We start from the raw sequence: 56,801 nt of genomic DNA, 5'->3' as shown, positions 1-56,801 counted from the left end.
CGCGCGATCATCCGGCGCGGAATCGAACGTGGGGAACTGCCGCCGGGAACATCGGTGGCACTGGTGGCCGATTTGGTCGCCGGAGCGGTATCGAACCACGTCACCGCGACTCCGCCGCACCTACGAGATCGGGCCAAGGCCGAATCCGCCACCTACATCGTGGCTTTGGTGGACACGATCGTGGCAGGGGTGCGCGCCACTGTCGCGTGAATGCGGGCGCGCTAGCCCCGCCAGATGCCGGTGGCGGCGAAATCGTCCAGGATCGCTGTGGGCTCGATGAGATCTATCCCCTGCTCCGCGACCCAGGCATCATCGAAATACGTTCCCGCGTACCGATCACCGCCATCACACAGCAGCGTGACCACACTGCCGGTGCGCCCTTCCGAGAGCATCTCCGCGATCAGCGCGAACGCACCCCACAGGTTGGTGCCGGTCGAGCCGCCGACCCGTCGGCCGAGGACCCGGCTGGCGTGACGGGCCGTGGCGATCGAGGCCGCGTCCGGCACCTCGATCATCCGATCGACCACCTGCGCAATGAACGACGGCTCGACCCGCGGGCGGCCGATGCCTTCGATCCGCGAGGACATTCCGGTCTGATATCCGGGATCGCCGGTTTCGTAGCCGCCGTAGAACGCGGAGTTCTCCGGGTCGACGATCGCCAGTTTCGTGGCATGTCTGCGATACCGGATATAGCGCCCGATGGTGGCACCGGTACCGCCGGTGCCCGCGCCGGTGACGATCCACTCCGGGACCGCATGATTCTCCAGCCGAAGCTGCTGGAAGATCGATTCGGCGATGTTGTTGTTACCGCGCCAGTCCGTGGCCCGTTCGGCATGGGTGAACTGGTCCATGTAGTGGCCGCCGCATTCCTCGGCCAGCCGCGCCGCCTCGGTGTACATCTCCGGCGGGCGCTGGACGAAATGGCAGCGGCCACCCTGCGCCTCGATCAGTGCGATCTTCTGTGGCGAGGTACTGGCGGGCATCACCGCCACGAAATCCAGGCCGAGCAGCTTCGCGAAATACGCCTCACTCACCGCCGTCGACCCGGACGAGGCCTCGACCACCGTGGTGTTCTCGGTGATCCAGCCATTGCACAGGGCATACAGGAACAGTGAGCGGGCCAGCCGATGCTTGAGGCTGCCGGTGATATGGGTGGATTCATCCTTCAGATAGAGCTGGATATCCCATTCGACGGGCAGTGGATACCGCAGCAGATGGGTGTCGGCGCTGCGCTGGGTATCGGCGTCGATCAGCCGGACCGCATTGTCGACCCAGGCACGCGGCGCGCTCCGGTCGACGTACTTCACGCCTTCGACCCGCCTTCATCGCCCGGTTCGTCACCGCGTAGCCGGGCCCGCAGCTGCGCCTTGTCCTGACGACGGCGCTCGTCGACCACGGCGATGTCTTCGTTGACTTTGGTGCGCAGCCCCTTGAACAGGACCAGCGACAGCGGCATCGCGATGATGAGCGCGAACAGCGCGGCGACCACCAGCGGAATCTGCACATCGATCAGTTTCGCCGCCAGCATGATCACCGCGGTGATGACGGCGACCAGACCGAGCCGGGCCACCGTGTAGAGGCCCAGGTTGCGGGCCAGGCGCCCACCCGCCGAACCACTGGTTTGCCGGGCGGATGCCCCTTCCGGTCGCGATGCGTCACTCACGATGTCCAGAGTAAGCGGCGGCCTCGCCTGCGCTCGACCCGGCGCACCAACGGACCGCGTCACTCAGCGCTCCAGCGGCTCGCGACCACCCCGGCACCGGTGTGCACAATATCCGTTTTGTCTATTACCTCCCCTTTACCAACAGTAGGTCATTCGAGTACCTGGGGGTCGCGGTGCGAGTATGGCGGCATCTTGATGAGGGATAGTTAGTGTCGAGAACGGAGAGTTTGCTATGACCGCGATCACCGTCGGCGGCCAGGACACCCTGCTGACGCCCGGCCAGGTTGCCGCCCTGTTCCACGTCGATCCGAAGACCGTCACCCGATGGGCGCATGCCGGTCGGCTCGGATCGCTGCGCACCCCGGGTGGGCACCGCCGGTTCCGTGAGTCCGAGGTCATGCAGCTGCTGAGGTCGCTCACCACGGAGGCCACCGCCCGCTGATCGGCCACCGACCGCCTGCCACGCGCCCGACCCACCGAGGGTCGGCGTGGCCGGTATCGGATGTCTCGATGCGCTCCCGCCCGCACCGGGTCTACCCTCGGTAGCAGGAGGTGAGCGACGTGACGTACCTGTTGGCACTGATCGCGGTCGTGGCGATCGCGGTGCTGTGCTGGAAGGCGTTCGGCCCCGATCGAGGCGCGGGCAGTTCCGCACCCATTCGGCGCGCGCCCAAGCGCGTGGTCGGCCCGGATGACGACCCCGAATTCCTCTGGCGCATCTCCCGCCAGCAACACCGGGACGGCGATCCCGGCCCCACCGAGCACTGAGCGCGTCTGCCGGTTCAGTCTCCCGCGTGGTCCTGCCGCGGTACCGCACGGCCGTCCGCGTCCGCGGTCCGGGCGGGTCCGTCACCACACTCCCGGAGATCGCCCGCGTCGTCGAACAGCGGTAAACCCTCACTGACACGCAGCCGATCGGCGATCATCGCCAGATACCGCTGTGACTCCTCCGACAGCCCGGTCGCCGCCCGCACCAAGCGCGCCAGCGCGCCCTCGCCCTGGATATCCGATACCCCGACCCGGCCCCCCAAGAAGTTTCCAGCATCCACGCGTAACCCTCCTCGAGCTTCCGCGCGCACCAGCACAGCGCGCTATCCGTAGGACACCGTCACCCGGACCATCGGCACGCCCCTTGGTCAGTGATACATGTCACTCACGGTCGCTGATACCTCCGCCAGATATCGCCGTCTCCTCCTGATCGCCGTCTCCGACCAGCGGCGCACAGACCGATATCGCCCGTCCGTACTCGTCTCAGCGGGAACTCTTCTCTGGTTCGGCGCATCGACCCGCATACCGCTACTCGACCTGCTCGGACGCGAACCAGGCGGCACCGCACCGGAAGTGCGGTGCCGCCATCGGCCTAGCGCGCCCCGATCGGCTTACCGAAGAACGAGGCGAGGGTTTCGCCGACCACCGAACCCATGAAGTCCAGCTGACCGGGAGTGCCGAGCATCGAGGGCGCATCCGTTGTCGCGCAGCCAGGGGCAGCGGGCACACCATTGAGACGGTCGCGCATCCAGAGCAGCGCGGACGGACCGCCGGTCACTTCGGCGACGATGTGCTCACTGGCGTGATCGCGGGTGTATTGCACCTGCGCGGCCGGGTCCTGACAGTAGGTGCCGACCAGCTGATCGGTGGAGTGCAGCGGAAGGATTTCATCCCAGGCGGAATGCCAGATGAACATGGGCATGCCGGGGACGGTGCGACCCATGCGGGTGTCGTCGAGCATGGTCGCCACCGCCGGATCGCGCATCGGGTCGCCATCGGTGCGCATCATGCCCTTCATGTTCAGGAAGGGGAACAGGCTGGACTGATACTGCACGCACAGTGGGGCTTTGAGCGTCATCAGGGTCTTGCCGAGCGGGTCGAGATTGCGGTCGAGGAACGCGGCGAACTCCGGGTACTCGCGGGACAGGCCCATCACTGCGGCGAATACCAGGCCCGAGGTGGCCTGGTTGTTCGACATCTCCAGCGCCGCACCGAGATCGGCGCCGACACCGCCCATCGCGGTGGCGGCGATATTCAGTTCGGGTGCGTACGACTCGTGCAGTTCGGCGGCGTGACCGGTGGCGATGGAACCACCGGAGTAGCCGTACATCCCGACCGGCGCGTCCGGCCCCACCTCCAGCGGCGCGAAGGAGGTCGCCGCGCGGATACCGTCGAGGGTGATGCGCCCGGCCAGCGGTCCGGCCGCGTACGCCGAGTTCGGGCCCTGATGATCCGGGATCACCACCGCCCAGCCCTGCTGCAATGCGGCCTGCGCGAAGACGAACTCCGCGGGCGCGACGATCTGCCCGACGAACGGCGCCACCGAAAGATGTTGCAGCGCATAGGAGGGGGTGCAGTAGCCCGCCGTGGAGTCCTCGGCGATCTGCACCGAGAGCAGTTTGCGCGGGTTCGGCGCGACGCCGCGCGGCTTGATCAGGGTGGCGACGGCGGGGATCGCCTCGTCGCGGCTGTTGTTGGACCGGTAGGAGACCTGCCACGCGTCCACATTGAGTGGGATCAGACCGAAGTTGGCGACGTTCACCTGCCGGATCGCGATGATCTCACCGGGCGCCTTGGCCCCGACCACCTCGGCGGGCGGGTGATAGAAGCCGGGATCCAGTTCCGGCGGCAGCGGCAGCACCCGCGCGGGTTCGATCACCGCGGGCTCCGGCTCGGCCCAGGCCGGTGTGCCGACCACGGCGATCACGGCGACGGCACTGAGGGACAACGTACAGATCCGGCGGACCCACCCCGGTTTGGTCTTCATCGACCCACATCCTTTTGAGCATTTTGAGACGCCTACGTCTCAACTTCGCGGCCCACTATGGCACGGATGTGTCCCAGATCGCAATCAGCCCGCGGCGGTGCCCGGCAGCACAAGGGCGAGCAGCAGGGTCGAGAGCACCTCGAGCAGGTCGTCGACCGGTGGCCGCGGATGCTGCTGACTCCATCGGTGCACCGCGCCGTTCACCGCACCGATGAACGCCGCCATGGCCAGACCCCAGCCGCCGGGCGGTGTCCGCACACCCGGCACGACGGCCGCCGTCGCCGCGATCGCCTCGCCCCAGTCGTCACGCATCTGCGCGCGATGATGCTCGACGGCGTCGCTGACCCCGACGATCTCCACGAACGCCACCTGCACTCGGCGCGGATCGTCGGTGATGGCATGGACATAGGCGCGCATCGCCGACCCGATCAGCACCCGAGCATCGAGACTCCCCGCGCTCGCCAACCCTTCCCGGAACGCCGCCCGCGCCTGCTGCTGCACATGGTCGTACACATCGACCAGCAGCTCTTCCCGCCCGGAGTACTGCTCATAGAACTGCCGCCGCGACAATCCCGCCGCCGCACACACATCCGAGATCGAACTCGCCGCGTAGGTCTTGTCCGCGAACACCATGAGCCCCGCCTCGAGAAACAGCGCCCGCCGCTCGGCCCGCCGCTCCGCCACCGATCGCCCGGCATAGTTGTGCCTGGTCCGCGCCGTACTCATCGCCAGCGCCCGACCTCAGTTCAGACCGGCGTAGGAGTGCAGGCCGGACACGACCATATTGATGATGAAGAGGTTGAACAGCATCGCGACGAAGCCCGCGATATTGATCCAGGCGGCCTTGGTGTCGCGCCAGCCGGAGGTGGCGCGGGCGTGTAGGTAGGCGGCGTAGAGGACCCAGGCGATGAACGAGCAGGTCTCCTTCGGGTCCCAGCCCCAGAACCGGCCCCAGGCGGCTTCGGCCCAGATCGCGCCGAGGATGACACCGGCGCCGAACAGTGGGAAGCCGATGATGGTGGTCTTGTAGGCGATCCGGTCCAGGGTGCGCGCATCGGGAAGGCGGCGGGCGATGGCGCCGAAGACGTTGTCCGACTCCGCGCCCTGCGGCTGCCGGATCCGGTACAGGAACAGCAGACTCGCCACCCCGGACACCATGAACACACCGCTGCCGACGCTGACGATCGTCACGTGGATCGGCAGCCAGAACGATTTGAGCGCGGGCACGACGGGCGCGGCGTCGGCGTAGAGCACGGTGCCCGCGAGGAACATCAGGATCAGCAGCGGGACCAGTAGGAACACCCACATGGCCCGATACTTCTGACCACGCAGGAACACCAGCCCGACCACCGTGGTCGCCGCGGTCGCCATGGTGACGAACTCGTACATATTGCCCAGCGGGAACCGATGGGTCGCGAAACCGCGCAGGACGATCGAGAGCACATGCAGCCCGACCGCCACATACAACACCGAGAAGGCCATATTGCCGAGCCGCTCCGACAGCGGCAGCCGCGGCGCCTCGACGACCTTGCCGGGAACCGCGGGATCGATCGTGACGGTGCCACCGCCACCGGCGTGCACCAGTTCCCGTTCGGTCACCTTGCGGGTTCGCACCGACGCGTACTGCACGATCAGCAGCACGAGCACCAGCGCGTACACGAAGATCGCGGACATGTACGCGAAGTCGCTGTAGCGCGCGATGGTCTCGTCGATCTGCATCATCAATCTCCCGTGGTCTTCACATTCGGTGACGGCGTCGGCGCCTCGGGCGCGGCATCGTCGAGCAGACGTGCGCGCAACCGATCGAACTCCCCGCCCCACCCGGCCTGATCGGACCTGGCGAGTCCACCCATCTCTACTACGACGCGTCGTTGGTCAACGGTACCCGCTTCGTCGGTGGCCGGGTAGACGCGCAACCAGATCCGCCGCCGCGACACCAGCAGCGATACCAGCAGTCCGGCCATCATGGTCACCGCGCTCACCAGCACCCACTGCTGCGCCGGATCATGCGAGACCTGGAGATTGACGAACTCCTCCGCACCATCGAAGGTCACCACGGTCCCGTTGGACAGCGTGGTGGACTCGCCCGGCCGCAGGTTCACCCTGGCTTCCTTGGTGAGCCGATCCTGGCGGATCAGTTCCTGATCGAGGGCGAACAGCGATTGCGGACGTCCGGTGTCGAGGCCGGTGTCACCGCGATAGACGTCGACGGCGACCGCGGGGTCGGTCATCTCCGGATAGGAGGAGCTGAGCAGGGTGCCGTGCAGATTCGCGGTCGGCGCGAAAAGGCCCTCGATCGCGATCTGGTTGTTGCGGCGCTCCTCCTCGGTCGGATAGAGCCCGCCGGGTGGGTCGATGCGCAGCACACCGCTGGACAGGAAGGTGGTGGCGTCGTCGGGTCGCCACTGGACGGTTTCGGTGCGGGTCGCGCCGTTGGGGAATTTCACCGTGAACGTCGGCGCGTAACCGTGGCCTTGTAGGTAGATACGGTCGCCCGCGACGCGCAGCGGATGGTTCACCCGGATCTCGGTATCGCGCCAGGTGCCCGCCGCCAGATCATCGCCCGCCTGATAGGCGATATTGGAGCGGAACATCTCGGCCTGACCGTTGTCCAGATAGTCGGCGTGGAAATCCTTGACCCGCACGCAGATCGGCGTCATCCCGGTGCCGTCGTTGGCCGAGCCGGTGCGGAACGAGTCGAATGCCGCGGGCGAGGTGCTACAGAAACCGGGACCGTCGTTCGCGATGACGATGACGCTGCCCTCGTAACCGAACACCTTGCCCACCGCGATCGACACCAGCAGCCCGACCAGCGCCAGATGAAAGACCAGATTGCCGAATTCGCGCGAATAGCCCTTCTCCGCCGACAGCGTCACCTCACCGTCGCGATCACCCGGCCGGACCTCGGTCCGCCAGCGGCGCAGCTGCCCGCGCGCATTGGCGATCACCTCGTCCGGTGTTCCCGCGACCTCGCCGGAATAGTGGTGCGGCAATCGCTTCAGATTGCGCGGCACCCGCACCGGCGGGGTACGCAACGCGCGGTAATGGTCGACGGTGCGCGGCAGGATGCAACCGACCAGCGAGATGAACAGCAGCACGTAGATCGCGGTGAACCACGAACTGGAGAACACGTCGAACAGCTGGAAGCGGTCCATCCACGGCCCGAGCGTCGGCCGGTCGGCGATGTACTGGGCGACCTTCTGCTCATTGAGTTCACGCTGGGGCAGCAGGGCGCCGGGGATCGCGGCCAGCGCCAGCAGGAACAGCAGCACCAGCGCGGTGCGCATACTGGTGAGCCCACGCCAGGCATTGCGCACGAAAGCCAGGGCCCGACCTGGTAGCGATTGGCGCGGCGGACGCGCCGGAGCGTCGGGACGGTCGATCACGGTCATATCGGCAGGGTCACCTCGGAGACGAACGCATCACGCACCCATGCCACGAACTGATCCCAGGCGCCGGTGACCAGCGCGATCCCGACGGCGACCAGCAGCAGACCGCCGATCACCTGGATGGTCCTGGAGTTGCGCCGCAGCCAGCCGACGCCACGCAGCGCACTGGCCGAGCCGAACGCGAGGATCACGAACGGCAGCCCGAGCCCGAGGCAGTAGGCCACGATCAGCGCCACCCCGCGGACCGCGGTGGTGCCCTCGGTGCCCGCGGCCACGGCCATCACACCCGACAGCGTCGGACCGAGGCACGGGGTCCAGCCGAGCGCGAACACGCCACCGAGCAGCGGCGCACCCGCGATGCTGGTCAGCCTGCGCGGTTCCATCCTCGTATCGCGCTGCAACGCCGGGACCAGGCCGATGAACACCAGACCCATCAGAATGGTGACCACACCGCCGAGCCGCATCAGCAGCTCACGGTTGACGTTCAACGTCTGGATCACACCGAATACGGTCGCCGTCGCGAGCACGAACACCACGGTGAATCCCGCGACGAACAATCCGGCCGCCCCCGCGACCCGCATCCGGGCCACCCGGACGGGACTGCGTTCGACGACGCCGACGGCCGTGCCGGACGCGGATGTGCCCCGCGCTTCGGCCACTGTCGCGGGCGGCGCCTCGGCACCGACCAGTCCGGCCAGATACGACAGGTAGCCCGGTACCAGTGGCACCACGCAGGGCGAGGCGAACGAGACGAGTCCGGCGAGCAGGCAGGCGCCCAGTGCCAGCAGCAGCGGCCCGGTGGCCGCCGTCTGCTGGAACGATTCACCCACCCCGGCCAGCACCGTCACGTCTGCTCCGGCTCGGCCGATGTTTCGGCCTCGCGATCCTCATCGGGGCGTGGTGTCACCGGAACGGCGGGCGCGGTGCGGTATTCGAGCACCCAGTGCCCGAGGGAGGAGCGAACCATCACCTCCGCGCGAACACCGCGGGGCGGACGGGTCGACGGGTAGCGGCGGCGGACCGCCGTCCGGCTGCGGACCGGTTTCATCGTCTCTCCTGTGTGGCTTCCCGGAGGGTGTTCATCGGCCCTCCGGCGCTTGGTTGACGGTCCCCCCGGCAGGTTCCTCGCGAGCGACGCTCTCGACGACAGGCTGTAGATCTTCGGCCAGCAGCGCGCGCAGGAAGACCGCGGCGACACGATGCTGACGATCGAGGACCAGCGTCGTCGGGATGACGCTGGTCGGGAAATTTCCGCCGAGCGCGAGCAGGGTGCGCATGGACGGGTCGTAGATCGACGGATAGCCGACCTTGTTGTCGACGACGAAATCCTGCGCCTTATCGCGCTGGGCGTCGCGGACATTGATGCCGAGGAACGCGACCCCTGAGTCCCTGGTCTGCTCGTAGACCTGCTCGAGCGCCGGCGCCTCGCCCCGGCAGGGACCGCACCACTGGCCCCACAGATTGATCACCACGACCTGCCCGGCGAAATCGGACAGCGCGATATCGGAGCCCTCGTTCATCAGATCGGGGCCGGACAGCTCCCCGAGGGTGCCGCGTGAGCTGGGCGGATCGTAGAAGATCTCGGTCTTACCGCCCGGTGAGACGAATTCGAAGGTGCCGCCGGAAGCCACCGCGTCGTCCCCGGTCGCGCACCCGGTGAGCGCAGCGGCGAACAGGGAAACGCAGGCCAGCAGGACCGGCAGCAGCCGGGCCCGCGATGGCGACACCTTCCTTCTCATGCCCCGTGCACCGTTGGGTCCGAACCACCGGCGGGTTCGGAGTAGACGATGTCGACGAGGGTGTCGCCCTGATAGACCAGCGAGGTCAGCGAGGCCAGCGAGCACTGGCGCTGGCGCGGATCGTGCCACAGCCGCTGCCCCTGCAAGAACCGGCGCAGGGTCCACACCGGCAACTGATGCGACACCAGCACCGCTTCGCGGCCGGTGGCCTCGGCGCGGGCCTTGTTCACCGCGGCCAGCATGCGATGGGCGATCTGGAGGTACGGCTCACCCCAGGACGGGGTGAACGGATCGCGCAGCTTCCACCAGTGCCGCGGCTTGCGCAGGGCGCCGTCACCGACCGATACCCGCAGACCCTCGAAGGTGTTACCGGCCTCGATCAGGTTCTCGTCGGTGCGCACGATCAGCCCGTGCTGTGCGGCGATCGGTTCGGCGGTCTCCTGGGCGCGCTGGAGCGGCGAGGCGATGACGGCGGCGATATCGTGATCCGACAGCGCCCGCGCGACCGCACCGGCCTGCGACCGGCCCGATACCGAGAGCCCGAATCCGGGCAGCCTGCCGTACAGGATGCCCTTCGGGTTGTGCACCTCGCCGTGGCGCAGCACGTGCACGATCGTCTCGATGGCGGTCCCGCCGTCGTGGATGCGTGGCTGGGTGGCGGCGACGGGCGCGGAGGTCTCCGCCTCGTCGGTGGTGTTCTCGTCAGGGGTGTTCTCGTCGGCGGCGTTCTCGGCAGCGGCCACCGCGGCAGCGGCCTCGAAAGCGGCCGTCTCGGCGGCGGCCTCGGCGACCACGGCTTCGGCCACCGCGGTCTCGGCGGCGGTGGTCTGCGCGATGGCCTCGGCGACCACGGCCGGATCGGATTCCGCGGCGGCAACGGCGGCGGCGGTCTCGGCGGCCGCCTTCGCGACGACGGCGTCGGCAGCGGCGGTCTCGGCTACCGCTTTGGCCGCGGCGGCCTTGGCGGTGGCCGCTTCGACGGCCGATACCGCGTCAGCGGTGCTGTCGGTGGGTTCGCGCTCGGGATCGGGCTGGCTCACGCGCGGGTTCCTTCGGGTGTGGCGGCCGCGGCCGCGTGTGCGGCGGCGGGCAGGGCGGCGGCGATACGGGCGAAAGCGTCCTCGTCGAGCGCCGCGGACACGAACCACGCTTCGAACGCGCTCGGCGGCGCGTAGACCCCGCCCTCGAGCAGGGCGTGGAAGAAGGCGGGATAACGCCAGGTCTGGCTCGCCTTCGCGGTGGCATAGTCGATGACCGGGGAGTCGGCGAAGAACACGCTCACCATATTGCCTGCGAACTGAACCTGGTGCTCGACCCCTGCCTCACCCAGCGCCTCGGCGAACAGGATGCCCAGCCGTTCGGAGTTGCGATCCAGCGTCGCGTACACCTCGTCATCGGCCGCACGCAGTGTGACGAGACCGGCCGCCACGGCGACGGGATTACCGGACAGGGTGCCCGCCTGATAGACCGGGCCCAGCGGAGCGAGGTGGTTCATGATCTCCGCGCGGCCGCCGAAGGCCGCGGCGGGCAGCCCGCCGCTCATCACCTTGCCGAAGGTGTACAGATCGCCCGCGACGCCATCGAGCCCGAACCAACCCGACCGGCTGACCCGGAATCCGGTCATCACCTCGTCCATGATCAGCAGCGCGCCGTGCTCGATGGTCAGCTTGCGCAGGCCCGCGTTGAATCCGGGCAGCGGGGCGACGGCACCCATATTGCCCGCGGCCGCCTCGGTGATCACACAGGCGATCTCGCCGGGGTTCGCGGCGAACGCGGCCGCGACGGCGTCGAGATCGTTATAGGGCAGCACGATGGTGTCGGCGGCCTGCGCACCGGTCACACCGGGCGAGGTGGGCAGGCCGAGGGTCGCCACCCCCGAGCCGGCGTCGGCCAGCAGCGCGTCGACGTGGCCGTGATAGCAACCGGCGAACTTGATGATCTTGGTGCGGCCGGTGTAGCCGCGGGCCAACCGGACCGCGCTCATCGTCGCCTCGGTGCCGGAGTTCACCAGCCGGACCCGATCGACGGGCGCGACCCGCGCCACGATGTGCTCGGCGAGTTCGATCTCGGCCTCGGTCGGCGCACCGAACGACAGCCCGCCGGTGGCTGCTTTCTGCACCGCCTCGACGACGGCGGGATGGGCGTGCCCGAGGATCATCGGGCCCCAGGAACACACCAGGTCGACGTAGTCGTTGCCGTCGGCGTCGGTCAGCGTGTAGCCGTTGGCCGAGGCGATGAAACGCGGCGTGCCCCCCACCGAATTGAAGGCCCGCACCGGCGAGTTGACACCGCCGGGAATGACCGCAGCGGCTCGTTCGAAGAGCTGAGCGGAAACCGGCACCGTTGCCCTTGTCACGCGCGGAGAAGAACTCACGCGATCCAGTCTGGCAGCAGCACCCGATCCAGTCGACGACAGGGTGTAGTGGAGTGACCCACACCGCAGCGCGACACGCCACGGCGGGTCCGGGCCGAATGATTCATTCGACGACGTCGGCTGCGTAGGGTGGCAGGGCATATCGCACCACTTCCATCACCTCGGCCGGGAGGCCCGCCGTGCGGATTCGCTCCATCAGCGCAGTTCTGTTCCTGGCATTCGCCACCGCGGCCGTCTTCGGCGCCGGGTCGGCGGCGGCCGCCGATCCGATCATCGATCCCGCGCAGTCGCGCGTCGGCGTGCACCTGAATCACGCGGAGACCACCGCGTTGGCCGGTGGCCCGATCCCGGCGCTGGTCACCATGGTGGTACCGGCCAATCGGATCGGTGCGGGCCTGGACAACGACACCAGGATCTACCGGGACGAGAACGGCGCCGTCCACGCGACGCTGCGTCAGATCGTGTCGGAGGCGGCGAGCATGCCGGATGGGACGGTCACGATCCTGGTCAATGCTCCCGGCACCCGCAACGGGCGGGTATTCGACGTCTATCAGCAGTGGAACTGATCGCAGCCCGACGTCCGGGTCGCGATCAGTTCGTCAGCACTCCGGTCAGGTGTACATGCACGGCACGGATGCCGAAATGGTGTGCAGCCAGCACATGAGGTTGTTGTAGACGCCCGCCGAACCGGTCTCCGGTGCGAACACCGCGGCCGGTGGCGCGGGCTCGAGCGGCAAGCCGGGCGCGGCGCCCACGGGCGCGGCGGCGAACCCGATCGCCGCGACAGCCACCGCGGCGGCACAGGTTCTCGTTACCAGCCGATTCATCATCTCATCCTTCGCTGCGTCGTCCCCCGGCCCAGACCGTAGCCGAATCCGTTTCTGCCGCAAAAACATTCCGGTCGGAATCACCCGCCCGCAGACCGCGCACGAGCCGGGTGACCAGATCGATCACCGCCAACCCGGCGACCGCGATCAGTGCTGCCGCCAACACCAGCCACGGACCGGAATAGCGGGTCGCGGTGTAGCCGGGCACCTCCCCCATCGGCGCGAAGTCCGTCGTCTGCACACCGTGACGCCAGCTCAGCACGGCCACGACTACGCACAGCACCGCGAGCACAGCGTCGACGGCCATCAGCACGGTTCGTCGGTTCATCGGTCGGCTCCGTTCTCACCGGGACCGCTCGGCCGTGGTGTCGGATCGGCGGGCCCGTCATGGTTTCGCACAGCGTCTCCTTCGTACCCGTCGCTCGGCTGTGCCGGATCTGCGGCCTCCCGGTGCACTCCGTGGCCACCCGCGCCGCCTCCTCCGCGCCCGTCGGCCGGTGGCGGTGGCGGCTCGGGTGTCCGATCCTCCAGTGCCGCCGTCAATGCGGCGCGTAGGCCACGATGATCGCGGGCCCACGTCTGCACCACAGCGCCGTCGGTGCGCCGCAAGCCGATGCCGGTGCGGCGGCGCGGGATACCCGACAGCTCCCCCAGCGCACGCGCGGACTCCCACGGCTCCTCATCCCAGTTCTGCTCATCGGGTTCGCCGAGAACCGCCTCGATGGCGTCCAGCGGCAGCGTTTCGGTGCCGTTGCGCAGGGTGTCGGTGGTGAGTTCGACGCCGACATGTCTGCGCGCGGCGACCACCTGCAATGCGACGAAGGCGGCGATCAGCGCGCCGCAGAAGAGAAGGGCGAACCAGTGCGGAGAACTACCGGTCGCGATTTCCAGGATCAGGATGAACAGGCACAGCGCGGGCCCGTAGGCGACCGCACGCCACCGTCCGCCGGGTTCGGCGAACAGGACGGTCGCGGATGCACTCGTGACGGCACCGCTCATGACAGCAGCGGCCGGGGTCGGATCAGCCCAGCAGGCCGGGGATCAGCAGGACGGCGACGGTGACCAGGCCGAACAGGATCAGCAGGCTCAAGACGACGAGATCTCGCCGAATGCTCTGCGGCTGCTGGATCACCACTCGCATTACTGCCTCCGATCCTCCGGAACAGTCTGCGCGGCGTCCGTTTCTCAACGTCCGGGCGACAGCTTCCGGTTCCCACTCCTGCTGTGACAACCCTCACGATACATGCCGCCGTAATCGGTACAAACTCGGCGCCGGCGCCGCGAACATTCACCGGCGGTTCATCTGGAAGTACCTGGTCGAGTCCGGACGGTAACTCAAATACATCGCACCCGCGGCGAGTACACCCTGCACGATGGCCGCGCCCCCGGCCACGAGCGAGGCGATACCGCTCACCGCGTCGAGGGCGAACAGCGAGCCGACGGCCATGATCACCAACCAGACACCCGCGAAGGTCAGGACCATGCGCGCCCAGCTCTTACCCCGCGCGAGCTGATGCACGACCAGGAGGCCGATCCCGGCGATCACCAGGCCGAACACCACGACGAGCGCGAAGGCGATCGTCACCATCAGATCGGCGGTGGCCGCGCTGAACTGCGGATCGGTCGCGCGGGCCTGTTCGAGCATGTCCTCGGTGAAGGTGGACCGCTGCTCGATCGCGGTGATCACCGAGGCGATCAACTGTACGAGTCCGACCGCGATGGCACCCCACCACAACTGGCGTGCCGTGCCAACGTCCTCCGGCATGACGGGCGCCGGATCGACATCCGGCGGTTTCGGCATATTCACGACAACCAGTGCGCCGCCTCGGCCGCCCAGTAGGTGAGCACGATGTCCGCGCCCGCCCGGCGGATACCGGTCAGCGATTCGAGGATGGCGGCCCTGCGGTCGATCCAGCCGCGTTCGGCGGCGGCGGTGATCATCGCGTACTCGCCCGAGATCTGGTAGGCGGCGACCGGAACGGTGGAGCGGTCGGCGACGTCGCGCAGGATGTCGAGATAGGACATGGCCGGTTTCACCATCACCATATCGGCGCCTTCGGCCAGGTCCAGCTCCACTTCGCGAATCGACTCGCGGCGGTTGGCCGGGTCCTGCTGGTAGGTGCGCCGGTCACCGTGCAGCGACGATCCGACGGCCTCGCGGAACGGGCCGTAGAAGGCCGAGGAGTACTTCGCGGCGTAGGCGAGGATGCCGGTGTCGAGGTGACCGGCGGCGTCGAGCCCGTGCCGGATCGCGCCGACCTGACCGTCCATCATGCCGCTGGCACCGAGCAGATCAGCGCCGGATTCGGCCTGGGCGAGCGCCATATCGACGTAGCGGGTGAGGGTGGCGTCGTTGTCGACGGAACCGTCGGCGGCGAGCACACCGCAGTGTCCGTGGTCGGTGAACTCGTCCAGGCAGGTGTCGGCCATGATCACCGTCGAGGAGCCGACCTCGTCGGCGAGTGCGCGCAGACCACGGTTGAGGATGCCGTCCGGATCGCTGGCCCGGGTTCCCGCGGCGTCCTTGTCTTCCGGACGCGGCACACCGAACAGCATCAGACCACCGACACCCGCGGCGACCGCTTCCACCGCGGCCTTGCGCAGCGAATCCATCGAATGCTGCCGCACACCAGGCATCGAGCTGATCTCGCGCGGCTCGTCGATGCCGTCGGCCACGAACATGGGCAGCACAAGATGCCGCGGCTGTACCGACGTCTCCGCCACCAGCCGCCGCATCGCAGGGGTACGCCGCAACCGACGCGGACGTTCCATTCCCGTCATAACCCGCACCATACGCCTGCGCGTCGCGTCGCGTTCGGCCGCGTCCTACCCCGAGTGGGCGGGCAAATCCGCCGGTCACGGCAGCGAAAGCCGTTGCGCACGGCCGAATTTGTCGGTGCCCGAGAGTAGAATCGAAGACATGTTCGAAGGGGCCGCGTGCCCCGGATCACCACGGGAGGGATTCACGGTGGCCACGAAGTCCGCTCATATCGACCACGTCCACGTCAGGTCGGCGCGCACGCCGTTACCCGCGGGTCGGCCGCGCTCCTGGTACATCCGGCACAACCGCCGCCGCAAGGCGATGCGCCTTGCCATCGCGCTGCTGGATTCGGGTGTGTACGCACCCGGCTACGCCACCGATCACAAGATCCGCGCCGCCGCCGAGGTCGCCGGTGTGCGGCAGCCCTCGGAGGCCACCTGCGAGTTGGTCCGCACCTTGTTACGGGCGCACCGGTGATGTGCCGGGGCCTGCGCCTCGGCTGTGGCGCAGGCCCCACGACCGATCATCACCTGCTGTCGGCTCGCCGCTCGGCACAGTTCGGCGGGTGGGGTTCCGGCATGGCAACGACCAGATCAGGTGATCGGCAGCGGTAGTCGGCACGCGCGCCGCTGATCTGTACGGCGCCGCACCACCCAAACCTGCCCAGCGCTGGTGAATCGGCGTCGAAATATGCGTCCCGGCCGGAGTTTTCGGCGTACAACACCTGTCGGCCCGGCTACGCGCTGACTACCATCGGTCTCCGTCCACGAGCCATCGCTCGCCCACACACGAATTCGGATCAACGATGACATCCGCAGACGCCGTACACGCCATGCTGCTCGGATTCGCCGGTCGGATCCCCGACCGGCACCTCACCGACCTTCGCTACAGCCTCGGCCTCGGCGATCGGCGGGAAGTCGCCTTCGCCGTCGAAGCGATCGCGCGCCGTCGCAAGGTGGCGCTACGCCCCGCCGAGATCACGCTGCTGGCGGACATCCTCGGTATGCGTTTCAAACGCTGGGACACCAGATCCGAGCCAGCGCCCGCACCGACGGATCGGGTGCCCTTCGAATTCACCCCGCTGCTACCGGAAGCCGTCGAACGCGCCGGAGCGCAGATGCCGCGCGCCCTCGACCTCACCGGCGTCACCGGGACCGGCGGTGCGGAGTATCCCACCGACGCGACAGATACCGCCGTGGTCGAGGCCGCCCGCGAACATCCGGGGGTGATCGGCGTCTGGCGGTCGTGGCGACATCCGGTACAGCCGGATCAGCAGGGGTGGCAGACCGATCGGCGGATCTACCTGATCGAAGTGCGCGCTGGTGCTCGGCCGTGGGTGATCGCCGCCGATGCCGCCGCTGTGATGCACGGGTGCGGTGAAGCCGACAGCCAGGTCGAGGTGTACACCACCGGCGACGCGCTGCCGCGCTATCAGCTCTGCGCCCGCGCGCGATCCTGTCTGCTGTGGGCCGCCGACGACACCGCACCGCGCGTACCCACACCGTTCACCGAACACCCGGTGCGCTTCGCCGCGAACCATCCGCGCCTCGACGAGGGCGGCGCCGCGGTGCGTTATCTGCGCACCGCACCGGTGGTCTGCCGGGCATCCGGCGGAGTGCCCGACACGGTGGAGCCGGAATCCACCACGGCGGTACCGATGACGATTCGCACCGACGGCCGGTGGGTGTGGCCGGAGGCGGTCGCGCACTATCTCGACGAATACGGTCTTGCGCCGGATCCCGACCTCACCGAATATCTGCGCACCGCAGGGCCGCCACCGACGTTCGTCGACGGCGTCGCCCAGTTCCGGGCCGAGCTGGTCGGGCGGGAGCTGCCGGGGCCGCGGAGCATGATCGGCGTCGAACACGCACCGCCGCAACGTCATCGGTACGCACCGGTGCCCGCCATGGCGCTGCGGGTTGCGTGGGCGCGGCTGCCGAACCGGCTCGATCTCACCGAGCGCACCGGATTCGATGATCTGGACGATCTCCTCCTCGACCGCGCGGATCAGACGATGCTGGCCGCCGTACGCGATCTCGGTGCGGCCGTCGGCCTGTGGCGCGCCTGGCGGTATCCGGCGCATGAGCCCGCCGGGCGCGGCCACCGGCACTATCTGGTGGAAGTGAGTTCGATGAACGCCTTCCACCGTGCTGGCGGCGCCCGCTGGATCGAACGGACGACGTTGTCGGCCAACCGGTTCGATGGGCAGCAGGCTGTCGTCGAGGTGCATGCCACCGGCGCACCGCGTTCGACCGTCCAAGCCCGTATCCACGACAACGGCGCGCTGCTGTGGGCGCGCACCCGCCCCGAATCGAGAACGGTCACCCGGGTCCGCGCCTTCGTGACACCGACCGACCTCCAAGACGGCGTTCTGCGTTTCCGCGCGGAGGTCGCGGCACAGGAGCGGCGCACACCCGCTGCCGCCTACTGGTCCGAACTGCGCCGTAACCGCCACGCCGTCGGCGATATCGAACCGCATCGGGAACCCGAATCCGACACACCGGACCGCTCCGACACAGCGCCGCGCCGGCCCACCGGCGAGATCGTACGCGGTATCGGAAAACTGGTCCTGCGTTCACTTTTCGCGCTTCCCCTCGCCATCCTCGGCTGGGTGCTGCTCGCCGACCACCCGACCGCCGCACGCTGGTACCTCTACGCGGTCTGCGGCTGGTTCGCCGGATCGCTCGTACTCGGTCTGGTACTGCTGGAACTGGGCTCGCATCTGCAACGCCGTCCGCATGAGGCCGCCGCCCGGCTCCGCAGACGGGCCGCCGCCGAACGCACCCAGCGCCTGGAGAAATGGCAGCGCGCGGCAACGGGTTCGGTCATCGAACTGCCCGCCTCCCTGGCCGACCTGTACGCCGAACTGCGTCACACCAACCGCGCCCTCGCCATCCACACCCGCCCACATCACCTCAGCCGAACCGCGATCGACCATGGCGATGCCGGTGCGGCGGGCGGTTACTCAGCCGTCGAATACGTCGGGGTGTCCGGGGACCATCGCCCCCGCGATGGCGGTGCCGACGCCGCTCGAAGCGCGGACGCCCGCAGCGGAACGGGCGGGTACAGCCGGGGCACACACAGCAGCGGCAGTCCACGCGATGGCAGTTCACACAGCGGTTTCTCGGCAGGCGCGGGCCTGCGCACCGGCGGCGGTCGCGGCGGCGTAGTACGGAGCGACAGGTGGTACAGCGGCTCACGGGGCGGGGAGTCGGGGCGCGATAGCAGCGGAAGCGGCTGGAGCGGCGGGGATTCCGGGGATGGCGGGGCGGGTGGATCATCGGGCGGGGGCGGGTGGAGCGGCGGTGACTCCGGTGGCGGGGGTGGTGGAGGTGGAGGCTGCGGCGGTGGATAGCCACCCCATCCCAGCGGGCGGCCACACCACAACTGTCGCCGCCCTGAGAGCGCCGGCGCGCGGTGCGGATCGGCTGTTTCGACGCCAGCGGCAGCACCCGCACCCACGGCGGAATCCGATGCCGACCGTCGATGAGACGTCGCGGCGCCGTTCGACACCGGCGACCCCGCCGACGGCACCCGCAACGGAGCGGGTTGCGGTGGTGGCACTCACGCCGAACACACCAGCAGCGCGATCGGTGATCGCGCTGCTGGGTCGAACCGTGCTATCGCCTGCGGCCGCAGGGCTAGCGGCTGCGGCGGCTCTTCTTGCGCGGCGGGGGCAGCAGGCCCTCGGCGCGCAGGCGGGCGGCGTGCTCGGCCAGCGCCTCCACCAGTGGGCCCACCTGGGCGGTCTCGGGCTGCACATCCACGCGCAGGCCGAACTCGATCGCGGTCTCGGCGGTCTTGGGGCCGATGCACGCGACGATCGTGCGCGCATGCGGCTTACCCGCGATACCGACCAGGTTGCGGACCGTGGAGGACGAGGTGAACAGGACCGCGTCGAAACCGCCGGTCTTGATCATCTCGCGGGTCTCCGCAGGCGGCGGCGAAGCGCGCACCGTGCGGTAGGCGGTGACGTCATCGATTTCCCAGCCGCGGTCGCGCAGACCCTCGGCCAGGGTTTCGGTGGCGATATCGGCGCGCGGCAGCAGCACCCGGTTCACCGGATCGAAGACGTCGTCGTAGGGCGGGAAATCGGCGAGCAGGCCCTCGGAGGACTGTTCACCGCTCGGCAGCAGTTCCGGGTTGATGCCGAAGGAGCGCACCTTGTCGGCGGTGGCCTCGCCGACGCAGGCGATCTTCACACCGGAGAACGCGCGCGCGTCCAGACCGAACTCGGAGAACTTCTCCCACACCGCGCGCACCGCATTGGTGGAGGTGAACACCACCCACTGGTAGCGGCCGTCGACCAAGCCCTTGACCGCGCGCTCCATCTGCGCGGGGCTGCGCGGCGGCTCGACCGCGATGGTCGGTACTTCCATCGGGATGGCGCCGTGGGTGACCAGGCGTTCGCTCATCTCGGCGGCCTGGTCCTTGGTACGCGGCACCAGCACGGTCCAGCCGTACAGCGCCCGCGACTCCCACCACGACATCTTCGACCGCTGCGCAACCACCTTGCCGATGGTCACCACCAGCGGGCCGACCAGCTCGGAAGCGGCGCTGTTGAGGGTGGCAAGGGTGGCTTCGATGGTGCGCTGCTGGCGGGTGGTGCCGCGCACGGTCACCGCGACCGGCGTCTGCGGCGCCATACCGTGTTCGACCAGCGCGCTCGCGGTCTCGGCGAGATGACCGGAGGTGGCGTGCAGCACCAGCGGCCCCGGTGCGGCGGCCAGCGCCGCCCAGTCGACCTCGCCGCGCACATCGGCCTCGGTGTGTCCGCCGCCGAGCGCGATACCGGCGTAGCTCGGCACCGCCGATCCACCGGGCAGACCGGGCAGCACCTCGAAGACCATATGCGAGCGGGTCACGGTGGTGACCTCGGCGATCACGGCGTCAGTGGTGAGCGGATCACCGGCGACCACGCGCACCACATCGTGTCCCGCGCGCGCCTCGGCGATCAGCGTTTTGGCGACCTCGGCCGGTTCACCGAGCGCGGGCCGCACATCGACGCCGGACTCGCCGTCGGGGCCCGGTTCGACGGCGGTGCCGATCAGGGCGAGCACGCCCTTGTCGACATCGGGATCGGTGAAGGCGAGCGTTGCCCGGCCGAGCACTTCGCGCGCGCGCACGGTGAGCAGCGCCGGATCTCCTGGACCCGACCCGACGAAAAGGATCCGACCGGGATGCTTCTTAGCGGCTCGACTCATCGGTTGTTCTCCATTGGACTGGGATCGGTGACGTCTGAGGGGGCGGCCACCGCCGGGGCGGGTTCGACGGCGAGCAATTCGCGCGCGCCGAGCTCCAGCAGCTCGCGGGCCAGCGCCCGCCCCAATTCGGCGGCATCAGCGGGCGCACCCACCACCGACGCGCGCAGCACGTCGGAGCCGTCGATAGCAGCCGCGCAACCGCGCAGCGAGAGTTCCTCGACGATGCGTCCGTCGTCGTCGAGGGATTCGACCACCTCGGCGATGGCGCCGACCGGTGCGGTACATCCGGCCTCGAGTTCGGCCAGCAACGCCCGTTCGGCGATGACGGCGACCCGAGTGGAGAAATCGTCGAGGGCGGTGAGCAGCTCGATCAGCTCGGCATCGTCGCTGCGGCATTCCACCGCGAGGGCGCCCTGCGCGGGCGCGGGCAGCATCTGCACCGGTTCCAGCGCTTCGGTGACGGCGTCGAGGCGGCCGATACGCGACAGTCCGGCGCGGGCGACGACGATCGCGTCGAGTTCGCCCTCGCTGACCTTGCGCAGCCGGGAGTCGAGGTTGCCGCGCAGCGGGACGATCTCCAACCCGAGCCCGAGCGCCCGCAGCTGGGCGCCGCGGCGCGGGGCCGAGGTGCCGACGACGGAACCGGAGGGCAGCTCACCGAGCACCAGGCCGTCGCGGGCGACGAGGGCGTCGCGCGGGTCTTCACGCTGCGGGATGGCGGCGATGGTGAACCGCTCGTCCGGCGCGGTCGGCAGGTCCTTGTAGGAGTGCACCGCGATATCGACGGTGCCGGCGGCGAGTTCGTCGCGCAGCGCGGAGGTGAACACGCCGACGCCGATCTTCTCCACCGGATCGGAGGACAGATCGCCGGGCGTCTTCACCACGATCAGTTCCGCGGGCCGCCCGGCGGTGATCAGCGCATCACGCACGGTGCCCGCCTGGGTCAGCGCGAGCAGGCTGCCTCTGGTACCGATCCGCAACGGGGCGCGCACCTCCGAAGCCGACCTGGTGGTGGCCGTCATCGAAGCATTCATGCTGTCTCCTCTTGGGCGCCGTCGCCGGCCGTTGACCCGCTCACGCCGTCTGCTCCTCTTCGTCGCCGAGATGACCGGCGGTGAAATCGTCGGCCAAGGTGATCTCGCTGTCCTCGGCGGCGAAGGTCGCGCCATTGCGCTCACCACCGGCCGGGAGCGCATGGATCTCCATCGGCGCGGCAACCGCCTGCGCCGCACCGGGTTTGAGTTCGAACAGTTCGCGCAGCGCCTCGGCATAGCTGTCGCCGCCCGGCGTCGAGGCCAGCTGCTTGACCCGCACCGTCGGCGCGTGCAGCAGTTTGTCCACCACACGGCGCACGGTGCGCGCGACCTCGTCGCGGTCGGGATCTGCCAGGCCGGGCAGCCGCGAATCCAGCCGCATCAGTTCGGCTTCCACCACTTCGGCCGCGCGCTGACGCAGCGCCGCGACGGTCGGGGTGACCTCGGCCATGCGCTGTCCGGCAAGGTATTTGGCGAGTTCGTCGGCCACGATCGTGCGGGCCGCGACGGTGTCGTCGGCAGCCGCGCCGGCGGCGGGATCGCGTTGCAGGGTCTCGATATCGATGACGGTGACACCGGGTAGCCCGGCCACCGCGTGCTCCACATCGCGGGGCAGGCCCAGATCGCAGAACACCAGCGGACGCTCACCCGCACGGTTGCGGTCGGCCAGTGCGGTATGGGTGTCGGCCAGCGTCACGACGGCGCCGACCGCGCCGGTACAGGTGATCACCACATCGGCCACCGACATCGCCTCGGTCAGCCGGGACAGCTCCATCGCTTCCGCGGTGACACCGTGCGTCTCGGCGGTGGCGGCCAGGCGCGCGGCCCGCTCCATGGTGCGATTGACGACGATGATGCGGTCGATGCCGGCCCGCGACAGGTGCGCGACGGCGAGTCCGCCCATCGCACCGGCGCCGACCACGACCGCGGTCCGTCCGGCGAGCGGTCCGAGCACCGTGTTCGCGCGATCGAGCGCCACCGACACCACCGAGGCACCGGCCCGGTCGATCCCGGTTTCCGAATGCACCCGCTTACCGACCCGCAGCGCGTGCTGGGCGAGTTCGTGCAGGGTGCGCCCGACGGCCTGCTGGGCGTCGGCGGTGGCGTAGGCGCTGCGGATCTGGCTGAGCACCTGCTGCTCGCCGATCACCATGGAATCCAGGCCGCTGGAGACCGCGAACAGATGTTCGGCGGCGGCCTCGCTGTAGCGCACGTAGGCGTGCTTGGTCAGATCCGGCAGCGGCAGACCGGAGTGCTTGGTGAGCAGGTCGCCGACCTCGGCGAGACCACCGTGGAAGGCGTCGACCACCGCGTAGACCTCGACCCGGTTGCAGGTGGAGACGATCATCGCCTCGGAGACATGGCTCGACGTCAGCAGCCGGTCGATCAGCTTGGGCCGATCGGAGTCGGTGATCGCGACCTTCTCCAGCACCGAGACCGGGGCACTGCGATGGGAGATGCCGACGAGAAGAACACTCATGGTGTGACCACCGATCCCTTGCTGGTTGGCTCCGTTGCCGAATGCGAGGTTGCCGGATGCTGTGGGGTTGCCGGATGGGCGCGGCCCGGATGCGCGGGCTGCGGATGCGTATTCGACGCCCGGCGTGCCGACCGACCCGGCCCGAGCGGATGGGCGACAGGGATCGAGTCGCCGACCGCGGCCTGTTCGGTCTCGGCATTGCGGACCCGCTCGAACGACAGCATCTGCATCTCGACGGCGAGATCCACCCGGCGCACCTCCACCGTGGCCGGAACCACCAGCTCACAGGGGGCGAAGCTCAGTATCGATTGCAGCCCGGCGGCGACGAGCGCATCGCAGACCTGCTGGGCCGCGTCGTCGGGGACGGCGATCACGGCGATGGTCGGTTCGAGGGTGGTGACCGCCGTGGCCAACTCGGCGGCGTCGTGTACGCGATGTCCGGCCACCGACTGCCCGATCACCGCTGGATCGTTGTCGAACATGCCGACCACGGTGAAACCGCGGCGCCGGAATCCGCCGTAACCGACCAGCGCCCGCCCCAGATTCCCCGCACCGACCAGCACCACGCGGTGGCCCTCCGACAGGCCGAGCACGTCTTCGATCCTGGTCCGCAGCTTGGCGACGTCGTAGCCGACGCCACGCACACCATTGGGGCCGAGGAACGACAGGTCCTTGCGCAGCTTCGCGGAATTGACACCCGCCGCGACAGCGAGTTCCTCACTCGATACGATGAGCACACCGTCGTCGGCCAACATGGCGAGGACTCGGAGGTAGGTGGCCAGCCGCGCCACCGTCGCCTGCGGAATGTCCTTATGGGTACGATTGGCGGCCTCGTGGTTACGCGAGCTGCCGCCCTCGGGCCCGTCGCTCGATCGCAGAGCCTTGGAGACGCCACCCGGCGCCTCATGTTGCTCTGTCACGTCCTCGGCTCCTCGCCCGTCCTGAACATCAGGTCCGGTTCGTCTGTGACCTCCGTCCCGGGCTGCTCCGGTGACGGGATCGAATGTCGGGTTGATTCACCGCGCGCCAGGCACACTCGAGAACGCTGCTCGAGAAAGCTCTCGAGAATCCTCGGCCCGCGGGTCGCGTGCCACCACCGTAACCGCTTGTGAAGCCCTGCACAAAGTCGGTGAAATTGGCCTCATTTTCCCCCGCGACCAGCGCAGCGCCGCCCGACGCGCCGATCAACGGCTCAGGTCGGCCCGCAATCGCGCTTCGTCGACGTCGAAATAGCTGTGCTCACGACCGTTGAGCAGCACCACAGGAAGCCGGTCGCCGTATTCCGCGCGCAGGCCAGGGTCGGTGGCAGCGGCGGCGTCGACGTCGACGACGGCCACCTCGATACCGAAATCGGCGCAGATGAGGCGCAGCTGTTCGAGTGCGATACCGCACATTCCGCAACCCGCCCTGGTCAGCAGGGTCACCTCCGGACGCGCACCGGATCCGGCACTTTCTGTGGGATTGGTCATGGACGTTATTAAATCCCCTCGCCACGCGAGTGCCGCTGCGCACGGTCCTGGGGTCTGGCGGGCGGAATCCGGTTACTGTTGGACGTGGCTTGCGCCTGGCAGGTCACGGCCGGGCGGCAGTGGAATCTGTCACCGCACGGGCCCGGTCAGGCGCGATCCAACACGGCGGTCGAGCCGACGGGACCAGAGGCCCCTCCGACTCGACAGCGGTCGAGCGACGGGCCCGGAGGAGGCAGCTTGCGTAACCACGCAGGGCACCGGGAGACCGCAAATTCGGCAGAGCGCGACGGGCGGAGGTACTGGTGCCGGAACGATCGAGGGTGGCGAGGACCGGATTCATCGCTGGACGGTTCGGCGAGTTCCCGGCGCGATGGAACCTGGGCCCACTCGGCCAGGGCCTGACCGATCAGCTCGCCCGCATCTCGCGCAGCCCGTTCGGCCCGAGCGAGGAGGAGCTGCGGGCCAATCTGGCTGGTGAGGCCAGTGCCGATGCGGCGCTGGCGCTCCACGACGCGGAGCTGGCGTCGGCCGCCGATGAGGAGACCGAGGGGCCGGAGGTTCCCCGCGATCTGACGGCGGCGGCGTTCTTCGATGTCGACAACACCATGGTGCAGGGCGCCTCGATCGTGCATTTCGCTCGCGGTCTGGCTGCCCGCAAATACTTCAAGACCTCCGATCTGGTCGATATCGCCTGGAAGCAGGTGAAGTTCCGGGTCACGGGCAAGGAGAACAGCACCGATATGGCCTCGGGTAAGGAGAAGGCGCTGGAATTCATCGCCGGCCGCCCGACCGCCGAACTGGCCGCGCTCGGTGAGGAGATCTACGACGAGATCATCGCCGACAAGATCTGGCCGGGCACCCGCGCACTCGCCCAGATGCATCTGGACGCGGGCCAGCAGGTGTGGCTGGTCACCGCGACGCCGGTGGAGCTGGCGCAGGTGATCGCCAAACGTCTCGGGCTCACCGGCGCGCTCGGCACGGTGGCCGAAAGCGTGGACGGCAAGTTCACCGGACGCCTGGTCGGCGACATTCTGCACGGGCTCGGCAAGGCGCATGCCGTGCGCACGCTCGCCATCCGTGAGGGCCTGAACCTCAAGCGCTGCACCGCCTATTCCGACAGCCATAACGATGTGCCGATGCTGTCGCTGGTCGGTACGGCCGTCGCGATCAATCCCGATTCGGATCTGCGTGAGGTCGCCAAGAACCGCGGCTGGGAGATCCGCGATTTCCGCACCGGCCGTAAGGCCGCCAAGATCGGCGTGCCGACCGCATTGGCCGTCGGCGCGGCCGGTGGAGCCGTGGCGGCGGCGATCACCCGACGCCGTAGTGTCTGATTGCCGCTGGCGTGGCGTGTTCGCAGCCCTCTGGTGGCTTGTGCTTCCGGGCCATTGTTCACCTTCGGCATGCGCAACCGCCCCGGAAATCCACCAGCCGGGCCGCGAACGGGCTCCTCGAGGCCGCCCTGTCCAGCGGGCAGGTGTGCGCTCTACCCCGTAAACGGGTTGCGGCGCTTGGTGAGCAGTTTGTAGAGGGTCTGCTGGATGGTTTCGCGGACCTGGTCGGTGACCTCGAACATCGTCATCGGATCGTCGGCGGCCTCGGGCTCGTAGCCGGTGGTGGCGATCGGCTTGCCGAATTCGATGTACCACTTCGACGGCAGTGGCACCGCGCCGAGCGGGCCGAGGTGCGGGAAGGTCGGCGTCACCGGGAAATAGGGCAAGCCGAGTAGTCGGGCCAGCGGCTTGATATCGGCGAGCTTGGGGTAGATCTCCTCGGATCCGACGATCGAGCACGGGATGATCGGCACCCCGGTGCGCACCGCCGCCGCGACGAATCCGCCGCGACCGAAGCGCTGCAATTTGTACCGGTCGGCATACTGCTTGCCGACGCCCTTGAAGCCTTCGGGGAACACACCGGTCAGCTCACCGGAGCGCAATAGTCGCTCGGCGTCCGGGCGGCAGGCGAGGGTGTGTCCGGCCTTGCGGGCAAGCACGCCGAGCACCGGCGTCTCGAACACCAGATCGGCGGCCAGCAGGCGTAGTGCGCGCTGTTTGGGGTGATGGTCGTGGATGGCGAGCTGGAGCATGAGCCCGTCCAGCGGAACGGTGCCCGCGTGGTTGGACACGATCAGCGCGCCACCGACCTCCGGAATGTTCTCCATCCCGCTCACCTGCACCCGGAACCAGAAATCCGAGAGCGGGCGCAGTGCGGGCAGTATCACCGATTCGAGCAGATGCTCGTCGAAGCCGAATTCGTCGACCTGATAGTCGCCGGTCAGCCTACGGCGGGCGAATTCGGCGGTCTTGCTGATCTGCGTGCCGAGCGCTCCGCGCACCAGCTGCGCCAGCGATTGCGGTGCGGCGGGCGCGGCGGCGGCCAGCCGTTCGGTCAATGAGGTGACGGCGGGGACCGCGGTGCTCCAGTCCCGTGGCGGCGCGGACCGCGGGCGCGGTTCCACGGCGAGATCGTGCAGCTGAATCACTTTCGCTACATCGTTCATGTATGTGCTCCCGTACCGGCCTTTACCAGGCCGAGCAGTTTGTTTTCCGCGGCATCGATCCAGGTGGGATCGATAATGGGCCGCAGCGCTGCGCCCCCGATGAAGTCGTCGAACGCCTGCACCGTCGTCCAGCGCGGCTCGAATCCGAGCTCGGTGCGCATACGCGTGGTGTCCAGGCCACAACCGAAATGGAAGTAGTCGAGCTGTTCAGCGCTGAAATCGCGCATCACCGGACCCATGAGGGTGCGGCCGATGGTGCGGAAGAGCCCCCACGGGACCGGCATAGCGACCCGGCCCGCACGGCGAACCGCTTGCGACAGCGCCAGAGCCCCGTCGCCCGCGATATTGAACGTGCCGCCCGGTGCACCGAGTGCCGCATGCACCAGGGCGGCGACCGCGTCTTCTTCGTGCAACAACTGCATACGTGCGTCACGACCGAGCACGGTCGGCGTGAGTGGTGAACGCAGGAACTGTGCGCCGCGCCCGGCCAGCCGTGGCCCGACGATCGGCGCGAAACGCAGGATCGGCGCGGCGATATCGGGACGGCGCCGGGCCAGTCCGCGCACGAAACCTTCGATCTCGATCATGTCGCGGGCGAACGCGCCGCTCGGCGGCGTGCGCGCGCCCATCTCCTCGGTGAATTTGGCCGGATCCTTCGCGCTGCCGCCGTACACGGCAGACGAGGAACGCAGCACGACCCGCCGCACCGCAGGAGCCTTCTGGCACACCGCGAACAACTGCATGGCGCCGAGAACGTTGAGATCCTTCATGGCGGCGCGGCTACCGCCCGCGGTGGGATGGGAGAGCACCGCGGTGTGCACGACGGTGTCGACCTCGTTGCCCGCGACCACCTTGCGGATCAACGGATTACGAATATCGGCGCGGATGAATTCGGCCCGGCCCATACGCCTGCGCAGTTCCGGGCTCGGGGTGAGTGAATCCACCGCGATGACGCGCGAGATCCGCTCGTCCTTGGCCAGACGAGAGACCACGTTGCCGCCGAAGAACCTGGCCGCGCCGGTCACCATCACCACGTCGGGCAATCGTGCGCCCCTACTAGCCTCAACGTCCATACGCACCGGGCCGTCCCACCTTCGAGCCCCCTCGGTTTTATTCCCGTTCCAGACTAACTGCTGCCCTACCCGCTGCCGGGAGATTTAACCGGCTTCTAACGATGACTTCAGTCACCGGAAACACGCCAGGTTTCAAATCTCGGTATTTCAAAATGAAGGACCCGCCACCTGACAGGTGACGGGCCCTTCTGCTGTCATCAGTGCTTACTTGCCGAGTTTGCGCCGCTGCACGCGGGTACGACGAAGCAGCTTGCGGTGCTTCTTCTTCGACATGCGCTTACGGCGCTTCTTGATCACAGAACCCATAGGGTGTTCCTCGCGTTCTCTCTACTCGGCGCGCACGCACTCACGTACGCCAACTGTCCGGTCGCTCGGCAAGCCTCACTCCCAATGTTCGCGCCACCTGGGCCACGAACATGCGGTAGCCGCGGTGCGTGAACACGAACCGAGGGTCCATCGTACCGGCCCGGACACAGGCGCCGGTAATCGACTCATCCCGCGTCGAAGTAGGACGTCTCGAGATATTCGTGCACCGCTTTGGCATGCACCCGGAACGACCGGCCGACGCGTACCGCGGGTAGTTCACCCGAGTGCACCAGCCGATACACCGTCATTTTCGACACCCGCATCAGATTTGCTACCTCGGCGACAGTGAGGAACTGGGTTCCTCCACCGAGCACGGGTTGTCCCTGTGGCGAACCGCCACCACTTGGAGACATCTTGTTCGAAGACATCATCGCACCACTGACCTCCGGCACGTCCGCGCCGCCGGCTTCCCCACCGGCGGAACAGACACGCACGTGCTCCTTGAAGCTTAGCGGGACCAGTGGGATTGCTGCGACGGGAGTGAGAAATCGGTTCGTATGCTGGGAATGTGCTGGCTACTCCGCGGCCATGCCCTGTTCCATCGACCGATGCTTGGCCGCGTGCAGGGCTTCGAGGAACGCCGAACGCACACCGCCGCGCTCCAGTTCGCGCAGCGCCGCAGCCGTGGTTCCGGCCGGTGAGGTGACCGCCGCGCGCAGATCGGCGGCATGCTGACCGGATTCCTCGAGCAGGGCCGCCGAGCCGACCATGGTCTGCACCACCAACTGGGTGGCGACGTCGCGAGTCAGGCCGAGGCCGACGCCCGCGTCCACCATCGCCTCGACGACAAGGAAGAAGTACGCGGGCCCGGAACCAGATACCGCGGTCACGGCGTCCATCTGCGTCTCCGGGACCACCGCGACCTTGCCGACGGCGCCGAGCACATCGGAGACCAGATCGAGCTGGTCGGCCTTGGCGTAGCGGCCGGGCGCGACGACGCTCATACCCTGTCCGACGAGCATCGGGGTATTCGGCATCACCCGTACCACCGGGAATCCGGCGGGTAGCTTGTTCTCCAGCCGTGCGGTCGGCACGCCAGCGGCCAGCGAGACCAGCACCTGATCGCGATCGCCGCCGAGTTCGGCCTTACCGAGGTCGACCAGCACCGAATCGATATCGCCCGGTTTGACCGCGACGACGAGCAGATCCGCGCCGACGGCCGCATCGGTCACCGAATCGGTCACCCGGATCCCGAACCGGTCGGCGAGCACCTCGGCCCGATCCGCGTGGGTCTCCACGACCACCAGATCCTTGACGGCCCGCCCGGACTCGAGCAACCCCGCGATCAACGCTTCGCCGATCCGCCCGCCACCGATCACAGCAATTCTGGTCATGAGCCATAAGGCTAGACGGCCGACGAGACGTACTGCCAACAGTCCGGCCGCGGACGGCATGGACCGGTCGCGACGAGCGCCTGCGCCGCTACCGGCGTGGAGTCGGCATCAGGGCGAGCTGGCGGCTCTGCGCCACCACCGCGCCCGTGGCATCGATGACGAGCTGATCCTCGTCGAACATCCGGCCGCCGACCTCGTGTGTGGTGGCGATGATGCGCAGCCAGCCCGGCGCGGGCCTGCGGCGCAGATAGGTGGTCATCTGCACGGTCGGCGCCCAGCCGAAGGTGCCGAGGTTCGCCGGGACCGGTGGGCTCATATCGGCGGCCATCATGGCGAAGTACATCGATACGTCCGGGTCGTTCTGATCGCCCTCGCGCGGGCGCATCCACAGCCGCAGTCGCGGTTCGCCGGTTTCTCCCGCGAGGAACCTGGCCCATTCGCCGTCGATGCACAGATCCGCGCCCTGTGCGACGTGCACGATCCGGCCCATCGACGAATCCGGGTCGTACGAGATGGCGGTGGCGCCGGGCTCGGCGGGCATATCGGTGTGCGACGGGGCGTAGGCGGGTGGGGTCTCGGCGTCGTCGAGATGACCGAAGGTGAACGCGGTGCGCACCATGGCCCGCCCGCCCTGACTCAGCGTCGCGTCGAGCAGACAGATCTGGCGACCGACCTTGCGCACGCTCACCTCGTACTCCACCGCGCCGGGCTCCGGGGCGCCGAGGAAATCGGAACTCGCGGCGATGGGCGCCATGGCGGTGCGTTCGGGGTCGACGGTGCGCAGCCAGCTGGTCGCGGCGGCCGCCGACGCGGCGACCATGGTGCCGCCGTGCACCTTGGGGCCGATCGTCCAGATCGGGTCGATGGTGCCGGCGTAGCGCCCCGTGTCCTGATCGGTGGTGGTGAGTTCGGTGAGCGCACACACCTGGCCGAAGGGGGCGGCGGTGGCCTGATCGGGATCGGCGGTCAGATCCGTCGTCATCATCACTCCTGTCGTGCGGCCTCGTCGTTCGTACAGCGTACAAGTCGGTACCGGCACATCGATATTCCCCCACAAAGAGGAACTGATCAGACGGATTCGCTGCGCGGCGACTTCGGCGCTGGCGTGGGGAGCCCGTTGAGATGTTCACGGGCGAAGGCCAGCGTCCGGCCGAGCATGGCCGCCCGGTCGGCGGTGGTTCGCGCGTTCTGGGTGTTGATCTCGGCGACGGCGTGACCGGAGAACCCGGATTCCACCAGCGCGGCACACACTTCCACGCACGGCTGCGTCCCGTCGCCGGGAACCAGATGCTCATCGTGGGCCGCGCCACGTCCGTCGGCCAGATGCAGATGCGCGAGGCCGGGCCCCATGCGCGCGGCCAGCGCGAGCGGATCGGCGCCCGCTGTCGCGGTATGCGAGAGATCGAGGGTGTAGTGCTGGAAGCCGGTGTCGGTCGGATCGTAGGACGGGCTGAACGCGGTCAGGGCGAGTCCGGGACCACCACGCCGTTCCAAGCGCTTTGCGGCACCGCCACGGCGGCCGAACAGGGTGTCGGCGCGCATGGCGAACATGTTCTCCACCGCGACCACCACGGAGCTGTCGGCCTCCAGCTCGGCCACCTGTGCGGGAAAGTTCTCGGCATAGCGGCGCTGCCAGCGAAACGGCGGATGCACCACGACGGTGTCGGCGCCGAGCGCCTCCGCGGTGCGGACACTGCGCTCCAATTTGGCCACCGGGTCCGGGCCCCATACACGCTGGGAGATGAGCAGGCAGGGCGCGTGCACGGCGAGTACCGGCGTGCCGTACTTGCGGACATAGGCCTGCACGGTGGCGATGCTCTGGCTGGCCGGTTCGGCCCAGACCATCAATTCGACGCCGTCATAACCCAATTCGGCGGCATAGCGGAAGGCTGCCTCGGTGTTCTGCGGATACACCGAAGCCGTGGACAGACCGACGCGGATCCGGCCGCGTTCGGGCGCGGCATCGGAGTCCCCCGCCGCGCCCGTATGGCCCGGCACCACGCTGGTCTCGTCCGCCTGCCCGATATTCCCCACAGCCGCTCCCTACTCAGTTCGTACTGAGAAGAAAGGCTAGCGGGCCGAGCGTCACAAAGATGCCGACGACGACGGCGATCACAGTGCTGAGGATGTCGTCGGTGCGCCGCAGGATCCGCACCAGCGCGACGAGGCCGAGGATCACGACCATGGCCAGCGCGAGCGCCACCCAGGGCAGCATCTCCCACATCCGCTCGAAACCCTTGAACAGCAACATGCCCGCGACCGCCGCGCCCGCGCTCTGGCCGCCGAGGATCATCCACTGCCGTTTGTTGGCATCGTGCTCGGCCTTGCGGGCGCTGCGCGAACCGCGGGCCGCCGCTACCGCACCGGCGGAGGCGGTCGCGCCGGTGGTGGAACTCTTACCGAGCGTCGTGGCTCTACCGAGCGTCGCGGCCTTCGCACCGGCGAGGGTTTTCACCTTGCCGAGAGCGCCCGCCTTGCGTCGGAGTGAGCTCGACGTGCGGCTCAGGGCCGCGGTGCGGCGACCCCAGGACGATTCGGCCTCGTCGTCGTCCTCGTCATCGAGGTCGTCGTCGAGCAGGTCATCGTCGTCGTAGAAGTCGTCGGCCTCGTCGTCCAGATCGTCGTCGGCGGGGGCGACCGGACGGTAGACGTCGGTGCGCTGATCATCGGGCTCGGCGACGGCCGCGCGGCCGCGACCCTTACGGTCTGCCTCGGCCCGTTCGACGCCGTCGCGCAGCAGATCGCCCGCCACGGTCTGACCGGAAACCAGCTGCTGGTCCTGACTGGCCAGCGACCATGCGGCCGTCGGAATACCGCCGGTCTCCGGCCCGGAGCCGGGGCGATGCCTGCGCGCCGACCAGGCCGGCAAACCGTTCTCGCCCTGCGCCTCCCGTCGGCGCGGCAGTTCGGGACGGGTATCGCGGGCGGGTGGTTCGGGTGCCGCTGTGGGGCCCGGTGCGAAACCGTTGGCGGTCGGTGACCAGGTGACCGTCGCCGGGCCCTGTTCGGCGGGCGACTGCGGTGTCGGGGAGTAGCCGTTGACCGGCGGAGGGGTCCAGGCCGCCGTCGCCGGGCCAGGGTCGGGACGGTTCGGCGGGGCGGGCGGGCCGATCTGCTCGGTGGGCTGCCACTGCTGCTGTGGAGTTGGCCCGAAACCGTTCACCGGCGGGGTCCATGGGGGCGGAGCGTCCGGTCGTGCGCCTCTGGATCGGGTAGCGGGGGCGCGGGACGCGGTTTCCGCATCTGCTGCGGCGCGGGTTCGGGCTGCGGCTCGAGCTCGAGCTGCTGCCTCGGCTTGTGCCGCGGCCTCCGCTTGGGCTGCGGCTTCGGCGGCGGCCCGAGCCTCGGCGGCGGCCTGGGCTTGCGCAGCGGCTTGCGCTTGTGCGGCAGCCTGGGCGTCGGCGGCGACCTCGGCTTCGGCCTGCGCCTCGGCGGCTTCGGCTGCCCTGCGGCGTGCTGCGCGGCCGCTGACCGAACTGTCCCGACCGTTGGAGGTCTCGGGGACCGGCTGCCAGCTGCGGCGCATCGGGTCGGTGGCATTGGGTACGGCCGGTGCCTGCGGTTCGGCGTCGTACTCGTCGTCGGGGTCGGCGCGCCTGCGGCGGCGTCCGGCCCGGCCGGAACCGGCAGCGTCGCCGGTCGGCAGCGGCTGACCGGCGACAACGGGGCCCGCCTCGGACTCCGGGGCGCTGTGGCGCGATCGGCGCCGCGGTTCGGTGTCGGTGTCACCGGCGAGCGGATCGAATCGGGTGATCGGGCCGGACATGGGCGACAACGCCTGGTCCGGCTCGTAGGAGGTCGGGGATTCGTAGGAAGGAGCCGAGAAGTGGGCGGGCGCCGAAGCGGATCCGTATCCGTTCGCGCCATACGATCCGTTGACGCCGTTGACGCCGTGCGCACCACCGGACGCGGGTGCTTCCGGTTCGGCCGCGTCCTCGTCGGGCGCCGAATGTGCGGAACGTCCACCATCGATCACCGGCAGATCGCCGGTCAGTTCGGCGACCGAGAGGCCGCGTCCGCCCCGGCGGCGGCGTCCGCCGCCGGACGAGGCCGCGCCCTGCTGGCCGTTACGAGCCAGCAGTTCGGCGACCGATAGCTGTTTGGAATCCTCACTCATGAAGGCACCGTTTCGATCGGGCCCGCCGACGTCGCGCCGCCGGGTGCTGGCGCGCTGCTGTCGGCGGCCGTACCCGGTGCGCGCGTGACAAGCGGTCCACCGTTCATATCGGTATCCAGTTTGCGCAGGATCAGTCCCTCCCGCAGCGCCCACGGACAAATTTCGATGCTGTCCAGCGATAGAGCCCGCATACTCGCCTCCGCGACCAGTGCACCGGCCACCAATTGCTGGGACCGGTCCGAACTCACGCCCTCCAGCTCCGCCCGGTCCGAGGCGGTCATCCTGGAGATGAAGCCGATCAATTGACGAAGACCTGAGCTGGTGAGTGTACGACGCACCCGCGGCCCCGCGCCCGACGGCGCCGCCCCGGTGAGGCGCGCCAGCGAACGGAACGTCTTCGAGGTGCCGACGGCCAGATCGGGTTTACCCGCATCGATCACCTGTTTGGCGGGGGCGACCAGTTCCGCGTCCAGCCAGTCGCGCAGTACCGCGACCCGGCGCTTGCCCGGCGGGTCCTCGTGCAGCCATTCCCTGGTCAGCCTGCCCGCGCCGAGCTGCAATGACAGCGCGATGTCCGGGTCTTCGTCGCCGCCGTTGGTCAGTTCCAGTGAGCCGCCGCCGATATCGAGGTTGAGGATGCGGCCCGCACTCCAGCCGTACCAGCGGCGGACCGCGAGGAAGGTGAGCCGGGCTTCATCCTCGCCGGACAGCACGCGCAGATCGACGCCCGCCTCCGAGCGCACCCGCGCGAGCACCTCATCGGAATTGGTGGCGTCGCGCACCGCGGAGGTGGCGAACGGCATCAGCTCGACGCAGCGCGACGTCTCGGCGATGCTGGCGAATTCCTTGACCGTCTCGATCAGCCGCTGCGCACCGGCCGGAGTGAGTTTGCCCTGGTCATCCATGTTTTCCGACAGCCGCAACGTTGCTTTCGTCGAACTCATCGGCATCGGATGGCCACCCCGATGCGCGTCCACCACCAGTAGGTGAACGGTATTGCTGCCCACATCGAGTACCCCGAGACGCACATGAACACGGTACTCGTGGTCGCGCGAGGTGGCCGGGGCGGTGGCGCACCGGTGGAGGCGAGCTTCAGGTCAGGCGACCGAACTGTTAGCGTCGACAGGTGTGACGGCAGGCGCAGCGGCAACCGGCCAGACCCGGCCGCGACCAGCGGGAAAGATGGACCCGACCCCCGAAGTCGACCTCGATTTCCCGCGTGAGTGGATCGAATTCGTCGATCCGGCAAACGACGAGCATCTCATCGTCGCCGACCTCACCTGGCTACTGTCGCGGTGGACGTGCGTGTTCGGCACGCCCGCCTGCCAAGGCATCCTCGACGACCGACCCGATGACGGCTGCTGCTCCCATGGCGCCTTCCTCGCCGACACCGACGATCGCAAGCGCCTGCAAAAGGCTGTGAAAATGCTCACACCCGAGGATTGGCAGCTGATGGACCAGGCCCGCAACGACGAGGGCAAGGTCACCAAGAAGGGCTATCTGGAACTCGACGACCTCGAAGACGAGCCCGCCCTGCGCACCCGTCGCTACGACGGCGCCTGCATCTTCCTCAATCGTCCCGGCTTCGAGGGCGGGGTCGGCTGCGCGCTGCACACCATGGCGCTGCGCCGCGATATCGAACCGCTCGAGGTGAAACCGGACGTGTGCTGGCAGCTGCCGATCCGGCGCACCCAGGACTGGGTGGATCGCCCCGACGGCGTGCAGATCCTGCGCACCGTGATCACCGAATACGACCGCCGCGGCTGGGGCCCCGGCGGTGTCGACCTGCACTGGTACTGCTCGGGCTCACCGGACGCGCATGTCGGCGCCCGACCGGTCTGGCAGTCCTACGGCCCCGAACTGACCGAACTGCTCGGCAAGCCCGCCTACGACGAACTGGCTCGACACTGTCGCCGCCGCGCCGGACTCGGGCTGATCGCCGTACACCCGGCCACCGTGCACGCCGACCGCATGCGCACCGACCCGCCCGCGACCGAACAGTCCGCGTAAAGCCCGAGCCCGTTCGGTCGCTACCGGGCGCCCGCGCTCAGGCCTCGAGCTTGTAGCCCAGCCCGCGCACCGTCACCAGGTGTTCCGGCCGGGCCGGGTCGGCTTCGATCTTCGAGCGCAGCCGCTTGACGTGCACATCGAGGGTTTTGGTGTCTCCCACGTAGTCTGCGCCCCAGACCCGGTCGATCAGCTGGCCGCGGGTCAGCACCCGGCCGGAGTTGCGCAGCAGGTATTCGAGCAGGTCGAACTCCTTGAGCGGCAGCGTGACCGGTTTGCCGTTCACCAGCACGGTGTGCCGGTCGACGTCCATGCGCACCGGGCCCGCCTCGAGCACGCCGTTCTCGTTACCGCCGTCGAGTTCGTCACCGGCGCCGCGGCGCAGCACGGCCCGGATGCGGGCGATGAGTTCACGCGCCGAATACGGTTTGGTGACGTAATCGTCGGCGCCGAGTTCCAGGCCGACCACCTTGTCGATCTCGCTGTCGCGTGCGGTCACCATGATCACCGGCACGCCGCTGCGGGTGCGCAGTTGCTTGCATACGTCGGTGCCGCTCATACCGGGCAGCATCAGGTCGAGCAGCACGATATCGGCACCGGACCGGTCGAACTCGGCGAGCGCGGACGGGCCGTCACCGACGACGGTGACCTCGAAGCCCTCCTTCTTGAGCAGGAAGGCGAGCGGGTCGGCCAGCGACTCCTCATCCTCGACGATCAACACACTCGTCATCTGCGTGCCTCCACACCATTGGTTCGGCCCGGCGCTGTTGGACGCGGGCTGGTTTCCTTCTTGCTCATCACCACGCCGCCGGATTCTTCTTCTCCGTCGGTCTCGTGATGTGCCGGTATACGCAGGGTGAAAGTCGAGCCGGTGCCCAACTTGCTCCACAGCGTGATCTCACCGTTGTGGTTGGCGGCCACGTGTTTGACGATAGCCAGCCCGAGGCCGGTGCCGCCGGTCGAGCGCGAGCGCGCCTTGTCCGAGCGGAAGAATCGTTCGAACACCCGCTCCTGGTCTTCTTTGGCGATGCCGATACCGCGATCGGTCACCGCCATGGCGACGTGCTCACCGCGCAGCGAGCGGCTCACCGAGACGTGCGATCCGGCCGGTGAATACGCGATGGCGTTCTCGACCAGATTCGACAACGCGGTGACCAGCAGCGTTTCATCGCCGAGCACCTCGAGCCCGCTGGGCCGATCCGTGCTGACGGTGATGCCGGCGGCTTCGGCGGTGGTGCGGGAGCGGTCGACGGCGTGCATCACCACGGTGTCGACGTCGACCACCTCGAGCTGCGGTAGCTTCTCCGCGCCCTGTAGCCGCGACAGCGCGATCAGTTCGGTGACCATCTTGCCGAGCCTGCGCGATTCGCCGAGGACCCGCTCCCCGAAGTGGCGTACGGCGTCCGGATCGTCGGCCGATTCCAGCATCGCCTCGGCGAGCAGGCTCATCGCGCCGACGGGGGTCTTGAGTTCATGGCTGACATTGGCCACGAAATCGCGGCGGGTGGCCTCCATCCGAGCCTGTTCGGAGTCGTCATCGGCGAACAGGACGGTGAAGTTGGTCTCCTCGCGTGACAGCGGCCGCGCCACCCCGCGCACCGCGATGCGGCTGCGGCCGGGCACCGGATGTTTGGCGGTCAGATCGAACTCGGCGGATTCACCGTTGGCCAGCACCTTCTCCACCGCCGCCCAGGCACGCTCGTCGAGCAGCCGGTTGCGGACCAGGCCGAGTTCTTCGGCGCGCGGATTGACCAGCACCACGTCGCGGTATTCGTCCACCACCGCGATACCGCTTTCCGACGCCAGCACGATCAGATCGAGCACCTGCGACATGGTGAGCCCGGATTCGGCCTGCCTGCGGGCGGCTTGCCTGGCGTTCATATACGGGATGAGCAGCCCGCCGATGGCCAGCCCGACAACAGCTGCCAGCACTGCCAGCAGCACGGCCTGGGGAACACTCACACCTTGAATCGTACGGTCGCCAGCTGCGCTCGTGACAGCAGGTCCGGGAAGTTTCACGCAGGTCACAGCCGCTTACGGCGACGTTAGCCAGGCGTTCACTTGCTGTTCGGCCAAAGTGACGCTGCGCCCGAGCGACCCGTGCATGACGGCGTGTCGCCGACCGGCCGCCAGCACCGGCCCCATCGAGGCGAGCAAGGGACGACCGGCCGCGGGCACCGTGCGCTGATCCGGCAGACGAGAGCGGGCCGCGCGAGCGGTGATGCTCGCGCGGCCCGCACAGCCGGGAGCCTGACGGCTCGGCGATTCCCCTCCGTGATCGCCGCGCCCGGCTCGGGCTCGGTCGACGGCCGGGATCACCAGCCGGTGTTACCTCGCACCGGGATGTTGACGAAGCTTGGCCGCTGTGGGTCCAGCTGCACATGCTGGGGCTTCAGACCGGTATCGACGAGCATGGGCAGGATCGGCAGACCCTTGGGGAAGTTGCCCGCGTAGACGTCGACGCGCAGCCGGTGGCCGGGCTGGAGCAGCGCCTCGGTCGCCGGGAGGCCGATATCGAGGGTGGTGGCCTCGCCGGGCACGGTCGGCTTGCGCTTCTCGATCGAGGTGAACGGGCGCGGGTCGGTGTAATCGCCGTTGGCCGAGCGGGTGCTGCCCGCCTCGTCGACCTCACGCAGCGAGGCCATCAGCTGCCCGGACGAGAGCACCGTCGACCGGCCGTCGGGCGCCACATCGTTGACCGTCACCACCCAGTAGCCGTCGGTGGCGTCCTGAACGGTATTGAGCCGCACCGCGATCGGGCCGGAGATGATGGTCGCCTCGGCGACCGGTGCGCTGGTGAAGGTCAGCCCGTTGAGTTCCTGGATACGGGAGTCCTTGGCGCATCCGTCGATCACCGACAGCACACCGGCGCTACCCTGCGCCGCATCGTTGGAGCACAGGCTGGTCAGGCCGGGCGCCACCGTCAGGCGGGCGGTGTCGCCGACGGCGGGGGTCAGCGATCCATCGTGCACGCTCTGCGCGGTACCGCTCGGTGCGGCCGACAGATACATGCGACGGTGTTCGGCCCGCTGATCGGCGGGCGCCGACGTACCGAAACCCTCGCGGGTGACCCAGCCCGCGCCCTGCTGGCGCAGTGTCACCGGGCCGTAGCCGTCGATGCCGTTGTCGACGCCCTTGAGCCACTTGTCGAACCAGGCGCGTTGCAGCACATCCAGGCGCGGCGGCAGACCCGGCTTGCCGTACTCGTTGCCGGAGTTCACGTGATAGGTGTTGCCCATCAACAGCTGTTTCTGCCCCGGCGGCACCGAGATCTTGTTGTAGATCTTGGATTCGGAGTAGGTGAACAGGTCGTGCCAGCCGCCGACCACGAAGGTCGGGATCTCGATCCGCATCGGATCACCGAGCCAGGCTTGGCGTTCCGGGCTGTTGTGGGCGAGCATGCCGTGCAGCCGCGGGTCGATATCGGCGGTGTTCACCTTGGTGTAGGCGTTGAGGAACACGTCGAGGTAAGTCAGCGGGGATGCCTGACGATCGGCCAGCCACTGCTGATCGAAATTGCCGGTGACCAGCGAGGACACATCGGGCACCCATTTCAGCCCGTTGATCGCGGTCAGCCACAGCGGAATGAAGTTGAAGCCGAAGCCGCCGCCGGGCATGAGCACATCGTTGGCCAGATCGCTGCCGGGGACCACCGGGAAGATCGCCTTCAGCGCGGCGGGCTGCTTCTCGGCGGCCTGCACCTGGTTGATGCCGGAGTAGGAGATGCCGTTCATGCCGATCTTGCCGGTCGACCACGGCTGACGCGAGGCCCAGTCGATCACCTCGATGGTGTCGCGCTGCTCCCGATCGCGCAGCATGTCCCAGACACCCTGGGAGAACCCGGTTCCCCGGACGTCGACCACGACCTGCGAGTACCCGCTCTTGATGAGCTGGCGGTCCACGGTGAAGTTGCGCAGCTCGCCACCTGCGAATGCCTTGGTCAGATCGGTGACGCCGGACAGCGGGGTGCCGGTCATATCGATCTGGCGCAGCAGCTCGAACAGCGCGTCCGACAGTCCGGGGATGGACTGGGCATGATCGGCCAGATTCGACACCAACTTGGTGTAGGGCGTCATGTTGACGATGGTCGGCGTCTTGGTGTCGACCGGCCGCCCCGACTCGTCGGCGGGCCGGTAGACGTTGCCTTTCAGCACCGTTCCGTCGTCCATCGTGATGGGCACATCCCATTCGATGTGAATCTTCGGGTACTGCTGGGCTCCGTCGTGGGTGGCGGCCCAGCTCGCGCCCGCCGCGCCACCGTCCGGGCCGGCCACCGCCGGTGCACCGAGCGCGCTCTGTCCCAGTAGGGGAACGAGCAGCACCGTCGACACCAACACCACGACGGCTCGTAAGACGTACTTCATCGGACGTGACCCACCTCTCCACCGGTCAGACGCTCAGCAGCCTACACACCGCTTACCGGGGAGTAATAATCGTCAGTCACTTAATGCGCTCGCGGCCGGTCGCGCGGTGGGTCCGCACGGGCCTGTCGGTGCCGACCGACCCAGACGGATGGTGGTTTTTCGGGCCGAAACACCGGAGTACACCTACGATTTCGCCGAGGGGCGCAGGCCCGGCACTCCGCGCGGCAGTGAAACAACTGCGCCACGCCTCCCCAGTGGAGAGACGCAGCGCAGAGGTCGGGACAGAGGTAGCGAGTGACCTATTTGCCACCCTGGCTCGCCACGGCGGCCGCACCGGCGGCGGCGGCTTCCGGGTCGAGGTATTCGCGCGGACGCACCGGACGCAGGTTCTCGTCGAGTTCGTAGCGCAGCGGGATGCCGGTGGGGATATTGAGACCGGCGATATCGTCATCGGAGATCTGGTCGAGGTGCTTGACCAGGGCACGCAGCGAATTACCGTGCGCGGCGACCAGGACGGTCTTACCCAACAGCAGCTCCTTGGAGATGGTCGACTCCCAGTACGGGATCATCCGGTTCACCACGTCGAGCAGGCATTCGGTCTGCGGGACCTCGATACCGGCGTAGCGCGGGTCGCCGTTCTGGCTGTACTCGTTGTCGGCTTCGATCGGCGGCGGCGGGGTGTCGTAGCTGCGACGCCACAGCATGAACTGGTCCTCGCCGTACTTGTCCCGGATCTGGGCCTTGTTCTTACCCTGCAACGCACCGTAATGGCGCTCGTTGAGCCGCCAGTCGCGCACCACCGGGATCCAGTGGCGGTCGGCGGCGTCGAGCGCGATATTGGCGGTGCTGATCGCGCGACGCAGCAGCGAGGTGTAGACGATATCGGGCGCGATGCCGTGCTCGGCCAGCAGCTCACCGGCCCGCTTGCCCTCGGCGATGCCCTTGTCCGTCAGATGGACGTCCACCCAGCCGGTGAACAGGTTCAGGGCATTCCATTCGCTCTCGCCGTGGCGCAGCAACACGAGGGTGTACGTCATGCGGGCCATCCTGCCATGGTCGGCTTCGCGGCGTGCGTGCACCTCGAGGGGTCGGACCCGCCGGTCGGAGGCACCCATCCGAGTTCGGGCGGATCAGCGAACCGTGCGCCCGATCGTCGGTGTCAGCGTGGCCGAGAACGTCCCGCCACGCGCCGGAGCACGGGCGGGCGGGCTGGTTCCACGCGGTGCGAGAGTCCGATGCGGTCGGGCAGTCAGAGAGTGGGGGGGACTACGCCGCAGCGCACCGCACAGGCGAGCGACTGGCGCGGCGCTGCGCGAGCGAGTCGAGAAGGCACAGCGCAGCGCGGGCAGCTCGGGAAGGCACAGCACGGCGCGAGCGACTCGAGAAGGCACAGCACGGCGCGAGCGACTCGGAAAGGCACAGCACGGCGCGAGCGACTCGGAAAGGCACAGCACGACAGGGTGGGAAGGCGCGCGGCCGCGCAGCGATTCAGCGCGGGGCCGGCAGATCGGCGGCGAGGATGGCGGCGCCGACCAGGGTGGCTCCGTCGGTGAGAGTGGACAGTTCGACTCGTAGATCGCGGATGAAGTTCAGGCCCGCGTGCCGGGCGATGGACGCGCGCATGGGGCCCCACAGCGGTTCGCCGGAATGGGCGAAGCCACCGCCGATGACGACGGTGTCGACATCGAGCAGCGCCGCCGCGGAGCTGATGGCCTGGCCGAGCGCGGTCCCGGCGCGGGCGAGTGCGGCGCACGCGATCGGATCGCCGATCGCCGCCGCCCGCGCCAGTTCGACCCCGTTCTCCCCCACCCAGCCCTGTTCCCTCGCCCAGCGTGCCGAGGACATACCGCTCGCGACCGCCTCGACACAGCCGAACCCACCGCACGCGCAGGGCACATCCCAGCCGGGCACCACGATGTGGCCGATATGTCCCGCGTTCCCCGTACGACCGGTGCAGACCGTGCCATCCACGAGCAGGCCGCCGCCGATTCCCGACGACACCGTCATCGCCAGGGCGTTCCGCACGCCGCGCAGCGCACCCGAATGTTGTTCGGCCAGTGCCAGACACGCGCCGTCGATCGCGAATCGCACGGTGGCGTCGGGAAACAACGCACCGACTGCGGCCACGACCGCGAATCCGTCGCGCCATTCCCGGATGTTCAGCGGACCCGTGATCCCGCCCGGCACGTCCACCGGCCCGGCCGATCCGATCCCGACCGCGGTCACCGACGCACCATCGGCGACCGTGAGCAGCAGCGAACGGCAGACCTCCCACACTCCGTTCTCCGGCACCGCCGCCCGCCGCACCGCATGCACCTGCCCGGCGGCGTCGACCAACCCCGCGGCGAACTTCGTCGCCCCGATATCCAATGCCAGCACCGCCACCGACGCCTCCCAGGTCCAGATCCGCGGGCCCCGATTGTCGCGCACGTGACGCGCGGCGCTGCGCCGCGGACCCCCGCGTTCGGTAAAACTCACTGGCCGGCCGGTCATCGGCCGATACAAGCTGAACCTATGCCCGGCGCCGACCTTCGGCATGTGAGCGTCTGACACGCGCGTGAGCACCAGGCGCGGAACTGTATCCGAGCGGCGCCAACCCCTACCCGCCCGGCCCGCAATGGCAATGGGCTCCGGGGTCCGACGCGGGCGCATGAGCGGCTGACACGGCCAGGCGAGGCGGCGGAACGGACCGACACAGCGAACCGGCGGGTCGTACTCGCACGACCCGCCGGTTCACTCGTCTCTCACCGGACCGCGGAACCCGTCAGGCCATTTCCGGCACCCGCAGATGCGCTAGCGCCAGTTCGAACTCGCGGACGTCGAGCGCTTCGACACCGGTTTCCCGTGCGGCGTCGACCCGAAGGGAAGCCGACTGCTCGCGGCTGCGGCGCATGGCTTCGGCATTGTCGTAGGTGGTGCAGGAGACGGCTCGGCCGGATTTGCGGTTGATCATCAGGCTCGCGCTACAGAACCCGTCGAGGTCCTCCATCGCGGGCAGGGTGCTGGCCTTGTAGACCTCGACGGCCGCATCGATACGGCTCGGATCGGTCTTGACCCAGGTGGCCCGCACGCACGCGCCTTCGCTGGACAGATGGGCCCGGTGCAGACCGGCGATCTCCCATTCTTCGACATGTGCGCTGCCGCCGAACAGGGCGATCGCGCGTTCCCGGATCGGCCCGACCCGGTCCATGCTGTCGCGCATGGCCGCTTCCGATTCCCAGGACGTGGTGGCGATGCACCGGCCGCTGGCTCGGTCCACCATCAGCGACAGTCCGACGCATCCGGGTATTTCTTGGACTTCAGGCAGCACGACATCACGCATATGCGCGATCCCGGCGTCGATAGCGGAGGGTTGCGCCTGAATCGTGGTAGATCGCGCGAACACGACCCACCCCCTCTCTGCTCGGGGCAGCGCCCGGCGGCGCCACCGGTGCCCTTCACCATGCTCCCTCGTGGTCACCGAGGCAAGGGGCGATCCGGCGGCGCCGAGATCCGCGTGACTAAGCGTTCGCGGGGTAGTGCCGATCGAGCCACTGCTCGAAGGTCGGGCCCGCGATGATCGCATCGGGGCCGGGCAGCAGGGCGCCACCGGCTTGCAGATCCCGGTTCGGGTCGTCGGCGTCGATGATCTCCTGCACCCGCGCCGGTGCGCCGCGGCGGGCAGCCAGGCGTGCGACCGCCGCCGCCAGATTCAGTTCCTCCGGACCGGCGATATCGGTGGTCTCGGGGGCCGAATCCGCGAGCGCGATCCGCGCCAGCTGCTCGGCCACGGTGCGCGCGGCGACGAGGTGGGTGCGCATCGCCGGGACGTAGGCGCTGTCACCACGGGTGGTCCACTCCAACATCATCTCGGTGAACTCGTGGAACTGCGCGGCCCGCAGGATCCGCACCGGCAGCGGACCCTCTCGGTAGGCGCGCTCATGCGCGAGCTTGCCCGCATAGTGACCGGCGGTGAACGCATCGATGCCGATGATCGACACCAGCGCGATCCGCCGCACCCCCGCCGCGGACGCCGCCTGCTGCACATTCCGGGCGATGGTGCCGAAGAAGTCCTGTACCGCAGCGGTTTCGGTGGTCGACGCGTTGGTCGCGTCCACCACGACGTCCGCTCCGTCGAGCGCCGCACGCAACCCGGCGCCGGTGTACGCGTCGACCCCCGCCGTCCGGGTCACCTCGGAAACCTCGTGCCCCTGGTTCGTCAGCACATCCACGACCTCACGGCCGATCCGCCCGCTGGCTCCGAGCACTGCAATCCGCATCACTGCCTCCTCGATCAGGTTCCCTTACTCATCCGATCGACGAAGTAGGCCCGGCGAGTGTGACATCGCTGCCGAGGTTCCAGGCCGCGGACGGCAATCCGCAGCTCACGCAAAGTGTGGACGAGGAACTCCACCTTCCGAAACCGACTGCGGAGCCGTCTCCCCACGGGGCGATCAGGCAGCGGGAACCAGGGTGTTGTGGCGGGCGGCGACCCACCAGCGCTCGCCCTCCTTGACCAGAACGTAGAGGGCGACCATGGCGGGGTCCTGATCGATGAGCGTGCCGTCGGCGGTGGTGGCTCGCGCCGCCTTGTGCGCGACGGCGACGTCCGGGCGGAGGAAGGTGATGTCGGTGATCTCGTAGCGGACGTACTCGTTCTTCAGGAAACCCGCCAGCCCACGACGCCCGGAGTCGAGCAGCGCGTCGCGGCCGGTGATCACCATGCCCACCGCATTGCCCGCCGCGGCGTTCGCGGTGAAACCGCTGATCATCAGTTCGGCATCGTTGGTGTTGTAGCCGGTCTCCACATCGGCGATCAGCCCTTCGATCGCACTGATATCAGCGGCATGGTCGGTAGTGGTGTCCTCGACGACGGGCGGTTCGGATGCAATCGCACTCATGACCACCAGCCTGCTACCTCAACCACACTTCAGGTCAAGGCGCGCCAACCGACCCCGTGCGCGAACCCGCGAGCGGCACCCGGCTGCGGCGTTTCGCGAGAAGCGCCCGCAGCCAGGAGCCACTCGTCAGGTGCGGCGGGCGAAGCGGCCCGGATCGGCCTGGTCGCGGGGTTTGACGATGATCTGGTCGAGGTTGACGTGTGGTGGGCGGGAGGCGGTGAAGGCGACGATCTCGGCGATGTCCTCGGCGACGAGCGGGTCGATGCCTTCGTAGACCTTGGCGGCGCGCTCCTCGTCGCCCTCGAAGCGGACGAGGGAGAATTCGGTTTCCACCGCGCCGGGGGCGATTTCGGTGAGCCGGACCGGTTTGCCGAGCAGTTCGCCGCGCAGGGTGCGGTGCAGTACGGCCTGGGCGTGCTTGGCGGAGGTGTAGCCGGAGCCGTTGTCGTAGGCGTGGAAGGCGGCGACCGAGGTGATGGTGACGATGAGCCCGTCACCGGAGTCGATCAGCTTGGGCAGCAGTGCCTTGGTCACGCGCAGGGTGCCGAGGACATTGGTCTCCCACATCCAGCGCCAGTCATCGAGATCGGCGTCGGCGACGGTCGCGAGGCCCTTCGCCCCGCCCGCATTGTTCACCAGCACGTCCACCCGGTCGATCGCGTCGGTGAACGCGCGCACGGAATCCTCGGAGGTCACATCGAGTTCGAGTGCGGTACCACCGATCTCGGCGGCAAGCCGCTGGAGCCGGTCGAGCCTGCGCGCCCCGACGTAGACGTGATACCCCTGCTTCGCCAGCTCCCTCGCAGTGGCCTCGCCGATTCCCGAGCTGGCTCCCGTGACGACAGCGGTGCGCGCGCTCATGCCCGCACCTCGCCCACACTCGGCCCCGGCACGCGCACGCTGGTGGCAGCGTTGATCGTTGGCTCGCTCATGCGCCAAGCCTAAACCGGCCCGTACCGAACGCCCGGTCAGAGCCGCGACCGACACCGGCGAAACGCTAGCCTGACGGGCATGGCTATTCGGGAAGTCGTCAGTGCCGACGGAACACGCATCGTCTACCGCGTCCTCGGTCCGGCCGAGGGCAGGCCGCTGGTGCTGCTGCACGGCTGGTCGGCGAATCTGCGGTGCTGGGGGCGGGCGGCCGATGATCTGGCCGAGCGGTACCGGGTGATCGCGGTGGATCTGCGTGGGCACGGCTACTCGGACGCACCGGCGACCGGCTACGACGATCCGAAGAACTGGGCCGCCGATCTGGCTGCCGTGCTCACCGCCGAATCCATCGAATCCGGCGCAGTTCTGCTCGGCTGGTCCTATGGCGGCATCGCGATCAGCGACTATCTGACCGCGTACGGAACCGGCGCGGTGGCGGGTGTGATCTACACCGGATCGCTGGCCAATATCGGTCCCGACATCCCCGGCGCCGCGGTCGGCCCGGCCATGGAGACCGCGATTCCGTCGGTTTTCGAGGAGAGCGCGGGCCGGGCAATGCGCGGATTCGCGGCCTTCGGCAACTCGAATACCGGGCCGGGCGCGGACAAGGGCGGCGACGCCCAGCGACTGTTCGGCGCGAGTCTGTCGACGCCGCCGTTCGTGCGCAAGGCGCTGTTCTACCGCACGGTGGACAACTCCGAGACCCTGCGCGGCCTGGACATTCCGGTGCTGGTGCTGCACGGCACCGCCGATCCGGTCGTGCCGATCGACAACGGCCGATACATCGCCGAACTGGCGCCGAAATCGCGCACCTCGTTCTGGGCGGACGCCCAGCACGGCCTGTTCATCGAAGACCGCGAACGCTTCGTCGGTGAGGTCGGCGAGTTCATCGACGACCTCTGACCCGGACCGGCGCCGCCCGGCCGCTCGGGCATGCGCGACCGACCCAGACCCCCGACCGGTCACGGCGACCACCGCCCCGACACCGACCGCGCCACGCGGACCAGCGACCCCGCCGCGGTCCGCGTGACCGCCCTCACCACCGGTTTGTGATGGCTGTCACTCGCCGGGAAGCGGGCACCTGAACGCGGCGTTACACCATGCAGTATGGACATTGTGAGTGAACGCCCGGAACCACGGCCCCGTCGGATCGCGGTGTTGTCGGTGCACACCTCACCACTCGCGCAACCGGGCACCGGGGATGCGGGTGGCATGAATGTCTACGTGCTGCATACCGCCATCGAACTGGCCCGTCGCGGCACCGAGGTGGAGATCTTCACCCGCGCCACATCGTCGAATGTCCCGCCGGTGCAGGAAGCCGCCCCCGGCGTACTGGTGCGCAATGTGGTCGCCGGTCCGTTCGAGGGCCTGGACAAACACGATCTGCCCACGCAGCTGTGCCCGTTCACCGCCGAGGTCTTGCGGCAGGAGGCCCGGCATCTGCCCGGCCACTACGACCTGGTGCATTCGCATTATTGGCTGTCCGGCCAGGTGGGCTGGCTGGCCCGCGACCGCTGGCGGGTGCCGCTGGTGCACACCGCGCACACGCTCGCCGCAGTGAAGAACGCCGCACTGGCCGATGGCGACTGTCCAGAACCGGCGACCAGGGAGATCGGCGAGAAACAGGTGATCGCCGAGGCCGACCGAATGGTCGCCAATACCGGTGAGGAGGCGCGTCAGCTCGTCGAGCTGTACGGCGCCGATGCCGACCGCATCGATGTGGTGCCGCCGGGCGCCGATCTGCGCCGCTACTGTCCGGGTGACAAGGCGGCGGCGCGCGCCGAGTTGGGGTTGGCCCGCGATGAGCAGATCGTCGCGTTCATCGGGCGGATCCAACCGTTGAAGGCGCCCGACGTCCTCGTGCGCGCGGCCGCCGCGGCCATCCACCGCGAGCCGCACCGCAGGCTGCGGGTCCTCATCGTGGGCGGGCCGTCGGGCAGCGGGCTCAAACGCCCCGACGCACTCATCGAACTCGCCGCCGAATTGGGCATCGCCGATCGGGTGACGTTCCTGCCGCCGCAGTCCTCGGACCGGCTGGTGCGGATCTATCGCGCGGCCGATCTGGTCGCGGTCCCCAGCTACAACGAATCCTTCGGTCTGGTCGCGCTGGAGGCGCAGGCCAGCGGCACCCCGGTGCTCGCCGCCGATGTCGGCGGGCTCGGCACCGCGGTCCGCCACGGCGATACCGGCCTGCTGGTTCCCGGCCACCGCACCGACGACTGGGCCGACGCGCTGACCACCCTGCTCGATACGCCGACCAGGCTCGAACAGATGGGTGTCCGTGCCGTCGAGCACGCCGCGAAATTCTCCTGGGCGCATACCGCCGAGGGCCTGTTGGACAGTTATTCGGCCGCGCTGTCGCGCATCGCCGCCGACCGCGCCGGAATCGGCGCCCGCGCGGTCGCGCCGGGCAGGCCGACTATCCTCGGCGACAATCAGGCCAGATCGCGGGCGCTGTGGCGGCGCCGGACAGGAGCACGCCGATGAGTTCGGCAACCGAGGCGGCGAACGTCATCGATGCGACGCTGGCCGAGCGCGAGATCGAGTACACCCGCCCCGCCGACGACACCTTCGTCGTGGTCCTGCCCGGTGAGCGCAAGCTGAAGACCACGCTGATGCTCAGCGTCGGCAAGCACGGTGTGCGCATCGAATCGTTCGTCTGCCGCAAGCCCGACGAGAACTTCGAAGGCGTCTACAAATACCTGCTGCGCCGCAACCGCAAGCTCTACGGTGTGGCCTACACCCTGGACCGGGTCGGTGACATCTATCTGGTCGGCCGGATGTCCACCCACGCCGTCACCCCCGACGAGCTGGACCGCATCTTCGGCCAGGTGCTCGAGGCCGTCGACTTCGACTTCAACACCCTGCTCGAACTGGGGTTCGCCGAATCCATCCGCAAGGAATGGAAGTGGCGGGTCTCGCGCGGTGAATCGCTGAAGAACCTGCGCGCATTCGAGCACCTCATCGAGGAATCCCCCGACACCCCTTAGGTTTCCGATCGCAGTCCGCCGACCCGGACGACCGCTGGCGCTATGTCATCGACAACCCGCCCGGAAGCGGCTGAACCGGTCGACTCAGCGCCCGCCCGCCGGTTGCGGGGGTACCGGGGTGGCGGAGACCGTCGTGGTGGGTTTGCCGGTGAGCGCCGACATCGACTTCCAGGTCTCCCAGTCGATGGTCCAGTCGTAGAGATCGCCGTCCGCCGCCGACAACTCGATGCGGGTGCCGGTCACCTCGACCGGATCGCCGTAGCGGGCCGTCGGGAAATAGGCCTCCGCATCGGCGGGTGAGAGGTTGATGCAGCCGTTGGTGACATTGGCCGCGCCCTGCGCCGACAGCGAGGCCGGGTTGGCGTGGATGAACTCGCCGTTGTTGGAGATGCGCACGGCCCAGCGTTCGCGGACGTTCTCGTAGTACGGCGGATTCGACATCATGAAGTCCTCGTACTTCTCGGTCACCACATGGATGCCCGAGCGGGTGACATTGCGCGCCTCATTGCCCTCGCCGTAGCTGACCGGGAAGTCGAAGACCACGGCGCCGTCACGCACCACCTGCATCCGGTGGCTCGGAGCGTCGGCCTTGACGATCTGCGCGCGGCCGATGGTGAAATCGGAGGTGATATCGGAGTCGCCGTACTTACCGTCGCCGAGGTCGAGCCCGTAGAGCATGGCCGCGACGTGCACGGTGGTACCGGGCGTCCAGTACTCCTTGGGACGCCAGTGCAGGCGGGAGCCGCCGTTGTCGTCGGGGAACCAGGCCCACGCGCCCTCGGTGGGCGGATCGGTGGTGACGGTGAGCGCCTTCTCCACCGCGGCCTTGTTCTGCACCGGCGCCTTGAACTGCACGATGATCGGCGCGGCGATGCCCACTTCCTGACCGTCACCGATATTGAGCGTGGCCGGGACGGTCGCCTCGGGGGCGAGCGTGCTGAAGGTGCCGTCGATCGGGACGGGTTTGCCGTCGGTGCCGATGGCGGTGCCGGTCCAGGTATAGGACGAGTCGTAGCCGAGCGGTTCGGTGGTGCGGTAGCTGCGCTTGTCCGGCGACATCTCGCCCTTGACCTGCCTGCCATTGGCGTTGGTCAGGGCGATCTGGTTGATGGTGCCGTTCTCGACGGTCACCGAGACGGGGGCGGTCGGGCCCACATCGGTGGCGTCGGCGTCGGGGGTCATGGTGACCGCGGCGACCGGACCGTCGGCGGCGGGCCCGGAACCTTCACCCCGGTCGATCGTGCATCCGGCGACCAGCGCCACCACCGCGAGCAGCACACCCGCCACAGCGGCAGCCGGACCGAACGTGTCTGGTCGGTTGCTCACTCCATCGAATCTACGCCCGGCAAATCGGTCGGCCGACCATGACAGCGCTGCCGCGGTGTGGGATCGCCCACGTCGGCGTCGGCGGACACTTCTCGACAACTCGGCGCTGACAGCAATGTTTCAGCTATCGACGGGATCGCGGCTCGGCAGCGACTGCGACCTACACCGCGACGCCGACCGTGACCGGTTCGGGCACCAACCGGACGCCGAACCGCTCGGCCACGCCGTCACGGACGGTGCGCGCCAACGACACCAGATCGGCGGCGGAGGCGGTTCCACGGTTGGTCAGCGCCAATGTGTGTTTGGTCGACAACCTGGCGGCGGCCTGCGGCCCAGGAAAACCCTTGCCGAAGCCGGCGCGCTCGATCAGCCACCCCGCCGACAGCTTCACCCCGTCCGGCGCGGGATAGGTGGGGATCGCGGCCTCCCCCACGTGCGCGCGGATCTTCGCGAGCACCTGCTCGGCGTCGGCCTGCGCCACCACCGGATTGGTGAAGAACGAGCCCGCGCTCCAGGTGTCGTGGTCGGTGGGATCGAGCACCATCCCCTTACCCGCGCGCAGCGCCAGCACAGCCGCCCTGACCTGCGCGGCAGGCTTGGATTCGGCCTCGGCCGCGCCGAGCGTGCGGGCCAGCTCCCCATACCGAAGGGGCGCGCTCGCACCACTCGGGTCGAGCGCGAATTCGACCGCGAGCACCACGGCCCGATCGCTGTGCTTGAGCACGCTGGTGCGGTAGCCGAAACCCAGCTCGGACGGTTCGACCCAGCCGATATCGCCGGTGGTGCGGTCGAGCAGCTGGACGCGGCGCAGCAACCGGTCGACCTCGACCCCATAGGCACCGACGTTCTGCACCGGCGTCGCCCCGGCCGAACCGGGAATCCCGGACAGGCATTCCAGCCCGCCGAATCCGGCGTCGACGGTGGCCGCCACCACCGTGTCCCAGTTCGCGCCCGCTTCGGCGAGCACACTGTCGGCGCCGAAGGTGACCGCGGTGGTGGCAACCCGCACCACCACACCGGCGAAACCGGCGTCGTCGATGAGCAGATTGGACCCACCGGCGAGCAGCAGCAGCGGCACACCGGCCGCGTCCAGCGCGCGCACCGTCGCCACCAGGGCGTCGGTGCTCGCGCATTCGGCGACAATGGCCGGGCCGCCGACCCGCAGCGTCGTCAGGTCCGCGAGGCGCACCCCGTCGCGGACCGTCGCATCGGTCCCCGACAGCAGGTCACGCACTTGTTCCGAGGACACCAACCGTGAAGTTCGCACAGCCAGACGGTAGCGTGTCCGACCATGGCTACACCCCTGGCGTATACGGCCCGCTACACCCATCCGGTCGCTGCCGTGCGCGCGGCGTTCGCCGACCAGCAGTACTGGAAGGACCGGATCGCGGCCGTCGGCGGGCCGAACGCCCGGCTGGAGTCGGTCACCGTCGACGGTGACCAGGTACGCATCGAGGTGGTGCAGGCCATCGCCGCCGAACTGCTGCCCGCGGCCATCACCGCGGTTCGCCCCGGCGATCTGATCATCCCCCGCACCGAGAGCTGGACCGGCGATTCCGCGACCTTCGAGGCGCGGGTGGAGGGTGCGCCCGCCGAGGTCCGCGGCACCATCGCCCTCAGCAGCGTCGACGCGGGGTCGACGGCCGTGGTCGACGGCAGCATCGAGGTCAAGGTTCCGCTGTTCGGCAGCAAGATCGAAGCCGCCATCGCCGAACGCCTCACCGAACTGCTCGCCGAGGAGACCGAGTTCACCAACGCCTGGATCTCCGAGAACTGACGCACTGTGACGCCGACGGCGTCGTGCGGGGACCGGTTGTGGCCGGTCCCCGCTTCCACCGCCCGGCTCGGTCCTGACAACCGGTCCCGGTAACGTAACCGCCCATGGCTCGCCGACTGGACTACTCAGCCCGCTACCCGCTGCACACCACCAAAGAGCTGTACGCGGCGCTGTCGAACCGGGACTACTGGGAGGCCCGGATCGAGGAGATGCGGAAGTACTCGCCCAACGATGTGGTCAGCCTCGAATCCGATGACGACGGTATCGAGGTGGTGCTGCACCACATCCTGCCGCGCGAGACGCTGCCCGAGATCGCGCAGACGGTGATCCGCAAGGACATGGTGATCACCCGCAAGGAGAGCTACGGCCCGTTCGGGCCCGAGGTCACCGGCAAATACTCCGCGTCCATCCCCGCCGGTCCCGGCAGCCTCACCGGAACCATGCATCTGTTCCCCACCGAGACCGGCTGCACCATGCGTTTCTCCTCCGAGGCGAAGGTCTTCATCCCGATGGTCGGCCCACGGCTCGAGCAGCTGATGCTGGTGAACCTCGTCGATCTGTTCCGTGCCGAGGCCGAGGTGACCCAGACGTGGCTGGAAGAGCAAAACCCCACCAGCTGAATCCGGTCGGCACGATCACCCGCGGCACCACCGGCGTCAACCGATTGCGCCGCAGCGACCGCTGGCTGATCCACGACGAATTGGTGACCGCCAGATTGCACGCGGCCACCGACCCACTGGTGGTCGATCTCGGCTACGGCGCGAGCCCGTGGACCACTTTCGAGCTGGCCGAGCGGCTGCGCACGGTGCGGCCGGATGTGCGCGTGGTCGGTCTGGAGATCGACCCGGAACGGGTGGTGCCCGGACGCGACGGTGTCCGTTTCGCCCGCGGCGGTTTCGAACTCGCCGGACTGCGGCCGGTACTGGTGCGCGCGTTCAACGTGCTACGTCAGTACCCGGAATCGGCGGTCCCCGACGCCTGGTCGACGATCCTGTCCGGTCTTGCCCCCGACGGCCTGCTGGTCGACGGCACCTGCGATGAGCTCGGCCGCCGCTGTGCGTGGGTGCTGCTCGACCACACCGGTCCCCTGTCGCTGACGCTGGCCTGGGATCCGTTCACCGTCGAACGCCCCTCCGATATCGCCGAACGTCTGCCGAAGGTGTTGATCCACCGCAATATTCCCGGCGAAGGCGTACACACGCTGCTCACCGCCGCCGATCGCGCCTGGTCACATGCCGCGCCGCTGGCGCCGTTCGGGCCGCGGGTGCGCTGGCGCGGCGCAGCGAAGCTGTTGCGCGAACAAGGCTTTCCGGTCCGGGACTACCGCAGGCGAATGCGTGACAACGTGCTGTCGGTGCCGTGGGCCGCGGTCGCACCCCGATAACCTCGGGCCCAGGCTCAACCGGCGGCGAGCGCGCGCCGTACCCGCACCGACGCCCAGGTCCCGAGAGTTTCTCCCGCCGCCCGGATCTCGTGGGCGTCGCAGCGGTGGATGGCGAGAGCGTCGGCCACCACCTCGTCCAATGCGGACTGCGCGATATCGGATTCGGCGAGATCGAGCACCGTGCGCACGGGGGTGGTCACCAGGAACGGCCCGGCGGATTCGAGGTCGACGCTCGGTAGCCGCCTGCGCAGCACCACCACCCGCTGGGTGACGGGCGGGCGCCCGGCCGCCGCGGAAAGATGCAGGAAACTCGGATGCAGGCGCCCGATCCCGTGCAGATCAGCGGCGCTCTGATGCGAGACCGCCACCGCACCGTCGAACCAGGCCGCCCACATCGCGCATTCGTCGAGCGGACCCTCGGGCCAGTTCGCCATGCGCAACATCCCGACACCGGTCCTGGTCACCGAACCGTTGCCGAGACAGGCACGCACCCGATCCGCGCATCCGGTGCGCAATACCTGCCGCGTGGTGAAGAACCCGGCATGGCGACCGGCCAGCCGACACAGCACCCGCCAGCCGCGACCGGAATCCCCGCTTGCGGGCGCGAGTGGATCGGGAAGGAATCCTGGAGTGCGCCTCGCCGCATCACCGGCCATGGGAACCAGGCTACGCGGCAAACTTGTGGCACATGTCACAATTGGCGGGTCTCGGCTACAAGACATCCCTCACCGCACCCTCAGAGCCGACACAGAAACGTCGGGAAGAATCTGCTCCATGCCCACGAAGATCCGCTCCGCACTGACGGTCAGTCGCCGCACCCTGGTGATCGCCCTGATCGCGGTGGTCGCGCTGCTGACCACCGTGCTGGTCGGCGGTGAGGCCTACGCGCGTCATTCGGTCGCGAGCTGTGTCAGCCGACAATTCGAGAAGGAGATGGGCTCCAAGATCGACGTCGGCTTCGGCGCCAAGCCGATGCTGGTTACCTGGGTCGACGGCAAGCTGCCCGAGGTGAACGTCAACAGTGACGACGTGAAATTCGGCCCGGCCGTCGGTATGCGGGTGCACGCGAAGTTCCACGACGTCGAGGTCACCGACAACGGCCGCGGCGGCGCCGCGATCGGCCGCTCCACCGCGGACATCACCTGGAGCAATGACGGTATCGGCAAAACCCTCGGCGGCCTGGTGAGCGATGTCGCCTCCTCACCCACCGAGGGCAAGCTGACCCTCGACGTCCTCGGCGGTGTCGCCCAGGTCTCGGTGCAGCCGCGGGTCGCCGCCGACACGGTGCAGGTCGAGATCGAATCGGCGCATGTCCTCGGTATCGGTCTGCCCACCGATCTGGTCCAGGAGATCGCCGATCTGCTGTCGCAGAGTTTGCAGGTCTACCCGTTCGAGATGCGGCCGACCGGTGTGCAGGTCACCGATGACGGCCTGCGGGTACAGCTGGCCGGTGGACCGGCCCAGATGCCCGCGGGGACCGAAGGCAGCTCGTCCTGCTGAGCATCGCCACCGCGTATCGACCGCGCACCGGTGCCGCCCTCATGCGTTCAGGCCGCGAAACCCTCCAGCACCGCACGAGATCGGGACAATCCGAGACGCGTGGCACCGGCCGCGATCAGCTCGGCCGCCGCCTCCGCGGTACGGATGCCGCCGCTGGCCTTGATACCGAGCCGCCCACCGACGGTCTCGGCCATCAACTCGACCGCATGCACACCGGCGCCTCCCGCAGGGTGGAATCCGGTGGAAGTCTTCACGAAATCAGCGCCCGCACGTTCGGCGGCCAGGCACACCTGCACGATCGCCTCGCCGGGCAGGGCAGCGGATTCGATGATCACCTTCAGCAGCGCCCGATCACCGACAGCCTCACGCACCGTCACGATATCGGCCAGCACGCCGGTGTAATCCCCGGCGAGAGCGGCGCCGACATCGATGACCATATCCACCTCGGCCGCGCCCTGCTCGACAGCGAGCCTGGCCTCGGCGCCCTTGACCAGCGAATGATGTTTGCCGGACGGGAATCCGGCCACGGTCGCCACCACCAGTCCCGGCGCCCGCACCGGCAGCATGGACGGCGAGACACAGATCGCGTACACACCGAGTTCACGAGCCTCGCGCACCAACTCGGCCACATCCTCGGTGGTGGCCTCCGGCGCCAACAGGGTGTGGTCGATCATGTCGGCCACTTCGGCCCGGGTCAGCGACGCGGAATCTGCCATGGGCAGAGTCTGGCATATCGGCGTCGAGCCCCGACCCGCGCGGGAATCGGATTGCGCACCAGGGGTGGTTCACGCACACTTCGTATGGTCGGAAAGAAAGGACAACCGTGCTGATCCGACGCGAACGCGCCGACGACACCGATGCCATCGCCGCGGTCCACCGCAGCGCTTTCGGCCCGCAGTACACCGGCCGAGCCGCCGACGAACCCCCCGAAGTCGATCTCGTCGACCGCCTACGCAGCGATCCGGGCTGGATACCGACGCTGTCGATGGTCGCGGTGCAACACGACGCCGTGATCGGACACGTCTGCCTCACTCGCGCCGCCGTCGGCCCGTTCCCGGTCCTCGCACTCGGCCCGATCGGGGTGCTGGCCGGCCATCAGGGCGAGGGCGTCGGCGCGGCGCTCATGCACGCCGTCATCGGCGCGGCCGACGCACTCGACGAACCGCTCATCGGCCTGGTCGGCCACCACGACTACTACCCGCGCTTCGGTTTCGTCCCCGGCACCCGCCTCGGCATCGCCCCCGACGAACCGAGCTGGGCGAGCCACTTCCAGATCCGCTCACTCACCGCATACGACGCACAGATCCTCGGCGAATTCCATTACGCCGAACCGTTCTATGTCTAATTGCGGCGCCTGCGGCGCCGCGGTTCGCGGCCCCCTGGTGTCTCGTGTCTCCCCGAACCCGGGGTTCCATCGGCGTGCGCAGCGCTAGCGGGGACACGAGACGGGCCGCGAACACTATGCGCGGGCTCGCGTCGCTCGAAAAATGTGGTTGGGGCCGGCCCAATGTCTCCATCGGCGATCTGGTGGCCGGTACGGTGCAGGCGCTGACCGCCG

The 56,801-nt window shown here is 68.6% G+C and carries 60 protein-coding genes (1 of these 60 running past the window's edge); 16 read left to right on the top strand and 44 right to left on the bottom strand.

What is annotated here, in order from left to right; translation table 11 throughout:
• Positions 1–210, top strand: partial view of a TetR/AcrR family transcriptional regulator gene (locus QH168_RS09625; protein ID WP_280234174.1) — the 3' portion only. 399 nt of this gene lie to the left of the window's left edge; the window shows 210 of its 609 coding nt (coding positions 400–609); its start codon lies beyond the left edge, outside the window; its stop codon occupies positions 208–210.
• 11 nt (positions 211–221) lie between these two features.
• Here the strand turns inward: QH168_RS09625 and QH168_RS09620 are convergent, their stop codons facing one another.
• Positions 222–1,307: a PLP-dependent cysteine synthase family protein gene (locus tag QH168_RS09620; RefSeq protein WP_280234173.1), complete on the bottom strand. Its 1,086-nt coding sequence runs from the start codon at positions 1,305–1,307 to the stop codon at positions 222–224.
• A complete protein-coding gene (locus QH168_RS09615; protein WP_280234172.1) occupies positions 1,304–1,663 on the bottom strand; it encodes a DUF4229 domain-containing protein in 360 nt (119 codons plus the stop codon). Before QH168_RS09615 ends, QH168_RS09620 begins: the two co-directional genes overlap by 4 nt.
• Before the next feature lie 232 nt (positions 1,664–1,895).
• On the opposite strand from QH168_RS09615, the gene QH168_RS09610 reads away from it, so the two are divergent.
• Complete coding sequence (locus tag QH168_RS09610; RefSeq protein WP_163827912.1) at positions 1,896–2,105, top strand: BldC family transcriptional regulator; 210 nt, start codon at positions 1,896–1,898, stop codon at positions 2,103–2,105.
• Between the two features lie 119 nt (positions 2,106–2,224).
• Entirely contained in the window at positions 2,225–2,431 is a 207-nt protein-coding gene (locus tag QH168_RS09605; RefSeq protein ID WP_280234171.1) for a hypothetical protein, read from the top strand.
• Positions 2,432–2,445: 14 nt separating this feature from the next.
• Here the strand turns inward: QH168_RS09605 and QH168_RS09600 are convergent, their stop codons facing one another.
• From QH168_RS09600 to hemL, 10 genes are all read right to left on the bottom strand, one after another.
• Positions 2,446–2,712 (bottom strand): hypothetical protein, encoded by a 267-nt coding sequence (locus tag QH168_RS09600; RefSeq protein WP_280234170.1) that lies wholly within the window; start codon positions 2,710–2,712, stop codon positions 2,446–2,448.
• Positions 2,713–3,023: 311 nt separating this feature from the next.
• Positions 3,024–4,418, bottom strand: coding sequence for a lipase family protein (locus tag QH168_RS09595; RefSeq protein WP_280234169.1), 1,395 nt, complete (start codon positions 4,416–4,418; stop codon positions 3,024–3,026).
• Positions 4,419–4,502: 84 nt separating this feature from the next.
• On the bottom strand, positions 4,503–5,144 hold the full coding sequence (locus QH168_RS09590; RefSeq protein WP_280234168.1) for a TetR/AcrR family transcriptional regulator: 642 nt from the start codon (positions 5,142–5,144) through the stop codon (positions 4,503–4,505).
• A gap of 15 nt (positions 5,145–5,159) precedes the next feature.
• A complete protein-coding gene (gene ccsB / locus QH168_RS09585) occupies positions 5,160–6,137 on the bottom strand; it encodes a c-type cytochrome biogenesis protein CcsB (protein WP_280234279.1) in 978 nt (325 codons plus the stop codon).
• A gap of 2 nt (positions 6,138–6,139) precedes the next feature.
• Complete coding sequence (gene resB / locus QH168_RS09580) at positions 6,140–7,810, bottom strand: cytochrome c biogenesis protein ResB (RefSeq protein ID WP_280234167.1); 1,671 nt, start codon at positions 7,808–7,810, stop codon at positions 6,140–6,142.
• On the bottom strand, positions 7,807–8,655 hold the full coding sequence (locus QH168_RS09575) for a cytochrome c biogenesis CcdA family protein (RefSeq protein WP_280234166.1): 849 nt from the start codon (positions 8,653–8,655) through the stop codon (positions 7,807–7,809). The genes resB and QH168_RS09575 overlap by 4 nt, the downstream gene beginning before the upstream one ends.
• Entirely contained in the window at positions 8,652–8,855 is a 204-nt protein-coding gene (locus QH168_RS09570; RefSeq protein ID WP_280234165.1) for a hypothetical protein, read from the bottom strand. The genes QH168_RS09575 and QH168_RS09570 overlap by 4 nt, the downstream gene beginning before the upstream one ends.
• 31 nt (positions 8,856–8,886) lie before the next feature.
• On the bottom strand, positions 8,887–9,546 hold the full coding sequence (locus QH168_RS09565; RefSeq protein WP_280234164.1) for a TlpA disulfide reductase family protein: 660 nt from the start codon (positions 9,544–9,546) through the stop codon (positions 8,887–8,889).
• Positions 9,543–10,190 (bottom strand): histidine phosphatase family protein, encoded by a 648-nt coding sequence (locus tag QH168_RS09560; RefSeq protein WP_280234278.1) that lies wholly within the window; start codon positions 10,188–10,190, stop codon positions 9,543–9,545. Before QH168_RS09560 ends, QH168_RS09565 begins: the two co-directional genes overlap by 4 nt.
• Before the next feature lie 392 nt (positions 10,191–10,582).
• Positions 10,583–11,902: a glutamate-1-semialdehyde 2,1-aminomutase gene (gene hemL, locus QH168_RS09555; protein WP_432421065.1), complete on the bottom strand. Its 1,320-nt coding sequence runs from the start codon at positions 11,900–11,902 to the stop codon at positions 10,583–10,585.
• Between the two features lie 197 nt (positions 11,903–12,099).
• On the opposite strand from hemL, the gene QH168_RS09550 reads away from it, so the two are divergent.
• Complete coding sequence (locus QH168_RS09550; protein WP_280234162.1) at positions 12,100–12,486, top strand: hypothetical protein; 387 nt, start codon at positions 12,100–12,102, stop codon at positions 12,484–12,486.
• A gap of 45 nt (positions 12,487–12,531) precedes the next feature.
• Here the strand turns inward: QH168_RS09550 and QH168_RS09545 are convergent, their stop codons facing one another.
• From QH168_RS09545 to hemB, 5 genes are all read right to left on the bottom strand, one after another.
• Positions 12,532–12,747, bottom strand: a complete 216-nt coding sequence (locus tag QH168_RS09545; RefSeq protein WP_280234161.1) for a hypothetical protein — start codon at positions 12,745–12,747, stop codon at positions 12,532–12,534.
• A 4-nt stretch (positions 12,748–12,751) separates the two neighbouring features.
• A complete protein-coding gene (locus QH168_RS09540; RefSeq protein WP_280234160.1) occupies positions 12,752–13,075 on the bottom strand; it encodes a hypothetical protein in 324 nt (107 codons plus the stop codon).
• Positions 13,072–13,746 (bottom strand): hypothetical protein, encoded by a 675-nt coding sequence (locus QH168_RS09535; RefSeq protein WP_280234159.1) that lies wholly within the window; start codon positions 13,744–13,746, stop codon positions 13,072–13,074. Before QH168_RS09535 ends, QH168_RS09540 begins: the two co-directional genes overlap by 4 nt.
• A 289-nt stretch (positions 13,747–14,035) precedes the next feature.
• A complete protein-coding gene (locus QH168_RS09530) occupies positions 14,036–14,548 on the bottom strand; it encodes a hypothetical protein (protein WP_280234277.1) in 513 nt (170 codons plus the stop codon).
• A 2-nt stretch (positions 14,549–14,550) separates the two neighbouring features.
• Positions 14,551–15,528, bottom strand: a complete 978-nt coding sequence (hemB, locus tag QH168_RS09525) for a porphobilinogen synthase (protein WP_280234158.1) — start codon at positions 15,526–15,528, stop codon at positions 14,551–14,553.
• A 187-nt stretch (positions 15,529–15,715) separates the two neighbouring features.
• On the opposite strand from hemB, the gene QH168_RS09520 reads away from it, so the two are divergent.
• Both QH168_RS09520 and QH168_RS09515 read left to right on the top strand, forming a co-directional pair.
• On the top strand, positions 15,716–15,985 hold the full coding sequence (locus QH168_RS09520) for a hypothetical protein (protein WP_280234157.1): 270 nt from the start codon (positions 15,716–15,718) through the stop codon (positions 15,983–15,985).
• A 328-nt stretch (positions 15,986–16,313) separates the two neighbouring features.
• A complete protein-coding gene (locus tag QH168_RS09515) occupies positions 16,314–18,863 on the top strand; it encodes a hypothetical protein (protein ID WP_280234156.1) in 2,550 nt (849 codons plus the stop codon).
• A 286-nt stretch (positions 18,864–19,149) separates the two neighbouring features.
• Here the strand turns inward: QH168_RS09515 and QH168_RS09510 are convergent, their stop codons facing one another.
• The 5 genes from QH168_RS09510 to QH168_RS09490 form a co-directional block, all read right to left on the bottom strand.
• Complete coding sequence (locus QH168_RS09510) at positions 19,150–20,712, bottom strand: bifunctional uroporphyrinogen-III C-methyltransferase/uroporphyrinogen-III synthase (RefSeq protein WP_280234155.1); 1,563 nt, start codon at positions 20,710–20,712, stop codon at positions 19,150–19,152.
• Positions 20,709–21,746 carry a hydroxymethylbilane synthase gene (gene hemC / locus QH168_RS09505; protein WP_280234154.1) on the bottom strand — a complete coding sequence of 346 codons (1,038 nt, stop codon included), beginning with the start codon at positions 21,744–21,746 and terminating at the stop codon, positions 20,709–20,711. The genes QH168_RS09510 and hemC overlap by 4 nt, the downstream gene beginning before the upstream one ends.
• A 40-nt stretch (positions 21,747–21,786) precedes the next feature.
• Entirely contained in the window at positions 21,787–23,226 is a 1,440-nt protein-coding gene (locus tag QH168_RS09500; RefSeq protein ID WP_280234153.1) for a glutamyl-tRNA reductase, read from the bottom strand.
• Positions 23,223–24,146 (bottom strand): redox-sensing transcriptional repressor Rex, encoded by a 924-nt coding sequence (locus QH168_RS09495; RefSeq protein ID WP_280234152.1) that lies wholly within the window; start codon positions 24,144–24,146, stop codon positions 23,223–23,225. The genes QH168_RS09500 and QH168_RS09495 overlap by 4 nt, the downstream gene beginning before the upstream one ends.
• A 264-nt stretch (positions 24,147–24,410) precedes the next feature.
• Entirely contained in the window at positions 24,411–24,695 is a 285-nt protein-coding gene (locus QH168_RS09490; protein ID WP_280234151.1) for a glutaredoxin family protein, read from the bottom strand.
• 377 nt (positions 24,696–25,072) lie between these two features.
• Between QH168_RS09490 and QH168_RS09485 the strand changes: the two genes are divergently transcribed.
• A complete protein-coding gene (locus QH168_RS09485; protein WP_280234276.1) occupies positions 25,073–26,029 on the top strand; it encodes an HAD family hydrolase in 957 nt (318 codons plus the stop codon).
• A 152-nt stretch (positions 26,030–26,181) separates the two neighbouring features.
• Here the strand turns inward: QH168_RS09485 and QH168_RS09480 are convergent, their stop codons facing one another.
• The 9 genes from QH168_RS09480 to QH168_RS09440 form a co-directional block, all read right to left on the bottom strand.
• The gene (locus QH168_RS09480) at positions 26,182–27,195 is read right to left on the bottom strand and encodes a lysophospholipid acyltransferase family protein (protein WP_280234150.1); all 1,014 of its coding nucleotides are present in this window, start codon (positions 27,193–27,195) and stop codon (positions 26,182–26,184) included.
• On the bottom strand, positions 27,192–28,238 hold the full coding sequence (locus QH168_RS09475) for an NAD-dependent epimerase/dehydratase family protein (RefSeq protein ID WP_280234149.1): 1,047 nt from the start codon (positions 28,236–28,238) through the stop codon (positions 27,192–27,194). Before QH168_RS09475 ends, QH168_RS09480 begins: the two co-directional genes overlap by 4 nt.
• Before the next feature lie 234 nt (positions 28,239–28,472).
• Entirely contained in the window at positions 28,473–28,574 is a 102-nt protein-coding gene (locus QH168_RS09470; RefSeq protein ID WP_003402602.1) for a 30S ribosomal protein bS22, read from the bottom strand.
• Positions 28,575–28,759: 185 nt separating this feature from the next.
• Positions 28,760–29,005: a helix-turn-helix domain-containing protein gene (locus QH168_RS09465; protein ID WP_036540611.1), complete on the bottom strand. Its 246-nt coding sequence runs from the start codon at positions 29,003–29,005 to the stop codon at positions 28,760–28,762.
• A 144-nt stretch (positions 29,006–29,149) separates the two neighbouring features.
• A complete protein-coding gene (gene proC / locus QH168_RS09460) occupies positions 29,150–29,968 on the bottom strand; it encodes a pyrroline-5-carboxylate reductase (protein ID WP_280234148.1) in 819 nt (272 codons plus the stop codon).
• 88 nt (positions 29,969–30,056) lie between these two features.
• A complete protein-coding gene (locus tag QH168_RS09455; RefSeq protein WP_280234147.1) occupies positions 30,057–30,950 on the bottom strand; it encodes a thioesterase family protein in 894 nt (297 codons plus the stop codon).
• Positions 30,951–31,036: 86 nt separating this feature from the next.
• On the bottom strand, positions 31,037–31,969 hold the full coding sequence (locus QH168_RS09450; RefSeq protein ID WP_432421069.1) for a sugar phosphate isomerase/epimerase family protein: 933 nt from the start codon (positions 31,967–31,969) through the stop codon (positions 31,037–31,039).
• Between the two features lie 46 nt (positions 31,970–32,015).
• Positions 32,016–34,085: a hypothetical protein gene (locus QH168_RS09445; protein ID WP_280234146.1), complete on the bottom strand. Its 2,070-nt coding sequence runs from the start codon at positions 34,083–34,085 to the stop codon at positions 32,016–32,018.
• Complete coding sequence (locus QH168_RS09440) at positions 34,082–35,113, bottom strand: Ppx/GppA phosphatase family protein (protein ID WP_280234145.1); 1,032 nt, start codon at positions 35,111–35,113, stop codon at positions 34,082–34,084. Before QH168_RS09440 ends, QH168_RS09445 begins: the two co-directional genes overlap by 4 nt.
• Before the next feature lie 154 nt (positions 35,114–35,267).
• On the opposite strand from QH168_RS09440, the gene QH168_RS09435 reads away from it, so the two are divergent.
• The gene (locus tag QH168_RS09435) at positions 35,268–36,095 is read left to right on the top strand and encodes a hypothetical protein (protein ID WP_280234274.1); all 828 of its coding nucleotides are present in this window, start codon (positions 35,268–35,270) and stop codon (positions 36,093–36,095) included.
• A gap of 37 nt (positions 36,096–36,132) precedes the next feature.
• Here QH168_RS09435 and QH168_RS09430 read toward each other — a convergent pair whose 3' ends face one another.
• From QH168_RS09430 to QH168_RS09390, 9 genes are all read right to left on the bottom strand, one after another.
• Positions 36,133–36,822, bottom strand: coding sequence for a response regulator transcription factor (locus QH168_RS09430; protein ID WP_280234144.1), 690 nt, complete (start codon positions 36,820–36,822; stop codon positions 36,133–36,135).
• Positions 36,819–38,054: a sensor histidine kinase gene (locus QH168_RS09425; protein ID WP_280234143.1), complete on the bottom strand. Its 1,236-nt coding sequence runs from the start codon at positions 38,052–38,054 to the stop codon at positions 36,819–36,821. The genes QH168_RS09430 and QH168_RS09425 overlap by 4 nt, the downstream gene beginning before the upstream one ends.
• 353 nt (positions 38,055–38,407) lie before the next feature.
• The gene (locus QH168_RS09420; RefSeq protein ID WP_280234142.1) at positions 38,408–40,456 is read right to left on the bottom strand and encodes a CocE/NonD family hydrolase; all 2,049 of its coding nucleotides are present in this window, start codon (positions 40,454–40,456) and stop codon (positions 38,408–38,410) included.
• A gap of 299 nt (positions 40,457–40,755) precedes the next feature.
• Positions 40,756–41,493, bottom strand: coding sequence for a phosphoglyceromutase (locus QH168_RS09415; protein ID WP_280234141.1), 738 nt, complete (start codon positions 41,491–41,493; stop codon positions 40,756–40,758).
• Between the two features lie 451 nt (positions 41,494–41,944).
• Positions 41,945–42,841 carry an ROK family protein gene (locus QH168_RS09410; protein ID WP_280234273.1) on the bottom strand — a complete coding sequence of 299 codons (897 nt, stop codon included), beginning with the start codon at positions 42,839–42,841 and terminating at the stop codon, positions 41,945–41,947.
• A gap of 379 nt (positions 42,842–43,220) precedes the next feature.
• Positions 43,221–43,841 (bottom strand): antibiotic biosynthesis monooxygenase, encoded by a 621-nt coding sequence (locus tag QH168_RS09405; RefSeq protein ID WP_280234140.1) that lies wholly within the window; start codon positions 43,839–43,841, stop codon positions 43,221–43,223.
• Between the two features lie 115 nt (positions 43,842–43,956).
• Positions 43,957–44,715, bottom strand: coding sequence for an SDR family oxidoreductase (locus QH168_RS09400; RefSeq protein WP_280234139.1), 759 nt, complete (start codon positions 44,713–44,715; stop codon positions 43,957–43,959).
• Positions 44,716–44,889: 174 nt separating this feature from the next.
• Positions 44,890–45,336, bottom strand: a complete 447-nt coding sequence (locus QH168_RS09395) for an SgcJ/EcaC family oxidoreductase (protein ID WP_280234138.1) — start codon at positions 45,334–45,336, stop codon at positions 44,890–44,892.
• 126 nt (positions 45,337–45,462) lie between these two features.
• The gene (locus tag QH168_RS09390) at positions 45,463–46,197 is read right to left on the bottom strand and encodes an SDR family NAD(P)-dependent oxidoreductase (RefSeq protein WP_280234137.1); all 735 of its coding nucleotides are present in this window, start codon (positions 46,195–46,197) and stop codon (positions 45,463–45,465) included.
• Between the two features lie 150 nt (positions 46,198–46,347).
• Here QH168_RS09390 and QH168_RS09385 point away from each other — a divergent pair, with 150 nt between their 5' ends.
• The 3 genes from QH168_RS09385 (at position 46,348) to QH168_RS09375 (ending at position 49,256) form a co-directional block, all read left to right on the top strand.
• Complete coding sequence (locus QH168_RS09385; RefSeq protein WP_280234136.1) at positions 46,348–47,169, top strand: alpha/beta fold hydrolase; 822 nt, start codon at positions 46,348–46,350, stop codon at positions 47,167–47,169.
• A gap of 204 nt (positions 47,170–47,373) precedes the next feature.
• Positions 47,374–48,753: a D-inositol-3-phosphate glycosyltransferase gene (gene mshA / locus QH168_RS09380; protein WP_280234135.1), complete on the top strand. Its 1,380-nt coding sequence runs from the start codon at positions 47,374–47,376 to the stop codon at positions 48,751–48,753.
• Positions 48,750–49,256 carry a YbjN domain-containing protein gene (locus QH168_RS09375; protein ID WP_280234134.1) on the top strand — a complete coding sequence of 169 codons (507 nt, stop codon included), beginning with the start codon at positions 48,750–48,752 and terminating at the stop codon, positions 49,254–49,256. The genes mshA and QH168_RS09375 overlap by 4 nt, the downstream gene beginning before the upstream one ends.
• Before the next feature lie 84 nt (positions 49,257–49,340).
• Here QH168_RS09375 and QH168_RS09370 read toward each other — a convergent pair whose 3' ends face one another.
• Together QH168_RS09370 and QH168_RS09365 are read right to left on the bottom strand one after the other, a co-directional pair.
• The gene (locus QH168_RS09370; RefSeq protein WP_280234133.1) at positions 49,341–50,582 is read right to left on the bottom strand and encodes a L,D-transpeptidase; all 1,242 of its coding nucleotides are present in this window, start codon (positions 50,580–50,582) and stop codon (positions 49,341–49,343) included.
• 160 nt (positions 50,583–50,742) lie between these two features.
• Entirely contained in the window at positions 50,743–51,831 is a 1,089-nt protein-coding gene (locus QH168_RS09365) for a UDP-N-acetylmuramate dehydrogenase (protein ID WP_432421068.1), read from the bottom strand.
• A 42-nt stretch (positions 51,832–51,873) separates the two neighbouring features.
• Between QH168_RS09365 and QH168_RS09360 the strand changes: the two genes are divergently transcribed.
• The 3 genes from QH168_RS09360 to QH168_RS09350 all read left to right on the top strand — a co-directional run bounded on the left by QH168_RS09360 (position 51,874) and on the right by QH168_RS09350 (position 53,743).
• On the top strand, positions 51,874–52,359 hold the full coding sequence (locus QH168_RS09360; protein WP_280234132.1) for a DUF2505 domain-containing protein: 486 nt from the start codon (positions 51,874–51,876) through the stop codon (positions 52,357–52,359).
• 104 nt (positions 52,360–52,463) lie between these two features.
• On the top strand, positions 52,464–52,979 hold the full coding sequence (locus QH168_RS09355; protein ID WP_280234131.1) for a DUF2505 domain-containing protein: 516 nt from the start codon (positions 52,464–52,466) through the stop codon (positions 52,977–52,979).
• Positions 52,949–53,743, top strand: a complete 795-nt coding sequence (locus QH168_RS09350; protein ID WP_280234130.1) for a class I SAM-dependent methyltransferase — start codon at positions 52,949–52,951, stop codon at positions 53,741–53,743. Before QH168_RS09355 ends, QH168_RS09350 begins: the two co-directional genes overlap by 31 nt.
• A gap of 14 nt (positions 53,744–53,757) precedes the next feature.
• Here the strand turns inward: QH168_RS09350 and QH168_RS09345 are convergent, their stop codons facing one another.
• A complete protein-coding gene (locus QH168_RS09345; protein ID WP_280234129.1) occupies positions 53,758–54,399 on the bottom strand; it encodes a hypothetical protein in 642 nt (213 codons plus the stop codon).
• A gap of 118 nt (positions 54,400–54,517) precedes the next feature.
• Here QH168_RS09345 and QH168_RS09340 point away from each other — a divergent pair, with 118 nt between their 5' ends.
• Positions 54,518–55,243: an LmeA family phospholipid-binding protein gene (locus tag QH168_RS09340; protein WP_280234128.1), complete on the top strand. Its 726-nt coding sequence runs from the start codon at positions 54,518–54,520 to the stop codon at positions 55,241–55,243.
• A 47-nt stretch (positions 55,244–55,290) separates the two neighbouring features.
• On the opposite strand, the gene deoC is transcribed toward QH168_RS09340, so the two are convergent.
• Positions 55,291–55,959, bottom strand: a complete 669-nt coding sequence (gene deoC, locus QH168_RS09335; protein ID WP_280234127.1) for a deoxyribose-phosphate aldolase — start codon at positions 55,957–55,959, stop codon at positions 55,291–55,293.
• 107 nt (positions 55,960–56,066) lie between these two features.
• Between deoC and QH168_RS09330 the strand changes: the two genes are divergently transcribed.
• The gene (locus tag QH168_RS09330; protein ID WP_280234126.1) at positions 56,067–56,588 is read left to right on the top strand and encodes a GNAT family N-acetyltransferase; all 522 of its coding nucleotides are present in this window, start codon (positions 56,067–56,069) and stop codon (positions 56,586–56,588) included.
• Positions 56,589–56,801 lie beyond the last annotated feature (213 nt).

It is taken from the genome of Nocardia cyriacigeorgica, from assembly GCF_029868385.1.
Taxonomy (GTDB): Bacteria; Actinomycetota; Actinomycetes; order Mycobacteriales; family Mycobacteriaceae; genus Nocardia; species Nocardia cyriacigeorgica_F.
The sequence above is the reverse complement of the archived record's forward strand: the minus strand, read 5'-3'. Positions and strand labels throughout refer to the sequence as shown.

Coding starts and splice junctions, on each gene's coding strand:
- QH168_RS09610 (WP_163827912.1), top strand. CDS start 1,896: ATGACCGCGATCACCGTCGGCGGCCAGGACACCCTGCTGACGCCCGGC.
- QH168_RS09595 (WP_280234169.1), bottom strand. CDS start 4,418: ATGAAGACCAAACCGGGGTGGGTCCGCCGGATCTGTACGTTGTCCCTC.
- QH168_RS09590 (WP_280234168.1), bottom strand. CDS start 5,144: ATGAGTACGGCGCGGACCAGGCACAACTATGCCGGGCGATCGGTGGCG.
- ccsB (WP_280234279.1), bottom strand. CDS start 6,137: ATGCAGATCGACGAGACCATCGCGCGCTACAGCGACTTCGCGTACATG.
- resB (WP_280234167.1), bottom strand. CDS start 7,810: ATGACCGTGATCGACCGTCCCGACGCTCCGGCGCGTCCGCCGCGCCAA.
- QH168_RS09570 (WP_280234165.1), bottom strand. CDS start 8,855: ATGAAACCGGTCCGCAGCCGGACGGCGGTCCGCCGCCGCTACCCGTCG.
- QH168_RS09565 (WP_280234164.1), bottom strand. CDS start 9,546: ATGAGAAGGAAGGTGTCGCCATCGCGGGCCCGGCTGCTGCCGGTCCTG.
- QH168_RS09545 (WP_280234161.1), bottom strand. CDS start 12,747: ATGAATCGGCTGGTAACGAGAACCTGTGCCGCCGCGGTGGCTGTCGCG.
- QH168_RS09540 (WP_280234160.1), bottom strand. CDS start 13,075: ATGAACCGACGAACCGTGCTGATGGCCGTCGACGCTGTGCTCGCGGTG.
- QH168_RS09535 (WP_280234159.1), bottom strand. CDS start 13,746: ATGAGCGGTGCCGTCACGAGTGCATCCGCGACCGTCCTGTTCGCCGAA.
- QH168_RS09530 (WP_280234277.1), bottom strand. CDS start 14,548: ATGCCGAAACCGCCGGATGTCGATCCGGCGCCCGTCATGCCGGAGGAC.
- hemB (WP_280234158.1), bottom strand. CDS start 15,528: ATGACGGGAATGGAACGTCCGCGTCGGTTGCGGCGTACCCCTGCGATG.
- QH168_RS09515 (WP_280234156.1), top strand. CDS start 16,314: ATGACATCCGCAGACGCCGTACACGCCATGCTGCTCGGATTCGCCGGT.
- QH168_RS09510 (WP_280234155.1), bottom strand. CDS start 20,712: ATGAGTCGAGCCGCTAAGAAGCATCCCGGTCGGATCCTTTTCGTCGGG.
- hemC (WP_280234154.1), bottom strand. CDS start 21,746: ATGAATGCTTCGATGACGGCCACCACCAGGTCGGCTTCGGAGGTGCGC.
- QH168_RS09500 (WP_280234153.1), bottom strand. CDS start 23,226: ATGAGTGTTCTTCTCGTCGGCATCTCCCATCGCAGTGCCCCGGTCTCG.
- QH168_RS09490 (WP_280234151.1), bottom strand. CDS start 24,695: ATGACCAATCCCACAGAAAGTGCCGGATCCGGTGCGCGTCCGGAGGTG.
- QH168_RS09480 (WP_280234150.1), bottom strand. CDS start 27,195: ATGAACGATGTAGCGAAAGTGATTCAGCTGCACGATCTCGCCGTGGAA.
- QH168_RS09470 (WP_003402602.1), bottom strand. CDS start 28,574: ATGGGTTCTGTGATCAAGAAGCGCCGTAAGCGCATGTCGAAGAAGAAG.
- QH168_RS09465 (WP_036540611.1), bottom strand. CDS start 29,005: ATGATGTCTTCGAACAAGATGTCTCCAAGTGGTGGCGGTTCGCCACAG.
- proC (WP_280234148.1), bottom strand. CDS start 29,968: ATGACCAGAATTGCTGTGATCGGTGGCGGGCGGATCGGCGAAGCGTTG.
- QH168_RS09455 (WP_280234147.1), bottom strand. CDS start 30,950: ATGACGACGGATCTGACCGCCGATCCCGATCAGGCCACCGCCGCCCCC.
- QH168_RS09445 (WP_280234146.1), bottom strand. CDS start 34,085: ATGAGTGAGGATTCCAAACAGCTATCGGTCGCCGAACTGCTGGCTCGT.
- QH168_RS09435 (WP_280234274.1), top strand. CDS start 35,268: ATGGACCCGACCCCCGAAGTCGACCTCGATTTCCCGCGTGAGTGGATC.
- QH168_RS09430 (WP_280234144.1), bottom strand. CDS start 36,822: ATGACGAGTGTGTTGATCGTCGAGGATGAGGAGTCGCTGGCCGACCCG.
- QH168_RS09420 (WP_280234142.1), bottom strand. CDS start 40,456: ATGAAGTACGTCTTACGAGCCGTCGTGGTGTTGGTGTCGACGGTGCTG.
- QH168_RS09415 (WP_280234141.1), bottom strand. CDS start 41,493: ATGACGTACACCCTCGTGTTGCTGCGCCACGGCGAGAGCGAATGGAAT.
- QH168_RS09400 (WP_280234139.1), bottom strand. CDS start 44,715: ATGCGGATTGCAGTGCTCGGAGCCAGCGGGCGGATCGGCCGTGAGGTC.
- QH168_RS09395 (WP_280234138.1), bottom strand. CDS start 45,336: ATGAGTGCGATTGCATCCGAACCGCCCGTCGTCGAGGACACCACTACC.
- QH168_RS09390 (WP_280234137.1), bottom strand. CDS start 46,197: ATGAGCGCGCGCACCGCTGTCGTCACGGGAGCCAGCTCGGGAATCGGC.
- QH168_RS09385 (WP_280234136.1), top strand. CDS start 46,348: ATGGCTATTCGGGAAGTCGTCAGTGCCGACGGAACACGCATCGTCTAC.
- mshA (WP_280234135.1), top strand. CDS start 47,374: ATGGACATTGTGAGTGAACGCCCGGAACCACGGCCCCGTCGGATCGCG.
- QH168_RS09375 (WP_280234134.1), top strand. CDS start 48,750: ATGAGTTCGGCAACCGAGGCGGCGAACGTCATCGATGCGACGCTGGCC.
- QH168_RS09360 (WP_280234132.1), top strand. CDS start 51,874: ATGGCTACACCCCTGGCGTATACGGCCCGCTACACCCATCCGGTCGCT.
- QH168_RS09355 (WP_280234131.1), top strand. CDS start 52,464: ATGGCTCGCCGACTGGACTACTCAGCCCGCTACCCGCTGCACACCACC.
- QH168_RS09345 (WP_280234129.1), bottom strand. CDS start 54,399: ATGGCCGGTGATGCGGCGAGGCGCACTCCAGGATTCCTTCCCGATCCA.
- QH168_RS09340 (WP_280234128.1), top strand. CDS start 54,518: ATGCCCACGAAGATCCGCTCCGCACTGACGGTCAGTCGCCGCACCCTG.
- deoC (WP_280234127.1), bottom strand. CDS start 55,959: ATGGCAGATTCCGCGTCGCTGACCCGGGCCGAAGTGGCCGACATGATC.